This window comes from Pseudoalteromonas sp. NSLLW218 (genome assembly GCF_015864775.1).
Lineage (GTDB): Bacteria > Pseudomonadota > Gammaproteobacteria > Enterobacterales > Alteromonadaceae > Pseudoalteromonas.
Genome location: NZ_JADYWO010000010.1, coordinates 1 through 57,671, shown reverse-complemented (window position 1 = coordinate 57,671; position 57,671 = coordinate 1). Strand labels below are relative to the sequence as shown.

Sequence of the window (57,671 nt, the reverse complement as noted above, 5' to 3'; positions counted from 1 at the left end):
CAAATGCGCCAATGTAGAAACCTTCTTCTTTATCAGCAGCGAATGTAGATGCGCTAGTTGCAGCCAACGCGATTGCAATTGTAAGTGATTTTAATTTCATTGTTTTCTTCCCATTTGAACAATTTTAAATTGTAGCTAATCGATACTAGCTCAATCAGTTTTATATAGACTAACTGAGCCTTTGTTAATCAATACTTAACGAAAAATAAAGTTTATAACTTTTTTCTATGCCCTGTCACAACACACATCCACTTACTATAGGCGAAATTGAAACTTTATTGAAAAATAAATATAGTAGTTTTTTGTAAATTAGTACTTAGCAAGGAATGTAAGAGCAATTAAATGCACTTATAAATGCAAAGAAATATTGCTTGGCTTTAATTCGGCGCATAATACCATCAGAATTAACATTCCCCTAGATATATGCGCATATTTGATTAAAAAATGACTCTTTTTAATCATGTAGTTATATTAAATGTTAAGAATTAAGTACCACAAAAGGTCTGGTAATCATTATCATTTATCGGTGAAGTTTGAAATTCTGATAATTTTTCACTATCAGAATACGGGCTACCCGCTACTTTTATAAAGCGCTGTAGTAACTCACTAGACCCTGTAGCGTTATATTGTGTAATTATTTCTTCGATCACATAATTACGCGGTATTACACGAGGATTTGCAGCTCTCATTACTTCATAACTATTATTGTCAGTTAAGCTTACCCACTTAGCTCTCCATTCAATTAGCGACTCAGGTATTACTGTTTCTTCTTTTAAGGATTCAGTAAGCGCATCGAAGGTATTGGTGTAATCGAGCTGGTTATCTTTTAATAGTGTTAACAACTCTGCGATTAACTCGCCATCACTGCTGCTAGATTCATTTAAACCCAGTTTTTGTTCCCACATAGCAGTAAACCCAATATTAAATTGCTCAGCAAAGCTATTAATGTATGGCGTCATTAACGTAACAGCCTGCTCGTCATCATTATTAATAAGTGGTATTAAACTCTCGGCCAAGCGTGCGCAGTTCCAGTTAGCCATATTTGGCTGATTCCCAAAGGCATAACGACCTTGTTTATCGATAGAGCTAAATACGGTGTCAAAATCAAAATTATTCATCATGGCGCAGGGGCCGTAATCAATGGTTTCTCCGCTCACTAGCGTATTATCGGTATTCATTACTCCATGAATAAAGCCAACACGCATCCAGCTCACAACTAGCTTAACTTGGTTTTTAATCACAGCGCCTAAAAATGCTAAATAGCGCTGTGGTCCTGTATCAGTTATTTCTGGATAATGTCGCTCTATAGCTAAATCAGCTAAATTTTTAAGCCCTTCAACATCGCCTTGCGTCGCTAAATATTGAAACGAGCCAACGCGGATATGACTGGTTGCTAAACGAGTAACTATTGCGCCTGCTTGTGGTGGGTTACGATAAACCGTTTCACCGCTGCCAACGACCGCTAAACATCGGGTAGTTTTAATGCCTAGTGCATGCATTGCTTCGCTCATTACGTATTCACGAATAGCGGGCCCAAGTGCACAACGGCCATCACCCCCTCTTGAATAAGGAGTAGCGCCAGAGCCCTTTAATTGAATATCCCATAACTGGTTTTCATTGTCAGTAATAGCCCCTAATAAGTGGGCTCGTCCGTCACCTAAACGTGGTGAAAAATGTCCAAATTGGTGCCCAGAGTAACCAAGTGCTACTGCAGGAATCGCCTGCTTTTCATTACCGCTAAAAGTATTAGCACGTAAATCATCAGCGACATTAATATTAAACTGTTTTGCTAAGCTCTCGTTCCACAGCAATAACTGAGGGGAGGCAACACTTGCAGGGAAATCTTCAATCGCGAAGTTTTCCGCAATATCTGTGTATCTTGGCACTAATTTCATGGTAATTCCTATTATTGCTGACTTATACCCACGCGGTTATCACCTACACCATAGGCCACAATTAAGCTTAGCTCTTGCATACTTAAACCACTTTGCTTTTGCATTTCATTAAAAAAGGCTTGGGCTGCACTCAGTGATTTTTTGGTTTGTAAGCCGCCGTCTATAATTTTATGAGCACGCAAATAATTCTCTACATCGCGTGATAGTAAAAAAGTATCTTTACCAAGTGCTCGTAGCGCATAAGGTCCTGTATTTCCGCCTAAACGCGAACCATGCTTTTTTAAATACGCCCATAAACCAATAATATCGTCTGTTGGCCAATTAGCGACAAACTGGCTAAAACTACCATGTTCTTGTGCTATTTCGTGGATCATGTAAGCATTTTCGGTAATTGTTTTTACTTTTTTATAGTTACGAACAATTCGCTCATCCGTTGCTTTTTGTTCCAGCATATCGGGTGGCATCATTAATAATTTATCAACACTAAAATCCCAAAAAACCTCTCTAAAGCCCGGCCACTTATTATTAATTACTGACCAATAAAAGCCGCTTTGAAATACTTTTCGAGTAAATTCTTCAAGCCAATCGTCGTCACTTAACGTGCTTAGTTGTTTTTTAGATAGCGGTTTTGCAAGTAATAACTTAAGCATCTTTTCAGAGCCTTTTCGCTCTACCGCTCGCTTATAAATATCGCTAAATTTTTCCATACTAATTAAATACCTCACTACTTATATTGCTAGTGTACGAGAAAAGCACCCAATACGTAACCACTCCCATTATGGATGAATGAATATGTATTTAGTAGCTTGACACCTAGACGGCTAAAATGCTTTAATCGCCGTAATTACCCTATTTAAATTGCAGCGGTTTGTAAGTTTTTACTCTACAAACAGGTGCAAAGGGCTAGAAGAGGTGCGTTATTCAGGTAGTGTATGTTAGGAGCGCAAACTCCAGTGAGCATACGTGAGGGGAATTAACGCCGAGAAGTAATCACTTTTGCGAAGTGTTTATTTCGGGCGACTAGGTTGAACCCTAGCGACTGTCACCAATAGCTGTTTATAACAAGCAGCTTATTAGTTTGGTGGAGAGCTTCTGGTCTTAAATATTAAGGCCGTGCGCCCTATTATTTTAAGCCCATTCGCTCTTCGAATTATTAGTTCGAACGACGTTAATGCGGCTCCTTCCATAAAGCTTTTTAACTCTTCGAATAACTTATAAGTTCGTGAGAGATGATCAACAACTTCAATTTAAACGACTACTCATTGTGGACCGCGCTTGTTACGCCATTTGATCAACACGGCGATGTTGACTACAACACGTTAACTAAGCTGGTTAGCGAGCAAGAAGCGGCACATAACGGTATTCTACTACTTGGTAGTACGGGCGAAGGCTTGGCGCTAACGCAAGAAGAGCAGCAAGCCATTGTTGAATACGTATGCCAGCTAAAACCAGCGGTACCATTAATGGTTGCTGTGGGCGGTAGTAACTTAAAGCAACAAATTGAGTGGGTTAACTATTGTAATACACTACCCATTCATAGCTTTTTACTTGGCTCACCCCTTTATGCAAAGCCCGGCGCTATAGGCCAAACTCATTGGTTTGAAAGCCTACTTAATGCAAGTGCTCACCCGTGTATGCTTTATAACGTACCGGGGCGTAGTGCTGTTAGCATCCCAACGGCAACAATTCAAAACTTACAAAATAATAAAAATTTATGGGCGTTAAAAGAAGCGAGCGGCAGCATTGCTCAGTTTGAAGCTTACCGCCAAGCTGCGCCTAATTTAGCTATTTTTAGTGGCGACGATGCGCTAATGCCTTATTTTGCACAAGCAGGTGCAAAAGGGTTAGTGTCGGTAGCTGCAAACGCATGGCCCGCACAAACTCACGAGTTTGTTAAACGCAGTTTAAGTGGTCAACATCCTAATTTATTTGCTCAGTGGACTAGTGCCATTAATAGCCTATTTGCTGTCGCAAACCCCATTCCCGTAAAGGTATTGATGCATTTGCAAGGCCGCTTAAGCAGCCCGCAACTTCGTCCACCTTTAACACACCTTGAGTTAACTCAAACCGATTGCATCACAACTGCAAACAACACCATTTTATCTTGGCATTAAATACAGGTTTTTATAATGAGCTGGTTAGAACTATTAAATAATTTAGAATCGGGCGCAGTACGCGCAGCATCACAAAACGAAAGCGGCCAATGGCAAGCTAACGTAGAAGTAAAAAAAGGCATTTTAGAAGCCTTTAAAAATGGCACTAATACTGAGTTTGCAGGCGGTTTTGTTGATAAACACAACTTAGCTCCACAAGAGTTTAGTACTGATGATGGCGTACGTATGGTGCCGGGTGGATCTAGTGTTCGCCGTGGTGCTTATGTTGCTAAAGGCACGATTATTATGCCACCAGCGTATGTAAACATCGGTGCATATATCGACGAAGGCACAATGGTAGATAGCCACGCATTAGTTGGCTCGTGTGCACAAGTAGGTAAAAACGTACATTTAAGTGCAGCAGTGCAGCTTGGTGGTGTACTTGAGCCAATTGGTGCAAGCCCAGTAGTTGTCGAAGACGATGCATTTATTGGCGCAGGCTGCGTTATTGTTGAAGGGGTAGTCATTAAAAAAGGTGCAGTGCTTGCACCAGGCGTGCGTTTATCTGCGACTATTCCAGTTTACGACTGCGTAAACGAGCGCCAACTAGATAAAGGCGAGCCTATTCCTGAATATGCCATTGTAATACCGGGCTCTCGCCCTGCTTCAAACGAATGGGCACGCAAGCAAGGCTTAAGTATGTCGTGTGCGTTAATTGTCAAATACCGCGACGAACAAAGCGATGCATCATTATTACTTGAAGAGGTTTTACGATAATGAGCTTTTTGAGCACGCCTATCAAAACTGCTGTAAATACTATTACACAACAACTTGATACACCTTTTTTTGTTTACGACCTAGATCAACTAAACACGCATCTTGCGCGTTTAGTTGCGCAAACCGATGTAAAACTGTGGTACGCGGTAAAAGCAAACCCACTGTCTAAAATTATTCAAAGCTTAGACAACGCCGGTTTTAATTTTGACGTAGCAAGTAAAGGTGAGCTTGAGCAAGTATTAGCACAAGGTATTAGCTCACAGCGCGTGCTCAACACGGGGCCTGCAAAAAGCCCCAAACAAATTAAACACTTTATTGAGCGCGGCGTACGTATATTTGTAGCCGAAAGCCTCAATCAAGTCCGTTGGTTAAACCAACAAGCACAACTACAAAACACGCAGTTACAAGTACTTTTACGTGTACAGTTGCGCTGGCCTGAAGGTGAAAAAAACCCATTGGGTGGCGACAGCCTTACCCCATTTGGTTTGGGTTGTAATGAATGGCAAGCACTTAATGTAGCCGACTACCCTGCACTTAAGTTTGACGGCTTACATATTTTTCAGTGGGGCAACATGCTTAGCACGCAAAAGCTAAGCGAATTGTGGTCACAAATGATTGCACCACTTAGCCAACTTGCCGGCGATTTAAATATTAGCCTTAAAATTCTCGATTTAGGTGGTGGTTTAGGTATTCCCTATACACAAAGCGAAACAACACTTGATTGGGATGACTTAATAACGGCGCTCGCTAAAATTAAAAGTGATGCGGGTGTAGAAGAGTTGTGGATGGAGCTTGGTCGCTATGCCGTTGGCGAATGCGGTCATTACGCCAACCCAGTAGTCGAACGCAAACAAAACTACAATCAAGAACAAGTCATTTTAAGCGGCGGTATAAATCACCTATTGCGCCCCGCTGTTACCAGCCAAGATTTCCCTGCTGCGTTACTGCGCGAGTCCAGTGCAAAAACTCAAGCGGTCACTTTATACGGGCCGCTTTGTACCGCGCTTGATTGCTTGGGTGAGCATAACCTACCAAGCGATTTAAATGAGCACGACTGGCTAGTGTTTAGCCAATGCGGTGCTTACGGCTTTACCGAAAGTATGCCGTATTTTTTATGCCACGAGCTAGCTGCCGAGTATACCCTGCAAAACGGTGAGCTTACCTGTGTTCGCCAAGCTGAAAATGCCAGTCATTATTTAAGGTAATAACTATGAGTAATACAACCCACATCAGCCAAGAGAACATTGTAGTAGGGGAAGTTGCAAACGGCTTACCACTTACAATTCCTGTTTATCGCTTAAAAGGCGATGGCACAGGACCTAGTGTTTATATTCAGGCCAATATGCATGGCGCTGAAGTGCAAGGTAATGCGGTTATTTTTCAGCTACTTGAGCAATTAAAACACCTAAACCTTAATGGCGATATTACCTTAGTCCCTTATGCAAATCCGATTGGTTGTAATCAAAAGTCGGGCGAGTTTACCCTTGGCAGGTTCGATCCAATTACTGGTACTAATTGGAATCGCATGTACCACTACAATAAAAATTTAGTGACGCAGTTTGCACAAAATCATACTCAGTATGATGACGCCACATTAAAAAGTAACTTTAAACAGGCGCTTATTGACGAAGTAGACAGCAAACTCAACGGCCCTGCATATTTACTTAATACGGGTAAACGCATTGCTCTTAACTTACAAAAGCTCGCTCATCAAGCTGATATAGTACTCGATTTACACACAGGCCCTATTTCAAGCAAACACTTGTACTGCCCAACTTATGCAACCGACAGCGCGCGCTATTTTAATATAGAACATGTATTGCTTATTCCGAGTGATTTTGACGGCGCTATGGACGAAGCTAACTTTTGCCCATGGTGGCATTTAAGTGATGCACTTAGCGAGCAAGGCCGTGAATTAACCATTCCCGTAGAAGCATTTACTGTAGAGCTAGGCAGCCAAGAAAAAATAGACTTAAAAGAAGCACTAAACGATGCAAACAGTATTTTAAGTTACTTAAATCATAAGGGCGTACTCCAAAACGCAACGAATACCCCTGCTGATATTACTCGTTATGCGTGTAATTTAGATGACTATTTAGCTTACTACGCCCCCATTGGCGGTATGGTTGAATACATAGCACCAATTGGCGGGCACATTAAAGCTGGTGAGCCTATTGCTAATATTTTACGGATGGAACGCTACTTAAGCGAGCAACCACTGCAGATACTTACTCTAGATTGCGATGCAATTGCCATTTTGCACTTTGCCTCAGCGAGTGTTAACCAAGGCACCGAGCTTTATAAGTTTTTTACTAACATATTTGAGCTTTAGCTCACCCTTCTCATTGCGTGAGAGCAGATTAACTAAAATAATTAATCTGCATTAAAAAAGCGGCCTAGGTCGCTTTTTTTCTGATCTATATTTACTTTATATACGTATAATGCTTACTGTGAATACAAATTCAGTAAAAGTTCACCGTTACATATGTAAAAAGACGTTATAATTAAATTAACGCATACAACAACCCGAACTCACAAGGAATTACAATGAGCTGGCGCCACTGGATCACACTTTCTGCCTTAATAAGTACAGCGACCTTCGCACAAGAAGAAGTTGCTACAAACGAGCAAGATAACGACATCGAACTTGTAAAGCAGTGTATTTTAAATGAAGTAATTGGCGGAGACGGTAAACAGACATTAGACGATCTTCGTAAAAAGTGTTCAGCTCTTGAAGAAAACAAACAACTTACCGCGCTTGATAAACGCCAAGCTCGAGAAGAAGTCGGTAAAAAAAATAGAAACGTAATTACGCCACATAAGCGTAACTATATTTTACCGCTTTCGTACGTATCACACCCAAACGATCGCCCTTTTGATGGTTTTGACGAATTAACAGATGATAACGATGGTGAGCCACTAGACAACCTAGAAGCAAAATACCAGCTTTCAATCAAAGTGCCTCTATATGATGACTTTTCTGATGAAGACCAAGCCATATTTTTTGGCTTTACTCTGCAATCTTACTGGCAGCTTTATAACTCAGAAATCTCTTCTCCATTTCGTGAAACCAACTACGAACCAGAAATATTTTGGATAAACTACCTCGACCCAGAAAACGTATTATGGGGCGACGAAATGGCAATTTCACTAGGTATTTCGCATCAATCAAATGGTCGCAGCCAGCCAAACTCGCGTTCGTGGAACCGTATTTATGCAGACTTTATTTGGGAAAACAGAGGCTTTGTTTTTAGCTTTAAACCTTGGTACCGCATAGCTGAGGACGAAAAAGACAACGTTTTAGAAGCTAAAGGCGACGATAATCCAGACATATACAAATACATGGGCTATTTTGAATTTAGTGGTGCATACCGTCTTAACGATCATGAATTTAGCTTCATGACGCGTAACAACTTAAATTCAGAAAACCGTGGTGCAATTCAACTCGACTGGTCATTTCCGTTATGGGGTCGCGTTCGTGGTTATGCACAATACTTTAACGGTTATGGCGAAAGCTTAATTGATTACAACGCGGATGTAGAACGTATTGGTGTAGGTATATTATTAACTGACTTGTTATAAAACGAGCTCACAAAAAAGCCAAGCATTGCTTGGCTTTTTGCTTTTCGACATTAAACAATTATTTTTTAACCGCAAACACACCTTCAAACTCTGCAACTACATTGTCACCATCATAAATAGTAACAGGCACAATATAGGTTGCTTTACCGTCGGTTTCTAAATCGCTTAACTTGCCCTTACATGTTTGTATATCAACACAACCACGTGGGTCTGTAGTAAGCGGTTTTAAGTACTTAATGTTAGCATCGGCCAATACAATATTACCTTCAAGCCCAGCTTCTTTAAGTGCTAAGTACGTAGCGCCCCAACCTGTTAGCGTGGCCAAGCTATAAATAGACCCTGCAAACATCGTGTTATGTAGGTTTAAGTTAGCGTCAAGGTCGGCACTGGTTGTAAATTGCCAATCGGTATAGCTTTCTACCTTAATGCCCATCGCGTCACTAATTGGAATAGACTCACGCCATATATTTTGTAGTACTTGCGTCCAATTAGGGTGGCGGAACCAACCTGGCTCACATGGCTTTTGCTTTACCATTTTAAAGTGTTGAACATCGCCATATGCTAAATGCGCTTTTTCTTTTAGTTCATAACCGTGGCGCTTATAAAACTCAAGTGCTCGTTCGCGTGCAAACAAAACCAATTCATCGGCATTTTGAACCCATGCAATTTTTTCAAGCTCATGAAGCAAACGACTACCAATATGCTGGTTACGATTACCCTCAGCAACTGCCATATAGCGCACTTGTGCTTGCTCATGATTGTTAAAGTGCAAACGTGCTACGCCTAGCACTTCACCTTCTTTATTTTTTATAAAGCGATGCTCAGAATCTTGTTCCATATCGTCTTGTTCAGAGCCACGAGGCTCGCCCCAAGGCGCGCGTAATACCTGCCAACGCAATTGATAATACGCTTGCCAATCTTCGCTACTTTGTGGGGTGCTTACCTGAAACATACATACTCCTGTTGTTATATAAGCCGCAAATAAAAGTCAAAAAAGGCTACGGCGCTATACTAATCGTATTGGTTATCTACCAAGCTAGAAAAATAAAATAATTAAATTGATTGGTATTATTATGGCAAATACCATACTCCATCCTAAAAAAACTGCAAATACGACTTTGGTGATGCCTGCAAAATAACGTAAAAAATAATAGCAAAGGGCATTGCGCTTTAACGTTGCTAGTTTATGCTGAGAATATGACTGAAAAAATCAATTATATAAATTCACTGACGGGTTTGCTAAGCGATCAATTTATTGAAAATAGCCACAGCATTGGTCAGTTAATCTATTGGCATAAATGCAGTGGTGATCACATTCAAGTACGTGAGCACGAGCAGTTACGCTGGTTACTTATTAACGACACCCTTCAATCTGTTATTGATTTAAATAATCCGAGCTTATTACTTTTTCCGCATTTATTGTACTTAGATAAGCATTGGCAAGCTCTTAAGCCGCCACAAAATGTGTTAGAACTTGGCCTTGGCGGTGGAGCAATTCGTAATTATTTACAGTATAAATACCCTAAAGCACAAATAACATCGGTTGAAAAAAACGCCGATATTATTGATTGCTATACCCAGTTTTTTTCGTCAAATAAAAATGAGCAACTGCTTTGCGCCGATGCGCAACAGGTTTTAAAAAGTGCGCTAAATGTTGATTGGGTTATTCTAGATTTATTTAGCCAAATAGATGCACCTCGATTTTTATTTGAAGAGGCATTTTATAAAAAAATCTACTCGGCTTTAAATAACAACGGCGTGCTATTTATTAACTTTTTATCGCAGCATGAGTCGCAATTAAAGCAACTTCAGCAGCTGTTACTCGATGTATTTGGTTGTAACGTCAGCCCGCAAAAAATTACGGGCTATGTAAATCATATTGTCGTGATCACTAAAAAAGAGGCATAAAAATAGGCTTAAACAGATAAGTTAAACGTAACGGGCCCATCGTTACACAAGCTTACTTGCATATCGGCACCAAACTCACCTGTGGCTATTGTAAGCCCCAACTCTTTAGCTTGAGCTACAAAGTATTCGTAAAGCTCGTTAGCTTGGCTTGGCGTTGCCGCAGATGAAAAACTAGGGCGCATACCCTTTTTAGTGTCAGCCGCTAGCGTAAATTGCGAAACAACAAGTAACTCACCTTTAATATCTTTAAGGCTTAAGTTCATTTTGTCGTTTTCGTCAGTAAAAATACGATAATTACTTACTTTGTGTAAAAGCTTGTCGGACGTTTGCTTGTCGTCGTGTTTTTCAACACCTAATAGCAACAATATACCATTGCCAATTTCGCCTACTACTTGGTTATTAATTTCTACTTTGGCATGCTTTACACGCTGTATTAAACCTTGCATTTAAACTGTGTCCTTTATTGCTGGTTCATCATCTTCTAGTTCAAGCTCAGGTGTTTCTGGAATATCATTTGGGCTAATGCACGCTGTAAATTCAGCGCCAAGCAAAACAACTACCCACGACAAATACACCCATACAAACAAAATAGGAATGGTAGCTACTGCACCATAAATAACTTCGTATGACGGAAAATGGCTAATATAAAGTGCAAACCCTTTTTTAGTCAGCTCAAATAAAAGTGCCGCAAAAAAAGCGCCAGGTATTGCCGCTCTAAACGACACGCGCGTATTAGGCACTAAGGTGTAGAGCATAATAAAGCCCACCATCGAAATCCCGTACGGCAATAACTTTAACAAAAATCCGCTAAACCCAGGAATACCCTGATCTGCAAACGATACCAAAGATACAATGTAAGAGGTAACACCAATACTAGCTCCGAGCAACATAGGCCCTAAGCTCAAAACCATCCAGTACACAGCAAATGAGATCATCATTGGGCGTTTTTTCTTAATTCGCCAAATTCGGTTTAATGTGGCATCTACATTGCGTATTAACAGTAAGGCTATTGCAGCTAAAAAGCCAATACCTACTGCCGTCATTTGGTTGGCATTGCCCGCAAAGGAGCTAATGTGCTCTCTAATAACATCGGTAGAAGTAGGGACAAAGTTGGTAAACAAAAAGCTCTCAATTTCCATGCGAGTAGATTCAAAGCCCGGAAAAGCCGAAAATATAGCAACACCCACCGCAATTAATGGCACTAACGACAGAAGTGTCACGTAAGCAAGGTAACCTGCATTAACCGTTATTTGATCGTCTATACAACGATTAAAATACTGCATCCACCAACCAGGTTGCTGGCGTATAAAGGACTTAACTTGCTGTTTGTAATGTGAGAGCTTATCATTCATACAATTGACTTGTGCTTATATAGTTTTGATTATAATAACAATCAGCGCCATAATTTACAGCACTAACGCACGTAAACAGGAATTCAAATGAAAAAACAAACATTACTCAGTGTTTCAATGCTTGTAGTAACACTTACTTTAACTGGCTGCCAATCAGCTTATTACTCTGCAATGGAAAAAGTGGGTGTTCACAAACGCGATATTCTTATTGACCGCGTAGAAGAAACCAAAGACTCTCAAGAAGAGTCACAAGAAGAATTTAAATCGGCACTAGAGCGCTTAACGACTCTAATCGATTTTAATGGTGGCGAATTACAAGACACTTATAATCAGTTAAACGACGATTACGAGTCGAGCTTAAATGCCGCTAACGAAGTCTCAACTAACATCAATAAGGTAGAAGACGTGGCAGAAGCGCTATTTGATGAGTGGGGCGATGAGTTGGAGCAATACAAAAGCGCATCACTTAAGCGTGAAAGCAGCAAAAAGCTAGCCGCGACTAAGCGTCAATTTGATCAGCTATTACGCTCAATGCGCAGCGCAGAGAGTAAAATGGAGCCAGTATTAACTTCGCTTCATGATAACGTTTTATACTTAAAGCATAACTTAAATGCACAAGCGGTATCGGCTATTAAAGGTGAATTCACTAACCTTAAGCGCGATATTCAATTGTTGATGAACGACATGAACAAATCGATTGCCGATTCAAACAAATTTATTGAACAAATGAACAGCGCTGGCTAATCATTTGTTACTTTAACAAGCCTGCTTAATTGCAGGCTTTTTTATGTTAAAGGGAATGCTAAAAGGGATTTACAATGAAAAGCTTTTTAATCGCAACAATGCTCTTATGTATACTAACGGCCTGCGGTACACCTAATAATATTAATCGTATTACCAGCCCCGACTCAGTTGTTGTTATTAATGATAAGAACGGTCGTTATAAAAATTTATACACAGGTGAAAAAACATATCCTACTACCTGCACTGAAAACTGCTACCCAGCCCACCCAGACTTACTATGCAAAACCGGCAGTGAAAACTGCCAGTATCAAGGCCAGCAAACTAAACCACAACTTAGCACCGGCTATACTGTGCGCTGGCTTGGTCACGCTAGTTTTGTAATTAACACCCCAAATGGTCAAAGTGTGCTGTTTGATCCGGTAAAAAATCAGTTTGATTCTCCAGTCGCACTTGGCTTTAAACTCGGCGGTGGCATTTATCGTAAAGCAGGCGCTTGGCCTAGTGAACAAGAACTAAAAAACATTGATGCGGTAATATATTCGCATATTCATTACGATCATTTTAATAAGGCCGACATACAAAGCATTGGCAATGAACCTCGCTATTTAACACCACTCGGTATGGCCGACAACTTCCCCACCGGCGGTTTTAATATTAGCGAAATGCCGTGGTACTCAACAACCAATATTGACGATTTAGCTATTAATGCCGTGCCAGCTCATCATTTTAGCGCTCGTGTATTAGTGCCATTTATTTACGAAGACAACAATAAAGACTTATGGAATGGCTGGCTGCTTGAACAAAACGGCAGTACCTTATTTTTTGCAGGCGATACGGGCTACTCAAAACACTTTAAAGATATACAGCAAAAATATGGCGATATAGATGTGTGCTTAATACCAATCGCATCTTACTACAGTAAAGAAAGTGGCAAATTTTATCGCTACGTTCACACTACACCAGAAGACGCGCTTAACGCAGCACAAGAGCTTAACTGCAAAGTAATGATACCGTGGGGATACGGTAACTCAAGTTGGAAAATGGGCGACCATACTAGCCACTCTGCTTTGCTACGTTTATTACACATGGTTAAAAATATGGATGCTAAAACACCGCTGTATATTTTAAACGAAGGCGAAAGTATTTCACTGTAACTATTTACTTAGCTGTTTTAAGATTGTTATTACATTAAGACAAATCCACAATAAAATTGAGAAATTAATGAAAAAATTAGCACTCGCCTTAAGCTTTTTATTAAGCACGCCTGCAATGGCCATTGATGTTGAACATACATCAACTCCAATTACTATTGATGGCGTATCAGAAAGTGCGTGGGATAAAGCCACTTGGCACGATATGCCTTATTTAATGGATGGCACACTGCCATCAAACGATGCCGATTTTAAAGGGCGTTATCGCTTACTGTGGGATCAAAACTACTTATACCTACAAGCCGATATTGTGGATGATGTTTTAATAGATACACACCCGGACCCAACCTATAAATATTGGGATGACGATGCATTAGAGGTATTTATAGATAGCGATGCATCAGGCGGAAACCACCAATTTAATCACACCGCTTTGGCGTATCATATTGGCCTTGATAACCAAGCTGCCGATTACGGCCCTGATAAAAAAGCCCATTTATATACCGACCACCTAGTCAGTAACTGGAAGCGTAACACCACCGCACCTTTTAACATCACGTGGGAAGTAGCGATAAAACTCTACCCTAATGATTATAAAGAAGGTGCTAAAAATACCCCAATTACACTTAGCGAAAAGCAAGTAATAGGCTTTATGTTAGCGTATTGCGATAACGATGGCAGCGACGTACGCGAGCACTTTATGGGCTCACACGAAGTACAGCCAGTAAATGGCGACAGAAATCGTGGCTTTATAGATGCAGATGTATTTGGCAAAATCACTCTACTCCCTAAAAAGTAAGTAACTACCAATAAAATAATTGAACACGTGTGTTGGGTTGAGCGAAGCGAAACCCAACGAAAAAATACCCTACCAAAGAATAACTTTATTTATTATTTTAATTGGCTACGCAAAGAAATTTCCTTAATAAGTTCTGGAAGTTGTTTGGCTAGTTTATGAATTTGCTTTAAATGAGCTGAAATTATTTCTCGTTTCTCTTCATTATAACCACCACCTATAATCGATTTACCGGACTTAAGTAATAAAGAAGAAAATACCATTTCAGAAGCATGGCTATAACCATTATAAAAATCTTTGGCTTGTTTGAGCCAATCTTTTCCCGATGTAATGCCTAACACACTTGCATTCCTTACTACTAAATCAATTGATAGGTGCGCCTTAGTGAAGGCATCTTTATTTAAATAGCCAGAATAAAAATCTATTTCTTTTTGTTGTTTGCCACGACCAACTTTTAACCTTACTGGGGATGAAAGTAAGATAGACATGCAGAGAGATTCGTAAGATATTCTCATAGTATTACCAGCGGCATTAATATGACCTTCGGCTAATAATCTCAATGAAGTAACAGAAGTCTCTAAAGACAAGAATACATATTCTTGAACCCACTTAAATTTAGGATTCTCATTTGTAAGCATGAAATTTTTGAAAGCGGTCTCACAAGTATTTAAATGTTTCAAAATCTGAATTACGTCAATCTCAAAATCAGATTTAAAACCTGCAATAGTTCTATCACCTAAAACAATTTCATCAAATTCCATAATAACTCCCATAGTAATTTAGCAGTGTATCCCTAGAAATAGTACTTTATTTCTAACAGCGATTCTAATCTTCCTACAAATAGTTGCATTGACTTTAAAGCTTCGAGATGTTTTCTCAAGCACAAAAAAGCCGCTGTATTTTTCAATACAGCGGCTTTTAAAATCATTATTCTAAATTAATAGATTATGACTTAGGTGCACGACCCGCACGTTTACGTTCGTTTTCAGTAAGGTGGCGCTTACGGATACGAATGTTTAGTGGAGTAACTTCAACTAGCTCGTCATCATCGATGAACTCAAGCGCTTGCTCAAGTGAGTAGTTAAGGTGTGGAGAAAGCGTTTGCGCTTCATCAGTACCAGATGCACGTACGTTAGTTAACTGCTTGCCTTTAAGGGCGTTAACTGTAAGGTCGTTATCACGGTTATGAATACCGATAACCATACCTTCGTATACTTCAACACCGTGACCGATGAATAAACGGCCGCGTTCTTGTAAGTTGAATAATGCGTTAGTAAGTGCTTTACCCGTTGCGTTTGCAATCATTACGCCGTTCTTACGAACACCGATGTCGCCACCTTTGTGAGGACCGTAATGATCGAACGTATGGTACATAAGACCAGAACCCGAAGTAAGCGTCATGAAATCAGTTTGGAAACCAATTAAACCACGGCTAGGGATCATGAAATCTAAACGCATACGGCCTTTGCCATCTGGAGTCATGTTAGTAAGTTCACCTTTACGTAGGCCAACTTGTTCCATAACAGAACCCTGGTGCTCGTCTTGACAGTCAATAGTTACTGTTTCAAACGGTTCTTCTAGAACGCCATCAACAGTACGTAAGATAACTTCTGGACGAGAAACTGAAAGCTCGTAACCTTCACGACGCATGTTTTCGATTAAGATACCTAGGTGTAATTCACCACGACCAGAAACACGGAAGCTATCTGGGCTAGCAGTATCTTCAACGCGAAGTGCTACGTTGTGTACTAATTCTTTGTCTAAACGCTCACGGATGTTACGTGACGTTACAAACTTACCTTCTTTACCACAGAAAGGTGAGTTATTTACAGAGAATGTCATTGTTACAGTTGGCTCATCAACACTTAGTGGTGGTAATGCTTCAACGTTTCCTGGGAAACAAACTGTGTCAGAAATCTTAAGCTCACCAATACCTGTTACAGTTACGATGTTACCAGCGTAAGCTCTATCAGTTTCGATACGTTCAAGACCTAGGTAGCTTTGTACTGCGCCAATTTTGCCATTACGTGTAGTGCCATCAGCACTGATAATAGTAACTTGTTGGTTAGGAGCAACAGAACCACGTTTAATACGACCAATACCAACTACACCAACATAAGAGTTGTAATCTAGTTGAGAAATTTGCATTTGGAAGTCACCTTCAGGATCTGCATCCGGTGGTGATACTTCTTCAACGATCATCTTGAACATAGGTTCCATGTTTTCAGATGGCTCGTCTAAATCTAGCGTTGCCCAGCCGTTGATAGCTGAAGCGTAGATTACTTTAAAGTCTAACTGTTCGTCAGTTGCGCCAAGATTATCGAATAAATCAAAGATTTGATCCATAACCCAATCAGGACGTGAACCTGGCTTATCAATTTTATTGATAACTACGATTGGCTTTAAGCCTTGCGCGAATGCCTTTTGCGTAACGAAACGCGTTTGTGGCATTGGACCTTCTTGAGCATCAACAAGTAATAATACTGAGTCAGCCATCGAAAGTACGCGTTCAACTTCACCACCGAAATCGGCGTGTCCCGGGGTATCTACGATATTGATATGGTAGTCGTTCCAAGAAATGGCTGTGTTTTTAGCCAAAATGGTAATACCACGTTCTTTCTCAATGTCGTTTGAGTCCATCACGCGCTCTTCGTTACCGCCGCGTGTTTCTAATGTACCTGATTGCTCAAGTAGTTTGTCAACCAGAGTTGTTTTACCGTGGTCAACGTGCGCGATAATCGCTATATTTCTTAACTTTTCGATGCTCATATATTTACTCAGAGAAATTAAATTCTCAATGATCCTGCAAGATCTACGCACTCATCCACGCTTTCGCGAGATGTCCCAGCATAGGATTTAAAAGGGCGCATATTATCCCTCATTAATGACATGGATGAAAGTTTATCCAATACATATTTTAAAACTTTCTCAATACTTTTACTAAGTATCTGTTTTTTATATGACAATTATATGAATTAAATTTCAATTATTTTTCAAAAAACCCTCTTTTTGACTATTTTTCCGATCTTTTTGTTACTCTTTTGCATTTAGGTTATGCTAATTCCAGCTGATTAAATTAACAACAAATTACGCTCTGTAAATTTTGCACCGAAATGGAATATTTACGCACCAAAGCAGTGCGTTTATATATTCCATTTTGATGCAATGATATTTTTTTAATTTATAAACAGCCAGTTACAATAATGGCACAAAAACAGCTTAGTAAATATCAAAGCAATTATGCAGCAATAACAAAACCCAATAGTTGGAGGACACATGTCACAATCGGTTTTAGATTTTATTAAAGAAAATGACGTTAAGTTCATTGATTTACGCTTTACTGACACTAAGGGTAAAGAACAGCATGTTTCTATTCCTCATCACCAAGTTGATGAAGACTTTTTTGAAGACGGTAAAATGTTCGACGGCTCTTCAATTGCAGGCTGGAAAGGCATAAACGAATCAGACATGGTATTAATGCCAGTTCCTGAGTCAATCAAACTAGACCCTTTCACTGAAGAAGCTACATTAATTTTACGTTGTGACGTAGTAGAGCCTTCTACATTACAAGGTTATGAGCGCGACCCGCGTTCTGTAGCTAAGCGCGCTGAAGATTACATGCGTTCTACAGGCATTGCAGACACTGTTTTATTTGGCCCTGAGCCAGAGTTCTTCGTATTTGACGATGTTAAATACAAATCAGATATGTCTGGTTCTATGTACAAAATTGATTCTAAGCAAGCTGCTTGGAACTCAGATAAAGAATATGCAGATGGCAACACTGGTCACCGTCCAGGTGTTAAAGGCGGTTACTTCCCAGTTGCTCCTGTTGATGACTTCCAAGATTGGCGTTCAGCTACGTGTCTAGTTCTAGAAGAAATGGGCCAAGTAGTAGAAGCACATCACCACGAAGTAGCAACAGCAGGTCAAAACGAAATCGCTACTCGCTTTAATACAATGGTATTAAAAGCGGATGAAATCCAAGAAATGAAATATGTTATCCATAACATGGCTCACTTATATGGTAAAACAGCAACGTTTATGCCTAAGCCAGTTGTTGGTGATAACGGTTCTGGTATGCATTGTCACCAGTCTTTAGCTAAAGACGGTGTTAACCTTTTTGCTGGCGATAAGTACGGCGGTCTTTCTGAAGATGCACTTTACTACATTGGCGGTATCATTAAGCATGCTAAAGCAATTAACGCTTTTGCAAACGCATCTACTAACTCGTACAAACGTTTAGTACCAGGTTTTGAAGCACCAGTTATGCTTGCTTACTCTGCACGTAACCGCTCTGCATCAATCCGTATCCCAGTGGTTCCATCTGAAAAAGGTCGTCGTATTGAAGTACGCTTCCCGGATCCAACAGCTAACCCATACCTTGCTTTCTCAGCAATGCTTATGGCTGGCCTTGATGGTATCAAAAACAAGATCCACCCTGGCGATGCTATGGATAAAGATTTATACGACTTACCAGCTGAAGAAGCAGCAGAAATTCCAACTGTTGCAGCATCACTTGACGAAGCACTATCTGCACTTAGCGCAGACCGTGAATTCTTAACTCAAGGTGGCGTATTCACTGACGACTTAATCGATGCTTACATCGAACTTAAGTCTAAAGAAGTTGAAAAGCTTAACATGACAACTCACCCAGTTGAGTTTGAAATGTACTACAGCTGTTAATTAAGCTTTAAAAAATATGTGTGTTCTCAAGCCCGCTTTGCGGGCTTTTTTAATGGTAAAATTAGTCAATCTCCACTAAAGTTAAGTTACCGATAAAAATGCAGGGCTGCAGAGTGAATAACAAGATTTTATTACTATTAATTACTTTAGGATTAAGTAATTATAGTTATGCCGGTGAAACAAAAATATACGCTTGGAAAGATAAAAATGGCGTATTAGTGTTCTCAGACACCCCTCATAAAGGTGCTAAAGAGGTAAAGCTTACCAGCCAAGATCTTAATATGCCTGCAACAAATACTGACATTTTTGACGAGCAACCCCAGCCTCAACAAGCGGCCTTTAGTATTGCCATTTCCTCACCTGATCATAACCAGACTATTCGTGAAAATACCGGCACTGTTTATGTTACTAGCCGAATAAAACCACGCTTTGAAACTGGTTTTACTATACAACTTTTTATTGATGGTAAAGCACACGGCCCTGCCAGTGACAGCTCAACCTTTGCAATAAGGGATGTAGAACGTGGTCAGCACACACTACAATTAAAGCTTTTTAATAGTAAAAACCAAGTTATTGCTACAAGCGAGCCCTGTATATTTTTTATGCACCGAAAAGGGCTAAGCCTAAGTAACTAAATTGGGGTATTACTAATCGTGCAGCAGTGTATTTTACCGTATAACTTGCTTGCAAACATCAACGCACTAAAATGGTGCAGCTATGATTAATAATAAAAACTTTAGCCCTGAGCTACTCGATGCCATTTGGCAAAATCAAACAACCGCTATCATATTACTTGATAAAAACTTTATTGTAATATATGCCAATAACAGTACCAGTGAACTGCTTGGCCTTGGTAATAAACGCCTATTAGATCAACCTTTTGATAGCCTTTTTAACTACCATTCAATCGATTTAGAGCGTATAAAACAATACTCACTAGTTGAAGGTGTAGATTGCCAGCAGCATAGAGCTGACGTGGTTTTTAGCGATTCTCGCCATGCGAAAGTAGCCGTAAGTACACGACAAATTAAGTTTAATGGCTCGCTTTATATTTTATTTGAGTGGCGCCAAACCGATGACGAAATTAAGCACGACCAAGCGTCTAATCAAATGCATCAATACCAAGCTGCCCGAAACCTAATTAGAGGCTTAGCGCACGAAATTAAAAATCCTTTAGGTGGGATTCGCGGAGCGGCGCAGTTATTGCAGTATGAGGTTGATCAACAAGAAAGAGATCAATGTGCTGAGCTCATCATTGAGCAAGCCGACCGATTACGTGAATTAGTAGATAGGCTTTTGGGGCCCAATCAACTTCCACAAAAATCGTATGGCAACATACATCAATCACTTGAATCAGTTGCAAGGCTAAGTACGTTAGATAATTGTTCTAACATTAGCTTGGTTAAAGATTACGACCCAAGTATTCCTGATGTATACATTGATCAAGGCAAAGTTCAGCAAGTAGTATTAAACATTGTTCGAAATGCCCAACAGGCGCTTGTAGATGGCGGTGAAATAACAATAAAAACCCGCATTAATCATCAGCATCGTCGCCCAGGTAAAGCACCTAAAAAAGCCTTGTTGATCCAAATATCTGATAACGGACCAGGAATTGATCCCAGTGTACGCGAAACACTGTTCTATCCTATGATCACCAATAAAGAAGGTGGCTCTGGGTTAGGACTCTCAATAGCGCAAACACTGATAGATCAACATGATGGCTATATAGAATGCGATAGCTGGCCTGGACATACTGAATTTAATATCTATCTGCCCTTTGCAGATTAATGTTTGGAGTTTGCATGAAAACAGTTTGGCTTGTAGATGATGATGCCTCAATTCGCTTTGTACTTGAAAAGGCACTAACCCGTTCAGGGTTTAACACGGAGAGCTTTGCTAATGCGCAAGATGTACTAAGCGCACTAAAGTTTAGCCAACCTACTGTTTTAGTTTCTGACGTTAGAATGCCTGGCATGGATGGTATGGCGTTGCTTGAACTTATCGCAGAGCAAAACCCTGGGTTGCCGGTTATTATAATGACCGCCCATTCTGATTTAGACTCAGCAGTTAATGCATTCCAAAAAGGTGCTTTTGAATACCTAGCTAAGCCGTTTGATTTAAACGAAGCAGTAGCCCTCGTCGAAAGCGCATGCAGAGCAAACTCCACTAAAAAAACTAAACGAAAGCAAGCCCCACCAAAAAGTGCTCACATAATTGGTGAAGCGCCCGCAATGCAAGAAGTGTTTAGAGCGATAGGTAAACTATCGGCTTCTAGCATGAGCGTATTAATAAATGGTGAATCGGGTACCGGTAAAGAACTTGTCGCCAGTGCGCTGCACAATCATAGTCCACGTAAAGAAAATCAATTTATTGCACTTAACATGGCAGCCATTCCAAAAGAGCTTGTTGAGTCAGAGTTATTTGGCCACGAAAAAGGCGCATTTACGGGCGCAGATAGCGTACGTAAAGGTCGTTTTGAGCAAGCCAATGGCGGCACACTGTTTTTAGATGAAATTGGTGATATGCCACTTGATGTGCAAACACGTTTATTGCGCGTACTTGCCGATGGTGAATTTTATCGCGTTGGTGGCCATCAAAGTATAAAAGTAGATGTCCGTATTATTGCGGCTACTCACCAAAACCTTGAAGATTTAGTTAAACAGGGCAAGTTTAGGGATGATTTATTTCATCGTCTTAATGTTGTGCGCCTACGTTTACCCGCTCTTCGAGAGCGCACTGAAGATATAGAAAGCTTATCGCAGCACTTTTTACATAAAAGTGCTAAAGAACTACAAGTAGAAAGCAAAGTGCTGAGCCCTAAAGCGACTGAGCAATTACGTTTATTTAATTGGCCAGGCAATGTGCGCCAATTAGAAAACACGTGTCGCTGGCTTACAGTTATGGCACCCGGTGAGCTTGTAAGCGAGCAAGACTTACCGCCGGAGATTCTGGATGCTTCGCCAACCCAAGAAGAAGGTGATTGGCTAGATGCGTTTCAGCAATGGCTTAATCAAGAGCTTAAACAAGGCAAAGAAAATATTTGGCCTGACATTCAAGCCCAGCTAGAAACTCGTTTAATTAAAACCGCCCTGGCTAATTGTTCTGGTCATAAGCAAGATGCTGCTATAAAAATTGGTTGGGGACGCAACACGTTGACCCGAAAATTAAAAGAGCGCAATATTAGCTGATTAAACGCTTTTAACACATTTGGTTATTGATGAAGCTAATCGAACATATTCCATTATTCAAACAAATGGAAATTATAAACAGGCTGCACTTTTTTAAGGAATTTACGCTCAGCGAGCGCCAAGTCTTATTGGAGTCGTTCGGCCTGTTATATTTAGTAAGCCAGCATCAGTTTTTATTTAAGCAATACGATAACGACAAGCGCTTATATATTGTACTTAGCGGCGCGCTATTAGTATTTAAACATAATCATTTGCTAGAACTTGGTACTATAGAGCCAGGTGAATTTATAGGTGAAGGCGCTTTTATAAATAACCGAGAGCGCAGCACTAGCGCACGCGCCAAAACCGACAGCATAGTTCTTGCTATTACCCCTGAAGCACTCACCCGCTTACCTAATGTTATCCGTGAAAAAATTAAAGACCGAATTATAGAAGGTATGAGTTTGCGTATTGCAAAACTTAGTGAACATATAGAAACTCACGGTTAACTCTATCACTCAATCCATATAAACAATTTGCAATGAGCAATCAAGCCAACTGGGCTTATTAACGTGCGCAGTAAAAGTGTAAGTATCTGAAGGCTTGGCACCAAAGGGGGTATTTACAAGTGGTTGCGAGTGGCTGTATGTTTGCGAATAATTTTTGTAATAAATGACAACGTAACCGTATAAAAACTCCCAACCTAACCTTACAACAGCGCCACTGGGTAAGGTAAAGTCAGCATATTTATCTGTAAATGTGACAAGTAAATCATTGTACTTGTCTTCGCTGCATTGAGTTGTTCGTAACCTTTTAGGCATAACAAAGGTTGTACCCGCCACTACATTTTTTAAATAAAAACCTATGTTGCCATCACCATAAAAATGATTTGAACGCGTTGTATAGTTAACTTGTGGCTCGTAACCTAGCCCCTGCATTATAGCCGCAAGTTGCTCAGTTTCTTTAGAATAAATCTTATCACTTGATAAGAGTAATGTGGCTTCACCAAAGTCAGGTGGGATTGCCAGCTCTACATATTCATAAGAGAGCGATTGTGCTTTTAGCGCAGCATCGAGCTGGTTGCGCTGTTCATCTTGCAAGTTTTCACTAAATACATACACGGTAGGTTGTTGGCACGCAGCTAATAGTAATGCCAACACACATATTAAAATTCCATTTTTCATAGTTACCCTTTTAAATTACAATTGTAGTCTATTAAAGGTAACTATTTATAGCAATTTAATTTGTTTGGCTATCTAACCACGCATCAACACTTTTACGGGTGTATAAAACTTCTTTAAATAAACGATGGCGTTGAAATTCAAGTACCGATTTTTTTTTCATATCGCCACTCACTAAACGACTATGGTGATCGTTAAATTTTGAAATCACAGAAAAACCACGTTCAGCATTTTCCTTTTGCTCTTTTACTTGATTAGTAAGATGTGACCTAACATCATCTGCGGTCAACATATCTGAATTATCTAAGCCCATTAGCTCTTTTTTCATTGCTAATCTTACGCCCATTTTCTACTCCGTTTTATATGTATTCATTACACATTGATTAATCCGCCAGAGTTTTAGCAATTAGCGAGCCATACGTAAAAAAGATTGCAACGAAGCTTAACTTTTAATTGCTTCAGTTTTTTTAAAGACAGATAAAATACCTAAAAACTTTCATAACTAATTGTGTATTACAGCTATCTAAAGTTACTTGCTTTGGTGCAAAAGTCGCTGTAAGCCTTTATACTAAAGCCTGTGCGTTACCCCACCGAGAGCAAATATGAACGAAGAATATATAGAAATAGAGTTAGAAGAAGAGCCGATTGAGCTTTGTAAATTATTAAAAGTATTAAACTTAGTTGAAGGTGGCGGCCAAGCTAAAAACCTAATCACTGAAGGCTATGTGGGTGTTAACCATGAAATTTGTACAATAAAGCGGAAAAAATTATACAGTGGCGATGTACTAGAATTCGATGGTGAGTTTTTTCAACTTGCGTTAAGTGAAGATGCAGTTCCTGCAGAAAAACCTGCGGCACAACCTCAAGCAGAATCAAAGCAAGCTGCACCACAACCAATAAATCAGCCAGCTAAAGCTAAGCGCAAGCGCACTAAAAAGCCAAAAGTTGACGATAAAACAGGTCGTCGTCCTATTTCATTTGGTTAAGTATTTAAAAAACCTCTTTTTATATAAAAAGGCCACCTTGTATAGTTGGCCTTTTTGCTCTTTAATTACCTAGCTAATAATAATAAAAACAAGGTAATAATATGTCACAAAACACACCAGCCACCTGGTTTAAACCCGCTGTATGGGCGGCACTTGTATGGAACTTACTTGGCGTTATTGCATTTGCAATGCACATGATGATGACACCCGAAATGATAGGTAAACTTCCTCTAGATCAACAAGCTGCCTACTCTAACGTTCCTATTTGGTCAACTATTGCCTTTGCTATAGCTGTATTTGGAAGCACTTTGGGTTGTCTGTTTCTACTTACTAAAAATTCTCTTGCAATACCTACTTTTGCACTGTCGCTCGGTGCTATTTTACTACAGCAGTACTATAACTTTGTAGTTATAAACAGTATTGAGCTGCTTGGCGCAAGTGCTGTATTTATGCCTGTTTTTGTAATCATAATTGCCATTGCTCTACTTTATTTAAGTATTAAAGCTAAGCAACAAGGTTGGTTACAGTAATTAATAAAGGTCAAAATAACTTTTGACCTTACCTCGTCTTTCAAATCATCTCTTGAAATTAAATTTTTCAGCATCATCTCTACTATAATAATTGTATAAAATTCGTTCTCTAAAGACGGCTTTTTACATTGGTATGCACTTTGCAACTCAAGTACTACAGAGGTCACTCTTCAAAATATTTTTATAATTCATAAAGGGGCAAATAATGAATAATAGTTTCGATACCCAACATCAGCTCACAATAAACGGTGAGCAATATCATATTCATTCTCTAAAAGGACTTGGCGACAAAGCGAAACGATTGCCCTTCTCCTTAAAAGTATTACTTGAAAACCTTCTTCGAAACGAAGACGGCGCAAATATTAAAGAACAAGACATTCAAGCCCTCCTTAATTGGGATCCTCAAGCAAAACCTGCATCTGAAGTTGCCTTTACTCCAGCTCGCGTAGTTATGCAAGATTTCACCGGTGTACCCGCTATTGTTGATTTAGCCGCGATGCGTGATGCAATGGAAAAACTAGGTGGCGATCCTGCAAAAATAAACCCGTTATCGCCAGCTGAACTTGTTATTGACCATTCGGTACAAGTAGATGGTTATGGTAATGATGGTGCATTTGATTTAAATGCCAAGCTTGAATATGACCGAAATAAAGAACGTTACGAATTTTTACGCTGGGGACAAACCGCTTTTGATAATTTAAAAGTAGTGCCACCTGCAACCGGTATTGTTCACCAAGTGAATTTAGAGTATTTAGCCCGTGTTGTTTTTGATGAAGAGCGCGATGGCAAAAAATTCGCTTACCCAGACACTCTCGTCGGTACCGACTCTCATACAACCATGATTAATGGCTTAGGTGTACTTGGTTGGGGCGTAGGCGGTATTGAAGCCGAAGCGGCTATGCTTGGTCAGCCAATTAGTTTATTGATTCCACAAGTAGTTGGTATGAAGCTTAGCGGCAGATTACCTGAAGGCACAACCGCAACCGATTTAGTATTAACGGTAACCGAAATACTGCGTAACCATGGTGTAGTGGGTAAATTTGTAGAGTTTTATGGTGACGGCCTTGCCGACCTACCACTTGCCGATAGAGCAACCATAGCGAATATGGCACCAGAATACGGCGCTACGTGTGGTATTTTCCCGATTGATGATGAAACCATCAACTACCTTCGCTTAACAAACCGCGACGAAAAACACCTAAAGGTAATTGAAGATTATGCTAAACACCAAGGTTTATGGCGTAACGATGGCGACGAAGCAAGCTACACCGATACACTCGAACTTAAATTAGACGATGTTGTACCAAGCCTTGCAGGCCCTAAACGTCCACAAGACAGAATTGCCCTAAATAAAGCGGGTGAAGTAATTGGCGAGCATTTAAAAGGCTTTCAAGATGAGCGTATGGCTCGTCGCGATAAAAGCGATGAAGAGCAAGCTCGTATTGAAAGTGAAGGCCCAACAACAAATCCAGATGAGCCAGTAGACGAAGCACAGTTTATGGGTGCCGCTAAAGTTAAATTTAAAGGCCAAGAGTTTGAGCTAAATGATGGCGCTTGTGTTATTGCCGCAATTACCAGCTGTACCAATACCTCTAATCCAAGTGTTATTTTAGCCGCAGGCTTAGTCGCTAAAAAAGCGAAGCAATTAGGCATTAATGTAAAACCTTGGGTTAAAACATCCCTTGCACCAGGCTCTAAAGTAGTTACCGACTACCTAGAAAAAGCAGGCTTGATGGACGACCTAGAAAGCCTAGGATTTAACTTGGTAGGCTATGGCTGTACTACGTGTATTGGCAACTCAGGTCCACTAGCGACTGAAATATCAGATGCGATTCAAAAGCATAAATTAGTGGTTAGCTCTATTTTATCGGGTAACCGTAACTTTGAAGGGCGTATTCACCAAGATGTGAAAATGAACTTTTTAGCCTCACCTCCACTTGTTGTAGCCTATGCCATTGCCGGCAGAACCGACATTGACGTATACAACGAACCCATTGCGCAAGATGCTAATGGTAACGATATTTACCTTAAAAACATCTGGCCAAGCGTTAAAGAAGTGAGCGACCTAGTTAAAGAAACAGTAACTAAAGAAATGTTTGAAAAAAGCTACGCTAACGTTTACGAAGGCGATAGCCGCTGGCAGCAAATTCAAATACCTGATGGCAAACTTTATGATTGGGATGACGCATCTACCTACATTAAAAAAGCACCATTTTTTGATGGTATGAAAGTAGAACCTCCGGGTATTCCAACGATTGAGGGCGCACGTTGTTTAGCTAAGCTTGGGGATTCAGTAACTACTGACCATATTTCTCCAGCAGGTGCTATTAAAGCAGAAGCGCCAGCAGGTTTATACTTGCAAGAGAAAGGTGTAGAAAAATCGCAATTTAACTCGTATGGCTCACGCCGTGGTAATCACGAAGTAATGATGCGCGGCACGTTTGCCAATGTACGTCTTAAAAACTTACTTGCCCCGGGTACTGAGGGCGGTGTAACACGTACACAACCAGAAAACGATTTAGCAAGCATTTACGATGCAGCTATGGAGTATCAAAAAAATAATACGCCTCTCATTATTTTAGCGGGTAAAGAATACGGTACGGGTTCATCTCGTGACTGGGCGGCCAAAGGCTCACTTTTACTAGGCGTTAAAGCGGTTGTAGCACAAAGCTATGAGCGAATTCATCGCTCTAACTTAATTGGTATGGGTGTATTACCTCTGCAATTTAAAGAAGGTGAAAGCTACGAGTCACATGGGTTAACAGGGCAAGAACAATTTGATATTGATGGCCTGTACGATAAAACCGATGAAGTAACCGTTATTGCTACAAATGCCGAAGGTAAAAAAGTAACCTTGAGTGCTGATGTACGTATTGATACCCCTAAAGAGTGGGATTACTACAAACACGGCGGTATTTTACAATATGTACTGCGTAATATGCTCGACTAATAAAAACAGTAGTTAATACATTTAAAAGCCCAGTTTAGTAATAAGCTGGGCTTTTTTATGTGTGCTGTTTGTTGTCTTAAATCAATGCTAAGCATTTAAAGCTTGCCTACACTAGGGCCTGTTGACCTTTCAGGATTAAAATTTGTTCAACCTAGGGGCTATTTAATCGCGGCATGAGGTTTGTAACCTAGTGGGCTAAGTAAAAACCGAGCAACAAAGAGTAAATAGCCCCTAGGCAGAACCCTTCGGGCAGCGCATGTTTGGCATTTATTCCACGTTATCGCCTATTCATGGGGAATAACCACACTACATAGGCTCTGCCTTGCCTAAATACTAAACACACTGCTGCAAATTTAACCTCGAAAGATAAACAGGCCCTAGGCCTACTCTTAGTGAGGTAACTATGTCGCAAACAATGATAGTTAGGCTACTTAAAACATCAATAGTGCTTGGGTTGTGCCTTATTGTTACTGGCCATACTTTAATTGTGTCGAGTTACTTCACTGTTAATCATGGTATTAAAGGAATAATTATAGCCGCGGCATGCATTGCTGTAGGCGTGCTGCTGTCACTTCCCACTAAAATATATTTAACCGTATTATTGATGGAAGCCGAAAAACGTTATTTAAAAAACCATAAAAGCACGCACTCTAAATAATTAGAGTGCACTTAAATTATTAATTTCTTTATTACGTTTTTCTAGTTTGTCTTTTACATTTTCGGCATCATTAAATAGCTTTTTAACAGAGTCTGGGTTCAAAATACTGATCCCCTCTGGTGCAGCCGACATTGTATTTGTACTTGGAGAGGTATTTAAAATAGACGTGTCTTCTGCTGCAATAACAGTAATATCTTTAGGATCGAGTTTTACTTCAATACTTTTTGCATGCGGGTTAGGTGTATCAGAAAAGTGCCATTGGCCTGTTTCATCTTGCCACTTAAAAATTTTGCTGCTTGAGGTGGTACTTTCAGGCATTGGTTCATCAGAAATACTGCTCGCAATTTTATCGCCAGCTTGCTTAACGCCCTGCACTGCTTGGTCCAAAGTATTGCTAGATAGCGCGACCATTTTTTCTTTAATTTGCTGAGATTCACTGCTAATTGATGATGCAGAAAGCCATGTTTGACCATCGGGCTTTTTTATATAAAACAAAGAGATGACTGCAATAGCCATGATTGATATAGCTAAGTAGGTAAAGTATTTCATAGCGTTCCTGCTTTAATTAATCCTTTAATGCCTTGAGTCTAATAAAAAATACTTAATTAGGCAATTTTTTGTACCCTAATAAAAAAATAAAAACGCAGCCGAAGCTGCGTTTTTATTTGCAATTTAACTACACTGTAGTGGCGTTAAATACCATCACCATCCATGTGTAGTCCACATTCTCGGTTTAAACCAAAAAAGCGGGTTTCTTCCTCAGTCATTCCTGGTTCTAACTTACGTGTTGTATGTACGTCACCCATCGACACATAACCTTGCTCCCATAATGGGTGGTAAGGTAAATCGTGCTTAGTAAGATACTGATACACGTCGCGGTTAGACCATTCAATAATCGGGTACACTTTAACGGTACCACGGCTAATTTCTACAAACTGTTTATCAGCACGTGTAGATGATTGATCGCGGCGCAGACCACTAAACCACGTGCCTGCTCCTATTTCTTTTAACGCACGGGTCATCGGCTCTACTTTATTAAGCTGATTATATTGCTTAATGCCGTCTTCGCCTTGCTCCCATAGTTTACCAAATTTAGCCTCTTGCCATGCTGGGCTAAGCGGCGCTCTATACACCTTTAAGTTAAGTGATAAACGCTCACTCATTTGCTCAATAAACTGATACGTTTCAGGAAATAAATAGCCGGTATCGGTTAATACAACAGGAATATCTGGACGTTGTGAGGTCATTAAATGCAGCATTACTGCCGCTTGAATACCAAAGCTAGATGATAAAAAAGCCGTATTAGGCAAGTTATCAAGCGCCCATGCAACGCGCTGTTCTGCGCTCATATTCGCTAGTAAACCATTAGCATCAGCTAACATAGCCGTCTGGCTTTGTTTATCTAGCTGTAAAATGTTTTTAAATTCACTCATGGTAAATTCCAAACCTCACCAGCGCCAAAGCGCTGGTATTTAATTAAGCGTGAAAATCGGTTACTGATACTTTTACTTCAGCAACAATGCCTTTGCGTATAACAAAGTCACCAAAACACTCACCGTCATTGCGCTCGCTTGCCCATTGGCCAATTAGCTTATCAAATGCTTCTAGGTAAACGTCTTCGCCTACGTTCTCAAGGTACAATTTAGGAATACGTGTCCCCTCTAAATTACCACCTAAGTAAACGTTGTACTTACCTGGGCCTTTACCTACTAAACCAGCTTCGGCTAGCATTGCGCGGCCACAGCCGTTCGGGCAACCAACAACGCGCATAATAATGCTGTCATCTGGTATACCGTGCTTAGCAAGTAATGCTTCAGTTTTTTCAACTAGGCTTGGTAAGTAACGCTCTGCTTCGGCCATTGCAAGTGGGCACGTTGGCAGTGAAACACACGCCATAGAGTTTTTACGTTGCTGCGAATCTTTGTCATCAATTAAGCCGTGGCTACGTGCAATCTCTTCAATCACGGCTTTTTGATCTGCAGGTACACCCGCAATAATTAAGTTTTGGTTTGCCGTCATACGCATGTCACCTTGGTGAACTTCAGCGATTTTACGACACCCTGTTTTAAGCGGCTTGTCTGGGTAGTCTAAAATACGACCACTTTGAATAAATAGCGTTAAGTGATGCTTACCATCAATGCCTTCAACCCAACCAATGCGATCCCCTCGATGAGTAAACTCAAACGGACGGCTTGGTGCAAACGTAACGCCTGAGCGTTTTTCTACTTCTGCTTTAAATACATCAACACCTACACGGTCTAGTGTGTATTTGGTTTTTGCATTTTTACGGTTTGAACGATTACCCCAATCGCGCTGCACAGATACGACATGCTCTGCAATTTTTAAGGTATCTTCTAGCGTAATAAAGCCAAAGTCATCAGCCTTACGCGGATAAGTTGCGGTATCGCCGTGCGTCATTGCAAGGCCACCGCCCACTAATACGTTAAAACCAACAAGTTTGCCGTTATCAGCAATTGCCACAAAGTTTAAGTCATTCGCATGCACATCAACTTCGTTGTTAGGTGGAATAGTTACCGTTGTTTTAAATTTACGCGGCAAGTAATTAGACCCTAAAATTGGCTCTTCTGTGGTTTCTGCTTTTTCGCCATTTAACCAAATTTCGGCATACGCTTTCGTTTTTGGTAATAAATGCTCAGAAATTTTTGCAGCCCAGTCGTAAGCTTCTTGATGTAACTCAGACTCAACTGGGTTAGTAGTACAAAGCACATTACGGTTAACGTCACCCGCTGTAGCAATAGAGTCTATACCTACGCTATCAAGCATTTGGTGCATGCCTTTAATATTAGGCTTTAATACACCATGAAACTGAAACGTTTGACGCGTTGTTAAACGAATACTGCCGTAGCTTGTTTTGTCATCTGCAAACTTATCGATTGCTAGCCACTGCTCTGGCTTAATAATACCGCCAGGCATACGTGCACGTAACATTACATTATGTAGCGGCTCTAGCTTTTGCTTAGCACGCTCACCACGTATATCGCGGTCATCTTGTTGGTACATGCCATGAAAACGAATTAGCTGAAAGTTGTCGGCAGTAAAACCACCAGTAATTTCATCTTTTAAATCTTTTTCTATGGTGCCACGTAAAAAGTTACTTTCTCTTTTCAAACGTTCGTTATCAGAAAGTTTTACGTTTTTATCTTGTTCGCTCATTTTAAATCCTAAATTTGTTACAGTGACGGCTGTTAGCTGTTAAATAAAATAAGAAACGTGATTAATACACGTCTTTCTGATAGCGGTTTGCGCTACGCAAATCTTTTAAGTATTGCTCTGCGTCTTCGTTACTCTTACCTGTGTTTTCTTTAACGATATCAAGCAAGGCGTTGTGTACATCTTTTGCCATACGATTTGCATCGCCACAAATATAAAAGTGAGCGCCAGCTTCTAACCATTCAAACACGTCTTGACTGTTACTGCGTAATTTGTCTTGTACGTATACTTTTTCGGCTTGGTCGCGGCTAAATGCTACATCTACTTTGTTGAGTAAACCCGATTTTAAATAACCCTGTATTTCTACTTGGTATAAAAAATCTTGAGTAAAATGTGGGTTACCAAAAAACAACCAGTTTTTGCCTTGTGCTTCACGCGAATCACGCTCTTGTAAAAATGCACGGAACGGCGCAATACCGGTACCTGGGCCAACCATGATCACAGGTGTATCATCGTTTGTTGGTAGGCGGAAATTATCGTTGTGTTCGCTAAATACTTTAACTTTACAACCTTCTTCAGCACGACGAGTTAAGTAACCAGTACAGCCACCTAAATGCTCGCTATCAAATGCATCAAACTGCACTAGACCTAGTGTTAAATGTACTTCGTCTTCAACTTCGCTTTGGCTAGATGCAATTGAGTACAAACGCGCTTGTAGTTTACGTAAGCAATCTACTAATGTTTGCGCATCAAGCTTTGCTGGGTTTTGGCGAATCACATCAAATATTTGACGAGGCTCAATGTATGCGCGCATTGCAGTTTTATCTTCAACTAGTTTAAGCAGCTCTGGCGTGCCCGTAGCAGTTGCATATTTTTCTACAAAACCAGGGTATGACTGAGTCAGCTCTAGTTTTTCAATAAGTGCATCGCGTACGCTTAGCTCTTCATCACCTACTTTTACAATGCTTGTTGCATCTATTTGAGTAAGTGTAAGTACTTCATCAACTAATACATCGTCATTTAAAAAGTACACACCTAATGAATCACCTGGCGTGTAAGTAATGTCAGAACCTTCAAGCGAAATTTCAACATGGCGTACATCTTTAGTTGAGTCGCGACCGGTAATTTTTTGAACAGTTAATAGCTCTGCTTCAAATGGATTTTGTTTTGTATATTGGCTTGCTGCAGAAGTTGGTGCGCCAAATGGCATTGATACAACTTGACCACCAGCGGCCTCTTGTTGCGCTTTTAAATCAGGTTCGAATGCGTCAATTGCGCCCGCAATCCATGTTGCAGCTTCTTCTTCATAATCTACATCTAAATCAGCACGTTGATATATGGTCTGTGCACCTAGTTTATTTAAACGCTCTTCAAAGTCTTTTGCTGTTTGGCAGAAAAACTCATAGCTAGAATCACCTAAACCAATAACGGCTATTTTTACATCGTCTAGTTTTGGTGCTTTTTTAGTTGCTAAAAATTCATAGAGTGTTTCTGCGTCTTCTGGTGGCTCACCTTCACCGTAAGTAGATACAACGATGGTTAAAAACTTTTCTTTTTTCAGGGCTGTTGGTTTGTAATCTGACATGCTAACCAATTTAACCGCTAAGCCGCGCGACTCAGCCTGCTCTTTCATTTTGCTTGCTACGCCTTTTGCGTTACCCGTTTGCGAACCATATAAAATAGTTAGCGCTGCAGCATCTCCTGCAGCCGGTACGCCAGCAGTAGGAGCACCTAATGCAGCTGAGTTAGCATTAGCGGCTAAGTAACCACTTACCCATGCTTGTTGAATTGGATTAAGCTCAGCCACTAAACCTTGCAGCTTTTGTACTTGATCTTGCGATAGCGGGCTTGCCGCAGCATTTAGTTGACCTAACAACATGAATCGATTCCCCATAACCCTGAAAATTAAACACAACACACTTTGTGTATTGTTAAAAATGAGTTTTACCTCATCCAGAGTGTATCTGTTGAGGTTTTCTAAGTATGCAGGATAACGGGCTAAGCATAGATAAAAAAAGAATAGAATCTGCTTTGATATTCCATTTAGTTATTAATTTATAAAAATACCTTCAAAAACAGTTTAAAGAGTAATTATTGCCTTTTACTGCATTTTAAATTAACAATTTTGCAACCAAACTAATGTAGGGTATATTTTACTTTCAAAGTAAAAATAGGAACAATCATGTTACACGGGAAATATAAAAACAAATTAATTAGTACCGCTTTGTTACTGGGCTCATTACCTGTAATGGCCAATGTAACTAATGGCGGCTTTGAGCAATGGTCAGGTAATACACCTGATGCATGGACAACAATAGATGGCGGAATTAGCCTTTCACAATCCACCAGCACAGTTAAAAGTGGCAGTAGCTCTGCTGCTGTAAATGTAACTACAGGGTCGCAAAGTAACACCGATTTATTACAACAAGTTACTGTAGAAGCAGGTAAAACCTATAACTTTTCGGCTGATGTTTACCATACCGAAGGTAAAATTAAGGCGCGCTTATATGTGGACGGCTACCAAGGCTATTCAAATCAGGCACAAACTAACCAATGGCAAACAATTAGCCATAGCTATACAGCAAGCAGTGATAAAACAATTAGTGTTGGACTTAGGTTTTACGATGTAAGTGGATTTGATGGCAGCGAAACCGTATACGTAGATAACTTTTTACCAAACGTTGGTGGCAGCGCATCAACAAGTTGTACCGACAATAGCCTTACCCTAACGCTTAATACCGATAATTACGGCAGCGAAACTAGCTGGGCCGTAAATAACAATCAAGGTAGCGCAATCGCTAACGGCAGTGGTTACGCATCAAACACACAATATGATGAACAAATATGCCTAACTGATGGTACATACGTACTAGTTATTAGCGACAGCTACGGCGATGGCATGTGTTGTTCAACAGGTAGTGGCAGTTATGCACTTAAGCAAGGCTCTACCACACTTGCAAGTGGTGCAAGTTTTAGTAACACCGACAGTACAGCATTTACTTTAGGCGGTGGCTCTGGTGATGGCGGCGGGACTAATCCAACACCCACAGGCTACTATGTTACTGCTCAAGGGTTATCGGGTTATACACTAAAAACTGAGCTTTATAATATTATTAAAGATCATAATGCACAGGGTTACTCGGCTATTTGGAATTTTTACGACTCATCAGCACGTGATCAATACTTTGAAAACGATAACAGCATTTTAGATATGTATAGCGAAAAACCAAACGGTTCAGATAGCTACAATTATACTGCTGTGAGCGATCAATGTGGTAACTATAGTGGAGAAGGCGGCTGTTACAACCGTGAGCATTCATTCCCTAAAAGCTGGTTTGGCGGCACTATTGAGCCAATGAACTCAGATGTGCATCATATTTACGCAACCGACGGTTATGTAAACTCAAAACGTAGTAATTTCCCATTTGGTGAAGTAGCAAGCGCTTCATTTACATCAACTAACGGAAGTAAATTAGGTTCTGCCGCAAGTTCATTAAATTACTCTGGTACTGTATTTGAGCCAATTGACGAATTTAAAGGTGACTTTGCTCGCGCTTATTTTTACATGGCAACGCGCTACGAAAATGTAATAGGCGCTTGGCAATCAAAGACGTCCTCAAGTAATGCTGTACTTAATGGTTCAAGCAATCAAGTGTTTGAAAGCTGGGTTGTAGCCATGCTGCTTAACTGGCATAACAGCGATCCTGTAAGCCAAATGGAACTTGACCGCAACCAAGCAGCGTTTGAGTTTCAAGGTAATCGTAACCCGTATATCGACCACCCTGAATTTGTAGAAATGATTTGGTAAAAGTTAGCAGTTAAAACAAAAGCCTTTGCAATTGCAAAGGCTTTACCTTTTAGCGTGTAGTATTTTTAGAGATATGATGGTTTAAGCTAGTTATAAGAAACAACTGCGATAAGTGACTTTTCAGCTCTATTTTTCATCAACGTTAAAAGTGAATGATGAAAATCTTGAAATATCACCTCTCCCCATATTCGTGAATAAATACCAAAGTTTGTATTATCTTGAACGGTAGTTGTTAACGTTAGAATTGTATTGCCGCTTTTATCTTCACTTAGCTGATAGCCTCCATAAAGTGGAGAAAAGTATTCACCGCCAAGTTTCACGTGTTTATCGAGTGCGTCATCGGGGATAGCATCAGGGTCTATGTCAAATCTATAAAGCATCTGTTTATTTGGTTGCCAATCCGTAATAACTTCTTTAAACACAACGCCTTTTTGCCAAGTACTTGTGCGAACAGCGCCTATACCGCTTGCATTCATACTTGCCTTTAATGGCTTTGGTACACCAATTAATTGAGTGAGTGAAAAAGGCACTTCCTGTGGTTTTATATCACTCACATTAGCTAACTGTTGCCACACAGCATTGATGGGTGCGTTAATAGTTATTGAATTTGTTACTTCGTATGTTTTTGATAAATTTAAAAAATTAACTTCAATAGGTGAGAGCAATATAGGTAACAACGCGATTGATAATAAAGAACTATTCGCTTTTTTTATTTCACGCTTTCTAACAAAACCCGCAAGTAATCCACCAATGCTGGCAAAAAACATAAAAGCAGGCAAAGCCATAGCCACACAAATACTGCCTTCAAGTAAAGTAATTACACTTACAAATAAAAAAACAAAAATAGGCTGCCAAGCAATCGTCACCATTTGCCTTTTAGTTAATGCTTTTGATTCATTGTACTCAAAGTGAATACGAATATAGCCAATAGCAACAGGCACTAAAAACATAAATGATATAGAGACTAAGCTACCTAAATTATAAGCATTGACTAGCTCTACAAATAGCCGCATAAATATGCCGTAAAGCGTACCAAGTAAAATACCAATTGATTTAGGGGAGTTGAGTTGCATCTCTATTCTTTATTGTTGATATTAACAATCAGAAAGTAACAGAAGTATTATTTCACCACAAATAAAACGAAATTAGCGGCTCCTGCAAACAAATAGCTTGAAATAAAACGGCTTTAACAACCACTAAGACTAAAGGATAATAACCTGCCATTAACACGATACAATTCGGTAAATAGTTCTCCGCCTCCTTAATATCACATTCAAGATTTTGATTTATAACAACTTTTAATCACCTTCTGTAATTTCATAATTTTTAACGTAAAGCAGTTTTTAAATTAACTGTATTAAAAACAACCATGCACGACCTTTTGCCTATACATAGCAGCCTAAAAGCTGATCTACCCTGCATGTTCAATATTCATTTGCTTTAACAAAAGCCGTATTTATTTGATTAAGCAACAATGTTGCAGGAGAACGCATGCAAACTACACCACCCGGTGATGCACCATCAAACACGCACAAGGATGCTCAAAGCTACGAGCAGCTTCATAAACCCAGCTCTGAGTTTAATACTCGCGACGAGTATCTCGAACATGAATTACAAATTATGCAGCCTAAACGCTGGCGTCCTAATTTACCGTTTAGAGATTACCGATTTGAATTTGAAGACACCATTCCAGCAATGGCGGGTACTATTGGTAAAGTCGTTATGGTGGGGGCTATTGCAGCTACATTTGCAGCGCCTCTTGGTTTAAGCGATGCATTTGTTTTAGAAAACGTGCGCTACGAATTACTCATTGTTTCTATTTTTATCATCTTATTCTCAGGCTTTATTTTACCAACAGCCAACTTAGCTGGTACTCACGGCCCGCTTATTCCGTTAATTCCTATTGTTGTTGCTGCTGGCGGTCACCCTATGGCGTTTGGTTTACTCATTGGTGCCTTTGGTTTTATTTTGGCCATAACCAAGGGAGGAAGTATGCTCGCGCGCCTAACCAGTAAAGGTGTGTGTGGCGGGTTGCTCATTTATTTAGGCTTTATTGGTACTATTTCGCAAGTTAAAAAGCTGTTTGCTTGGGCTGAAGCCATTGATATGGCGCATATTGCGTTTATTGTTATTTTAGCCACCATTTTATTGTATGCGCTATTGGAGCACTTTAAAAAGCGTTGGTTAGCCGTGCCGTTAAGCTGCCTTATTGGTGGCGTGGTTGCTTTTGCTTTAGGTGCACCCTTTGAGTTTCATACTGCACCGGGTTTACCAAATATGAACCCAGCATACTGGTGGGGCGAAAACACAGGTTGGATGCTTGGCCTGCCAACGCTTGAAAGCTTTGTTGTTGTACTCCCGTTTGCAGTGCTCGCTGTTGCTATGTGGTCACCTGATTTTTTAGGTCATCAAGTATTTCAAAAAATAAGCTACCCGCAACGTACTGAAAAAGTACAAATGAATATCGACGATACCATGCTAAGCGCATCGGTTAGACAAACATTTGGCTCACTTGCCGGTGGTGCTAACTTTGCCTCGTCTTGGGGTACTTATATTGTGCCTGCTGCTATTGCTAAGCGCCCTATTCCGGCTGGCGCCATTTTAACAGCCGTGTTTTGTATTATTGCTGGTTTATGGGGTTACCCTATGGATTTAGCCATTTGGCAACCTGTGCTTTGTGTTGCGCTTATTGTCGGTGTGTTTATTCCGCTACTTGAAGCTGGTATGGAAATGACACGCGAAGGCAAAACAACGCAATCAGCCGCTATTGTGGTGTTTGCCTCAACCTTGGTTAATCCGGCTTTTGGTTGGTCGCTTACTATGCTACTTGATAACTTAGGGCTAATTGGTTGTAAAGAGCGCAGCGCTGAGTTAACCAAAATGAGCCGCTGGGTAATCCCACTTATTATGTTTGTGCTACTTACCACTGTAATGGCAATTGTAGGCATGTTGCCTGGTATACCTGCGTTAATGGCTGACTTTAGGCATTAACCCTTAGCTACCACATCTAATATTTACCCACAAAAAAGCACGGCAATTGCCGTGCTTTTTAATACGTAACTTCACAATATACAGGTTAAACAATTACTGCCAAGAACGCTCAGCTGCTAGTTGTTTTTCAAACGCATCAATCTGTGGGTTTAGCGTTTCGGTTACCCCAATAAAGTCTAAGCCACTTAATAGGCGCTCTTTTACTTCTTTACTAATATCAAAACTAATTGGTGCAAACTTACTGCTTGTTAGTGTTTGATTTTCAAGGTCGATTTCAATGTTTATATCGTCGTGCTGCTCGCTAAGTACAAACAATTGCTCAAGCGTGTCGGCAGGTAACGCAATGGCGAGCATTTGGTTGTTGCCGCAGTTATTAAAGAAAATATCAGCAAAGCTTTCAGCTAAAATAACTTCAAAACCATATTGCTTAAGCGCCCATGGCGCGTGCTCGCGAGATGAGCCACAACCAAAGTTATCGCGCGTTAATAAAATTTGCGCACCTTGATAACACGGGCGGTTTAAAATAAAGTCAGGGTTTGGTTCGTCGTTATCTAGGTAGCGCCAATCGTAAAACAAAGCAGCATCAAAACCTTCGCGGCTAGTTGATGTTAAAAACTGCTTAGGAATGATTTGGTCAGTATCTACATTGTTTTTATCAAGTGGAGCCATTAAGCCACTAAAAAATACGCTCATTATGCTTCTCCTCTAATATCAACAAAGTGGCCATGTATTGCAGCGGCTGCCGCCATTGCAGGGCTAACTAAATGTGTACGTCCGCCACGACCTTGACGACCTTCAAAATTACGGTTAGAAGTAGATGCACAGCGCTTGCCTGCTTCTAGGCGGTCATCGTTCATTGCTAAGCACATTGAGCAACCCGGTTCGCGCCATTCAAAGCCAGCGGCTTTAAAAATATCAGCTAAGCCTTCGTCTTCCGCTTGTTTTTTAACTAAGCCCGAGCCCGGTACAATTAATGCTTCAATACCAGCAACAACATGTTTGCCTTCAACAATTTTTGCAGCAGCGCGTAAGTCTTCAATGCGGCTATTTGTACATGAGCCAATAAATACCGTGTCTACTTTCGCGCTTGATAATTTATCGCCCGCTTTTAAGTCCATGTATTTAAGCGCACTTCGAATAGCATCGGCTTTAATTAAATCTGGCTCTTTATCTGGATCAGGTATGCACTCATCAACACCAATTACTTGCTCTGGGCTTGTGCCCCAGGTAATTTGCGGTTGAATGTCGTCAGCATTTAGCTCAACAACTAAATCAAAGTGTGCGCCTTTATCTGTTTTTAAGGTTTCCCAATATTCAACGGCTGCATCAAAATCAGCGCCTTTTGGTGCAAACGGACGACCTTTTAAGTAATCATAAGTAATTTGGTCAGATGCAATTAAACCCGCTTTTGCACCCATTTCTATGCTCATATTACATAGCGTCATACGGGCTTCCATTGAAAGCGCTTCAATGCCTGCACCACAAAACTCTGCTACATAACCTGTGCCACCAGCGGTACCTAACTTGCCAATTACCGCCATAATTAAATCTTTAGCCGTAACCGTTGGACGCAATACACCGTTTATTTGAATTTTTAACGATTTCGCCTTTTTTTGCTGTAGCGTTTGCGTTGCTAATACGTGCTCAACTTCAGACGTACCAATACCATGCGCTAATGCGCCAAACGCACCATGTGTAGAGGTATGGCTATCGCCACATACAATGGTTGTGCCTGGCAAAGTAATACCTTGCTCTGGGCCCATTACGTGCACAATGCCTTGATTAATTGAGTTTAAATCGTAAAGTACAATACCAAACTCTTTACAGTTTTTATCAAGCGCCATTAATTGGTTTTTAGATACTTCGCTTGCGGCATCAAGTGATCGGCTTTTAGTCGATACGTTATGATCCATCGTTGCAAAGGTTTTTTCTGGGCAACGTACAGTACGGTTTTTTTCACGTAGACCTGCAAAAGCCTGCGGAGAAGTCACCTCGTGCACTAAATGGCGGTCAATATAAAGTAAGTCGGTTTGCTCGTTTATGCTGGCAACGGTATGTGCTTGCCAAATTTTTTCGTATAACGTTTGGGCCACTTGCTAATTCCCTAATCTGTTTGAGTTGCAGCATAACGGTGCTGCAACTTTAATATGTTATTAAATGCGTGAAACGATAGCTGCTGCCACATCGCTTGTGCTGTAACCTGCATTTGGATATATATCTGGAGTGCCAACGCCTGCTTCTACGGCTTCTGCTACTGCTTTTTCAATCGTACGCGCAGCTTCGTCTTGCCCTAGCGAGTAACGTAGCATTAATGCGGCACTTAAAATTTGTGCTATTGGGTTTGCAACGCCTTTACCTGCAATATCTGGTGCTGAACCGCCTGCTGGCTCATACAATCCGAAACCCGATTGATTCAAGCTTGCCGATGGTAATAAGCCCATTGAGCCTGTGATCATGGCGCACTCATCTGACAAAATATCGCCAAATAAGTTATCACAAAGTAATACATCAAATTGGCTAGGCTGCTTAACTAACTGCATAGCGGCGTTATCTACGTAAATGTAATCTAAGCTTACTTCTGGGTAGTCTTTGCTTACTTCGGTGACTACTTCGCGCCATAATACGCTTGATGCTAATACATTGGCTTTATCAACAGAGGTAACATGGTTACTACGTAGTTTTGCTGCTTCAAAAGCAAAGCGTGCAATACGCTCAATTTCTTTTCGTGAGTATGTTTGCGTATCAAATGCAAACTCTTCAGCGCCTTCACCACTGCGGCCTTTTTCACCAAAATAAATGCCGCCAGTTAGTTCGCGCACACATAAAATATCAAACCCTTTTTCGCTAATATCAGCGCGAAGTGGCGACGCTGCACTTAATGCAGGTAATAACTGTGCAGGGCGTAAATTACAAAACAAACCAAAGTGCTTACGAAGCGGCAATAACGATGCGCGCTCCGGTTGCTCGTTTGGTGGTAAGTTTTCCCATTTAGGACCACCTACCGAACCAAACAAAATAGCATCGGCACTTTCACAAGCACTAAGTGTTTTTGGTGGTAATGCTTCACCAAATTCATCAATGGCTGCGCCACCAATAGCATGATGCTGACGGTTTAATGTAAAACCAAACTTATTGCTTACAGCATCAAGTACTTGCTCTGCTGCTGCCATAACTTCTGGACCAATACCGTCGCCAGCTAATACTGCAACGCTGTAGTTTGTTTTACTCATCCTGCTTTCCTTTGTTGTTTTAAATCAGACACTTTCTGTGCACGATAAATTAAGTTATAAACACGGATCATGGCGCGTACCGACGCTTCAACCACATCCGCTGCAATGCCCGCACCGTGGTAAGGTCGGCCATCGTATTTAGCTATAATATTTACTTGGCCTAATGAACTTGCACCTTGGCCTGTTGCTTCTAAGTTATATTCAATCATTTCAACGCTCATACCGGTTAAGCGCTCAATAGCCGCAAACGAAGCTTCAACTGGGCCATTACCTATCGCGGCTTCTTGTTTAGCTTCGCCATCAATTCGCATTCCAATCGTAGAGCTTGCTACTGATTGTGAGTTAGAGGCTGAGTTAACAAATTCTAATTGGTATTTTTCATCTTTGTCGTTAATTTGATTAAAGTAAATCATCGCCTCAAGGTCGTAATCGTATACGGTGCCTTTTTGGTCAGCCAATTCGATAAAGCTTTTGTATAAGCCATCCATATCGTAATCAGATTTTTGATAGCCTAACTCTTCTAAGCGATGCTCAATAACATGACGACCCGAACGCGAAGTCATATTTAATTGGTTGCTTGGCACACCAACGCTTTCTGGCGACATGATCTCATAAGTATTTTGCGCTTTTAATACACCATCTTGGTGAATGCCAGAGCTATGTGCAAAGGCGTTTTCGCCAACAATCGCTTTATTTGGTTGTACTGGCATATTACAAATTTTAGCCACTTGACGAGATGCGCGGTAAATTTCTTCACTTTTAATATCGGTGTATACTTTTAAGTGGTCGTGGCGCATTTTCATGATCATCGCCACTTCTTCAAGCGAGCAGTTACCAGCACGCTCACCAATGCCATTAATAGTACACTCAATTTGACGTGCTCCGGCTTGCACTGCGGCTACCGAGTTTGCTACTGCTAAACCTAAATCATTGTGGCAATGCACACTTAAGCGCGCTTTATCAATATTTGGCACGTTATTCATTAAATGGCGGATCATCGCGGCGTATTCGTCAGGCGTTACAAAACCAACGGTATCTGGCAAGTTAATAGTTGAAGCTCCGGCATTAATTGCTTGCTCAACAATTTTACATAAATCCCAATGCGGCGTACGACCAGCATCTTCACACGAAAATTCAACATCATCTGTATAGTTACGTGCCAATTTAATTGATTTAACGGCCATTGCTGTTGCATCGTCTAGGCTCATGCGTAATTTATGTTCAAGGTGCAAAGGGCTTGTAGCAATAAAAGTATGAATACGGCTTTGCTGTGCTGTGCGAAGTGCTTCGCCGCAGGCTTCAATGTCTTTAGCAACGGAGCGTGCTAAACCACAAATAATTGGACCTTTTACTTCGGTTGCAATACGTTGCACCGAGCGAAAATCAGCAGGGCTTGAAACCGGAAAGCCAACTTCCATCACATCCACATTCAAGCGGCTAATTGTATGTGCTAATTGAATTTTATCATCTTCAGTAAGGCTTGCTTTAAGCGCCTGCTCGCCATCACGTAAGGTGGTATCAAAAATCCATACTTTATCTTGCTCTTGCATAACTGCCCCTCATTCCTATATTGCCCAAATTTCAATTAATCCCAGCCGCGAGATAAAAAAAACCCCGCAATTGCGGGGTTTTTTAGTGTTCAACTCGATGCAAACACACTAATCCCCGCTTACTTGCCATGGCAGTAAGAGGTTAAGTTTTAGTGTAATTAAACGAATAATATGCATCTTGTTTTCTTATGTGTGTGTTCAGTGAAGCCTATTTTTAACATTCATAGCCGCACCAAGCAAGCATAAATATTCTACACAATAGATTTAAAACCGATTCAATTGGGTTTTTTAATTCAAAATAGGTCCGCATTAAGAATTAAAATAACAAATGCGTGACTGGTGACGCTTAAATTAATAAACACTGCAATATACCGTGCTTATATTAACTTTTTGCAATTTTTTTAAGCTATGCTTCTTTATTCGTTTCTCTTACGTAATGCCCGGCTCCACGAGTAATATAACGCAGCTGCCAAATAACACGCTCAATTAATTCGTCGCGTTGCAATCCTTCTATATCGAGCGCTTCTGCACCCGCATTAAATACGAGCGTTACCATAGATTCCGCCTGAATATAGGCATGCATGGCATTACACTTAGTTTCACTTTCTAAATAATGAGCCAGCTCTAAAATAAAATGTTTTACTTCGCGGGCTACAGCGGCTCTAAATGCTTTAGAAGTCCCAGAGCGTTCTCGCAGCAACAACCTAAATTGGTTACTTGAATTATCAATAAACTCCATAAAAGTAACCACTGAGGTATTTATAACACTGCCGCCATCGTTTGCTATTCGTCTGCGTGCTTGACGCATTAGTTGACGAAGGGTTAAACCGGCTTCGTCTACCATGGTTAAACCTAGCTCATCCATGTCTTTAAAATGACGATAAAAAGAAGTTGGGGCAATACCAGCTTCTCGTGCTACTTCGCGTAAACTTAAATTCGAAAAACTATGATCAGCACTCAGCTGATTAAATGCCGCTTGAATTAACGCCTGTCGTGTTTTTTGTTTCTGTTGCGCTCTAACACCCGACATCAACAGCTCCCTGAATTATTTTATATGAATATTTAGTGATATTAGCTCAATTGTACAGTCTAATACTTGACGACGAGAGTTTGAAATACTATTTTAGCTTACAGTTGTACGCTGAGATTGAGAATTATGAATAAACCACCGATTATTTGGACAAACGTCCTATTTTTTAGCCTAACCTTTTTGGCGGCTGCCACACTTGTACCTTGGTACGCTATTAGCTACGGATTTACCAGCGCGCATTGGATTGCTTTTGTAGGCTGCATGTTTTATGCGGGCTTATCAATTACTGCCGGCTACCATCGATTATGGGCACATAAAACCTATAACGCACACCCTGCAGTTGAATTTATTTTTGCGCTAGGCGGTGCTTTTGCACTACAAAACAGTGCTTTGCATTGGAGTAGCGATCACCGTATACATCACGGTCAAGTTGACGACCCAATAAAAGACCCTTACGCGGCTACCAATGGTTTTTGGTATAGCCATATCGGCTGGATGTTACGTGACTACCAAGGCGATAGCTACAACGACTATAGTAATTGTCGTGATTTACAACGAAATAAAGTCGTTATGTGGCAACATAAGCACTACTTAAAACTAGCTATTGCTATGAACGTAGGTTTGCCTCTAGCACTTGGTTTATTGGTTGGTGATGTGTGGGGTATGTTAATCCTTGCAGGTTTACTACGCTTAGTACTAAGCCAACACTTTACCTTTTTTATAAATTCGGTTGCACATATTTGGGGCTCTCGCCCATACACCGAAAAAAATACGGCACGTGATAACGGCTTTTTAGCGTTATTTACATACGGTGAGGGGTATCACAACTTCCACCATATTTTTGCAAGCGACTACCGTAACGGTATTAAATGGTTTCATTACGATCCAACAAAATGGATGATTCGCTCTTTAGCAGCTGTTGGTTTAGCTAATAAATTGAAGCGTACACCTGTTGAACGTATCGAAAAAGCAAAGGCTGAAACGCTAATGAGCAAAACGCAAACGCGTCTTGCAAAATTGCCTTTAGCACAAGATAAGATTACATTATTACAACAAGAGTACGATTTACTGCTGAAAAAACTGCAAAATTATTGTTCACTACAAAAACAAGTGTTAGAAGTTAAAAAAAATAACATGGCAAAGCAGTGTGAACGCTCAGCATTAATGGCACAATACCATGAGTTGGAAGCCGCCTGGGAAAATCAAAAACAGGCATGGCTAGCACTTAATGCGAGGTTATTAAAAGCCTCTTTTAATTAATTTAGGAGTGGCTGTGGCCAAACAACCAGAACAAAAAAAAGTACCCGTGACATACCAATATGATGCAATAATTATTGGCACGGGTCCTGGCGGTGAAGGTACCGCCATGAACCTTTCAAAAAACGACAAAAAAGTAGCGGTTATTGAACGCCAAGAAGCTGTTGGTGGCGGTTGTGTACATTGGGGAACTATCCCTTCAAAAGCGCTTCGCCATTCTGTTAGCCGCTATATTGAATACAAAGCAAACCCGTTATTTAATATTGGTGAGCGCCCTAGCCGCTTAACTTTTCCTGATATTTTACGTCACGCCAGTTCGGTTATTTCTAAGCAATCTAATTTACGTAGTAGTTTTTACGACCGTAACCGCATTCATATGTTTCAAGGTGATGCGAGCTTTGTAGATAAGCACACGATTGAAGTAAAAAGAAATGACGGCTCAACCGAGCGACTAACTGCTAAAACGATTGTTATAGCAACGGGTTCACGCCCTTATCGCCCACCAGAAGTCGATTTTACGCATTCTCGTATTTACGAAAGTGATACAATACTTGGCCTTAAGCACGACCCTCACCGCGTACTTATATACGGCGCAGGTGTAATTGGTTGTGAGTATGCTTCTATATTTAAAGGTTTAGGCGCTAAAGTTGATTTGGTTAATACACGCGACCGTTTACTTGCTTTTATGGATGCTGAAATATCTGACGCGCTTAGCTATCACTTTTGGAACAGCGGTATTGTTATTCGTCATAACGAAGAGTTTGACCGAATTGAGACCCGTGACGACTGCGTTATTATGCATTTAAAATCAGGCAAACGCGTAAAAGCTGACTGTATTTTATTTGCTAATGGCCGTACTGGTAATACAGATACATTAAACCTTGAAGCCATTGGTTTAAAAGCCGATAGCCGTGGCCAATTAAAAGTTAACGAAACATATCAAACAGAAGTTGATAACGTTTACGCTGTAGGTGATGTAATTGGCTACCCAAGCCTTGCTAGTGCTGCGTTTGACCAAGGTCGTATAGCTGCTGATGCAATTGCATGTGGTAACTGTGACGACCGCCTGATTGTTGATATTCCGGCCGGTATTTATACCATTCCAGAAATGAGCTCAGTAGGTAAAACAGAGCAAGAACTTACAGCCGCTAAAGTACCGTATGAAGTTGGCCGTGCTCAGTTTAAGCATTTGGCTCGCGCGCAAATTGCTGGTACTGAAGTAGGTAGTTTAAAAATATTATTCCACACTGAAACCAAAGAAGTACTTGGCGTACATTGTTTTGGCGAGCGTGCATCTGAAATTGTTCACATTGGCCAAGCTATTATGGAGCAAAAAAATGGTGGCAATAATATCGACTACTTCGTAAATACCACATTTAACTACCCAACCATGGCAGAAGCCTATCGAGTTGCAGCATTAAATGGTTTAAATCGCTTGTTTAAGTAAACACTTTAAAGCGTATAAACAAAAAGCCCGCTGTTAAGCGGGCTTTTTAGTATTAATGCATAAAACACATTAATTATTTGTGATACTGGCCGCTAAGCTCGTGCACGGCATTAATAAATACACCGGCATTTTCTGGGTCAACATCTGGCGTAATACCGTGACCTAAGTTAAACACATGGCCATTGCCTGTACCAAAGTCTTCTAAAATAGTGCCTACTTCTTGGCGTATACGATCTGGCGTACCATGTAACATTGACGGGTCCATGTTACCTTGCAAGGCCACTTTATCGCCTACACGGCGTTTAGCATCGCCAATATTAATGGTCCAATCTAGGCCCACTGCATCACAACCTGTGGCTGCAATGGCTTCTATCCACTGGCCACCATTTTTAGTAAATAACGTTACTGGCACTTTGCGGCCATCGTACTCACGAATCAGGCCATCAACAATTTTGTGCATGTATTGCAGTGAAAATTCGTTGTAATCGCGCGGGCTTAATACACCACCCCATGAGTCAAATACCATTAACGATTGCGCGCCAGCTTTAATTTGAGCATTTAAGTAATCGATTACTGAATCAGCTAACTTATCTAGTAATAAATGAAGTGTTTGCGGCTCTGCAAACGCCATTTTTTTGATTTTACCAAATACTTTGCTGCTACCGCCTTCAACCATATAAGTTGCTAGTGTCCAAGGTGAACCAGAAAAACCAATAAGTGGTACTTCACCTTTAAGTTCACGACGAATAGTGCTTACTGCATTCATTACGTAGCCAAGCTCGTCGGTAGGGTCTAACTTTGGAATTTTTTTAACATCAGCTAGCGATGAAATTGGTCGTTCAAACTTAGGACCTTCGCCAGTTTCAAAGTACAAGCCTAAACCCATCGCATCTGGAATTGTTAAAATATCACTAAATAATATAGCGGCATCTAACGGGTAGCGACGTAATGGTTGCAGTGTTACTTCACATGCAAGCTCTGCATTGCGGCACAGGCTCATAAAATCGCCCGCTTGTGCACGTGTTGCACGGTACTCTGGTAAATAGCGTCCTGCTTGGCGCATCATCCATACCGGAGTTACATCAACAGGTTGTTTTGCAAGTGCACGTAAATAACGGTCGTTTTTTAATTCGCTCATGGCGTAAATGATCCTAAGACTTGTATAAATTGTGCAAGATTGTACCACCATATTCCCCGACCCTCTATTGCTTAGGGACGAAAACAGCTTTACCTAGAGGCAGATCAATATAATGGAGTGTTTTAATCCATTTTGACTATAAAATAAGCAAAAAAGAATAACATTTAAAACTTTTTATTAATATGTTTGCAACATACTAAAAACCTTGTTATTGTTTGTCCCGCGTTAACAAAAACAACAATAAAAATCTTAAAACAATAAAAATAAAAGTTTTAAAATAATAACAATAAAAATCATCTCATAAAAATAAGAAAGCTTGTTATAACAAGTCACTGAAAGAAATTAGACCACCGTAACTGGTGGTTTTTTCTTGCCTGCAATAAAACTCCCCCATCTTAATTAATATAAAAAGATACAACTCACAACTGGGTTACTTTACTTGTTGATATACGCTCAAATTAAATATATCTTGATGTACAGTGAGTTATTATATTTTTAATTAAAAACCAACCCAGCCTAGGAGAATAATTATGCTGACGCGTGTAGAAAAAGCTCAACAGAAATGGGGTGGTAGCCACACAGTAATTGATAAATGGCTAAACGAACGCCAAGACCTTATTGTACTTTATTGCAAAATTGCAGGCTTTACGCCGTACGAAAAACAAGATCAGGCATTACCAGAGCCAAAGCTAATTGAATCATTTTGCCAACTTTTAATGGATTACCTATCTGCAGGCCATTTTGAAGTGTATGACGATATAGCAAAAGCATGTGAAAAAAAGGGCTTACAAAGCCAAGAGTTAGCAAACTCTATTTACCCGCGTATTTCTAGTACAACCGACATAGCGCTTGATTTTAATGATAAATACGCTGAGGTAGACAAAGAAGACTTGTTAAAGGGCTTTGATGATGACTTATCTGTTATTGGCGAGGCATTAGAAGCACGCTTTGCACTTGAAGATGAGCTTATTGATAACTTGTTTTCTAATCACGCAAACTAATATGTTATTTACGCACATTAAAAAAGGGACCTAAGGTCCCTTTTTGCATTTACACAACAAGCTTATTATTGTGCTGGTGCTTCTTCATTTTGAATTTCAAGTAATTCAACTTCAAATACAAGTGTTGAATTAGCTGGAATCTTACCTAAGTCACGGTCGCCGTAAGCAAGTTCTGAAGGAATAGTGAACTTGTACTTAGAACCCACTGACATAAGTTGTAAACCTTCAGTCCAACCCGCAATTACGCGGTTAAGAGGGAAAGTTGTCGGTTCGTTACGTGCATATGAGCTATCAAACTCAGTACCGTCTAATAAAGTACCTTTGTAGTGTACTTTAACTACATCAGTTGCTACTGGCTTTTCGCCATCGCCTTCGCTAAGTACTTCGTACTGTAGGCCAGACTCAGTTACTGTAACGCCTTCTTTTTTAGCGTTGTCAGCTAGGTATTTAACACCCGCTTCTTTGCTTTTTTCAGACTCTACTTTTGCTTTTTCTTCTTGCTTAGTACGTACTGATGTATCTAATTCAGTTAATACTTCACGAATTTTTTCTTCGTCAAGCTTTGCATTGCCAGCAAGTGCATCTTCAAAACCACGGATTAAAAGTGCTTGGTCTAGTTCAATACCAATTTCTGTTTTGTCTGCTAGGTCTTTGTTTAAAAAGTTACCCACAGATGCACCAATACCGTATGCTTGTTGCTGTTCAACAGTGTCTAATTTAACTTCAGCTTGTTCTTTTTTTGCTTCTTGATTACAAGCTGTAAGCGCTAAAACTGACGCTGCAATCAATGACAATCTAATCGTCTTTTTCATTTTAAATCTCCGACACACTTTGCAGTTGTCATTTTAATGTATTATTACTAGTTAAAGATTAACGGCCCACATGATAGGCTGCTTGTTTAATGACTAAATTCCACATTGTTAGCTAAACTAAAAACATATCCAGTGATTAGACAAACAACCTAGGCATTTAACGCGTCCTAGTCTAACCTCTCAGTCACTAAGAGTTAAGGGGAAATACCTGTAATATGTCGATATTTCGTACTTTTTTAATCGTATTTAGCTGTTTTTTAGCCATCGCCTGTACCGATAAAAAACAACACGCTGTAGCAAGTTACGAACATGCTGCACAAGGTGCGTTTTCATCTACACTGTCAAACGATGGTAAATACAGTTTGATCTCCTCTATCAACCATGGGGTCGCCCTATGGGATAATCAACAGCAGGTACTAAAATACCAATGGTTTCAGCAGCAAGATCAAGACAGTTTGGTATACGCCGTTGCTATTGCTTTTGATAACAGCGTGGCTGTTACCGCCGAAAAAACCACGTTTGCTGTGTGGGATATAGCCACAGGCAAAAATAAAGGTTATTACAAAATACAAAAAGCCAGTATTCGCGATATTGCTATTAGCAATCAAGGCCGTAGTGTTTTATACGGCCGTAGCGACGGCGTTGTCGTATTTGTAAACCTAGAAACCGGACGTCGTATTGAGTTTTTAGGTCATCAAGATAAAGTTAACACTGTTGACCTATCACCTAACGGACGCTTTGCTTTGAGTGGCTCTAACGATTATGTTGCTTACTTTTGGGATACACGTACAGGGCAAGTAATTCATCGTTTTAATCACCCAACGCGTGTTACCCAAGTAACGCTCGATCCACAAGGTCGCTATGCGTTTACGGCCGATAGTATGGCACAAGCAAATGTATGGAAGCTGACTACAGGTGATCTTGTGAGTAAACTGAAGTATATTGCGCGTCAGAAAATTTTTACTGCTGTGCGTTTTAACGAACAAGGCACTTTGCTTGCAACTGGCTCGCCAAATAAGCGCGTAGATTTATGGCAAATACCAAGCGGTGAAAAAATTCAAACTTGGCAGGTTACCCCGCGCGAAGGCAGCAAGCCTAAATCGGCGGTGGTGCTAGATGTGACATTTACAGATAACGGTAAGTCGTTGTTAACCGAAAGCTCCAGCGGTATCGCAGAGCGATTTATTATACGAGAGAATAATGAACACAATTGAACATCGCTTAATGGAACTTGAAGCCAAAGTGGCTTTTCAAGACGAAACAATTGAAGTCTTAAATGATGAAATAAAAGTGCACCAGCAACTTTTAGCAAAAATGAAACGCCAAACTGAGCTGCTAGCAGAAAAAATTAAAGAGTCGCAGTCATCATCGTCTATGATGTCTGAAGCACCCGAGCCGCCTCCACCGCATTACTAAAACCGGTAAAAAGTAGGCAATAAAAAAACCGGGTTAGTCGCCCGGTTTAAATACACCAATTACTTGTTCAAATTGGCGAGTAGACGCCTGAACAGCGTTATCGGGTTGCGCCATTTTATGACCACACTCAACACACTCTACTTTTTCAACATCATGTTCTCTGTATAGCATCATAGTATCCATAGCTTTGCAGTCAGGGCACGATGCACCAGCAATAAATCGCTTCTTTTGTCTCACAACATTTTTCCTGTGGTTTGAACTACTGCTATTTTATCGTATAACTTCACTTGTTGATACGCTTGATAAGAGCATTAAGTTCTATGTTATGATAGCGCCAACTTAACAAGGGCACAGCAAAGTAACGCATTCATGATCCAAATCTCAGAAATAGAACTACTTCGTGGCGGTAAAGCCTTATTAAAAAATGCATCAGCTACGTTATTTCCAGAACATAAAGTAGGCCTTGTTGGCGCTAATGGCTGTGGAAAGTCAACGTTATTTGGTTTACTAAAATCTGAATTGCAACTCGATGCTGGTAATTGCAGTATTCCCAAAGATTGGTCTATTGCCTCAGTAAAACAAGAAACCCCCGCCCTTGAAATAAGCGCAATTGATTATGTACTTCAAGGCCACCCAGAATACTACGCAATGCGTATAGCACTGCGTGAGGCCGAGAAAAACAACGATGGCGACACACAAGCCAAAGTACATATTCAGCTTGAAAACATTAAAGGCTACAGCATTGAATCAACCGCCGGTGAGCTATTACACGGCTTAGGCTTTGCCAATAACCTTATAGAAAACCCTGTTAGCTCGTTTTCGGGTGGTTGGCGCATGCGTTTAAACCTTGCCCAAGCATTAATACGCGACGCCGATTTACTATTACTCGATGAGCCAACAAACCACCTTGATTTAGATGCTGTTTATTGGCTTGAGCGTTTTTTACGTGCTTACACTGGCACCCTTGTACTTATATCGCATGACCGTGAGTTTTTAGATGCGGTGGTTGATCAAATTTGGCATGTAGATAAGCAACTTATCAACGTGTACAAAGGTAACTACTCGCAGTTTGAACGCCAAAAAGCTGAGCGCTTACTACAACAACAAGCAATGTTTGATAAGCAACAAGATCAAATTGCGCACCTTGAGCAGTTTATAACGCGTTTTAAAGCAAAAGCCAGTAAAGCTAAACAAGCACAAAGCCGTGTAAAAGCACTTGAACGCATGGAAAAACTAGCGCCGGCACATGCCGACTCGCCATTTAACTTTGAGTTTGCAGAGCCAAAAGCATTACCAAACCCACTAATGACAATAGATAAAGCCAAAGCGGGTTATGGTGACGTCACTATTTTAAATAATATAGAGCTAAACCTTGTACCAGGTAGCCGAATTGCTTTACTTGGTAGAAATGGTGCGGGTAAATCAACGCTAATTAAACTACTTTCTGGTGATTTAGAGCCGCAAGCTGGCGAAGTTATTCAGCATCACGGTTTAAATATTGGTTACTTTGCGCAGCATCAGCTTGAATCTCTTGATTTAAAAGCCAGTGCAATAACGCATATACAACGACTCGATCCTAAAGCTACTGAGCAATCACTACGTGACTTTTTAGGTGGTTTTGCCTTTATTGGCGATAAAGCCCTTGAGCCTGTAGCCCCATTTTCGGGCGGCGAAAAAGCACGTTTAGTACTTGCTATGTTGGTATATCAAAAACCAAACTTATTACTACTCGATGAGCCAACTAACCACCTTGATTTAGAAATGCGCCATGCACTTGTTATGGCACTACAAGGCTTTGAAGGCGCTATGGTTACCGTTTCGCATGATCGCCATATGCTTAAAAATACTGCCGATGAGTTTTACTTAGTAGATGACGGCAAAGTAACCCAGTTTGGTTACGACTTAGATGCGTATTATCAATGGTTACTTAACGCGAATAAAGAAGCGGTTAAAGCGCAGCAAACCGACGAGCCTAAAGCAAACCCAGGTGTTAACCGTAAGGAACAAAAGCGTTTAGAGGCTGAGTTTAGAAAAGCCACTCAGCCACTTAAAAAGCAAATTGAAAAGCTTGGAAAGCAACTCGATAAATTCACCGCTGAATTAAGTGAAGTTGAAGTGACCTTAGGTGATAACGAACTGTACAACGACGACAACAAAGCCAAGCTTAAAGAGTTATTAGCCAAGCAAGCAACCCTTACGCCTAAACTTAATGACGTTGAAGAAGAGCTACTTATGGCACTTGAAGAAATGGAAGAAAAAGAGCAGGCATTCGCCGATGAACTTGCTCAATAGCGACCATTTTTGGCAGTTTGCGTGCACCTTGTACGCAAAGCCTGATCAACAAACAACCTTGCTGGCACTACAAAACCAGCAAGGAAAAAACGTTAATTTATGCTTATTGCTACTTTATTTAGACTCATTAAATTTAAGTATTAATACCCAACAGTTAAATGAGTTAATAGACGCAATTAGTGAGTTTGATACTCACGCATTACAACCTCTGCGCGCTGCCCGTAGCTATTTAAAAGCTAATCAGAATACGATAAGTGATTACACCACAATACGCGCAGAGTTACTAAGCGCTGAGCTAAAGCTTGAAAAACAACAGCAACATATGTTGATTGAAGCAGTAAATGAGTTTGAATTAATCGAGCATGCAGAACCAAACAATATTGAGCTGTATATGAAAGCCACTTAGGCTGCTAGTTTTTATACCCTCTTCTACTACTCATTCTATTTTCTTTGTGCAAAAAACCTTTAAATAATTTATTCACAAAGAGGTTAAGAGGCGCTTCGCTTTTAAAGGAAAACAAACTAGATTACTTAGGTAAAAATATAAATATTGAGCGGTTGTTTAGCTCAGCATTTTATTACCCTGCCCTAATTTTCTTCTCTTTTTCTTCCTTTTGCGCAAAGACCTTTAAGTAATTTACTCACAAAGAGGTTAAGAGGCGCTTCGCTTTTAGAGGAAAACAAACTAAATTACTTAGATATAAATATTGAGCAGTTTGTTGCTCTACCCTCATTTACTTCTCATTCTTTTCTCTTTGTGCAAAAAATCTTTAAGTGGTTTACTCAAAAAAGTTTAAAGCGCTACGCTTTTAGGTAAAGTGAAAAACTCTCTTAGCTCTCAGTGGTAATAACTTAGTAGCCCTTAAAGCATGATCTAAATCAACTTAGCTTCACCCCTATATCTGCTTATGTAAATAACTTGATCTCGATCACGTTGCGACCTGCAAACACCGCCTATGATTAACCCATCAACAACGAGGGGAACAACTCATGAACGTATTCTTTAGAGACTTTTTTACAGATCCAGTTTTATTTATGTCTTTTGGGTTTTTAACCATCGTTGTTTCTTTGTGTATATTTTTTGCTTTTTTCTTTTTGAAAAAAATACATGATGCAGAAATCCCCGAACAAAATTAAGCACGACGCACTAAAGCGCCTTATTAGTTTACTAGTTAGGCGCTTTTTATTTTCTGAAGCGAAAAATTTGGTACACTAGCTTTTCGTTTAATACAAAGTGCGTAGTACAAACATGATCTCTCAGTTCAAACCAGCATGGTGGATGACCAATCGTCACGTTCAAACCATAATGCCGCGTTTTTTCCGCCCATTTCACCACACTCGCTACGAACTTGAGCAACTTGATACGCCCGATGGTGACTTTATTGAGCTCGCATGGTCACTTCCACATAATGAAACCGCACCACTTGCCGTTGTTTTGCATGGCCTTGAAGGCAATATAAATAGCTTTTATGCCAAAGGCATGATGAAGGCTTTAAAAAAACAAGGTTATGCAGTTGTGCTTATGCACTTTAGAAACTGCTCAACTGAAGTAAACCGCCTTCCACGTGCTTATCACAGCGGTGACACCGCCGATTTAGCCTTTTTTATAAATCATCTTAAGCAACAATACCCAGATAGAGCGATGGTTGCCGTGGGCTTTTCGCTTGGTGGTAATGTGCTTGCTAAGTACTTAGGCGAAGAGAATACAAACTGCCCACTCAATGCAGCTGCAGTGGTATCGGCGCCTTATGACTTGTCATCATCAAGTGATGTGATTCGTAAAAGCTTAGGTAAAATTTATCAAAAGTATTTGCTCGATCGCATGAAAAAGTCGATGCAACGTAAATTACCGCAAATTAAGCAGCAAATTCCTATAACTACCGATCAATTAATGAATATTGATGATTTATTAGAGTTCGATAACCAACTTACAGCGCCGTTACATGGCTTTGAAAATGCCCACGATTACTATCGTAAAGCCAGTGCTATGCCGTACTTAAAAGATATCGCTATACCCACACTTATTATTCATGCCAAAGACGACCCGATGCTCTCAATTAAGGCCGTACCGAGTAGGCAAGATGTAAGTGAGCATGTTACGCTGCGCATCTCTGACAAGGGCGGACACGTTGGTTTTATTAGCGGTAAAAATCCGTTTAAGCCTATATTTTGGTTAGAGAAAGCCGTGCCATGCTATTTTGGGCAACATGTTTTAGGCAATGCAAACAAAGAGCAATTATGATTATTCCTTTTGAACAACTCGATAAAGACACCCTTTACAACCTAATAGAAAGCTATGTTTTACGTGAAGGCACCGATTATGGCGAAGTAGAAGCAAGCATTGAATCTAAAGTTAACCAAGTTAAGCTACAGCTTAAAAATGGCGAAGCCATGGTGTTTTTTTCAGAACTTCATGAGTCTGTAACTATTATTTCGAAGGGCGAATTTAAAGCGCTGCAAAGTGAAGAGCATCAAGCACAGTCGTTTGATTAAGGCGTAGTACTTGTAACTTTTGAGTTGAGCGTACACAATGGCTTTTTACCCAAAGAGCCAAAACATGATAAAACTCAGCACTCTAGTGGTAGCTATATCACTAGCATTAACTAGCCAAGCCCAAGCAGAACAAACAATAACAGCATCTGAAAAGGCAATTAAGCTCGCTAAAGACACTATTTTAATTGATACCCATATCGACGTACCTTACCGAATTCATAAAAACTGGGTTGATGTAACTAAAGCGACAACTGATGGCGATTTTGACTACCCTCGCGCTGTAAAAGGCGGTTTAAACGCACCGTTTATGTCGATTTATATTCCTGCGCATTTGGAGTTTGAAGGTAAAGGTAAAAGCTATCAGCTAGCCAATCAAATGATTGATAGTATGGAAGCCATAGCCCAGCGCGCGCCCGATAAGTTTGCTATTGCTAGCTCAAGCAGTGATATAGAGAAGCAATTTAAACAAGGTAAGCTCTCTATCGCAATGGGTATGGAAAATGGCTCTCCAATCGAAGGGGATATGAAGAATCTTCAGCATTTTTACGAGCGTGGCATTCGCTACATCACGCTAGCGCACTCGCAAAGCAACCATATTTCGGATTCTTCTTACGATATACGCCGTAAATGGAAAGGCTTAAGCCCATTTGGTAAAAAGCTTGTCACTGAAATGAATAATATTGGTATGTTAATCGACGTTTCGCATATTTCTGATGATGCGTTTTATCAAGTTATGGATCTATCTAAGACACCAGTAATAGCCTCGCATTCATCACTTCGTAAATACACGCCAGGCTTTGAGCGTAATATGAATGACGATATGCTATTGGCGCTTAAAGAAAATGGCGGCGTTATTCAAATCAACTTTGGCTCAAGCTTTGTTACCGCTAAAGCAGGTAGTTGGGGCAAGCAATTAAAAAACACAAAAGAGTCTGCAAAAAAAGAAGGCACTAAGTTAAGCAACGATTTTGATGCTGCGTACCGTGCTAAAAATCCATACCCATTTGCAAGCCTTGAACAGGTGCTTGATCATATTGATCACGTAGTTGAGCTAATTGGTATTGATTATGTAGGTATTGGCTCTGATTATGATGGTGTGGGCGATTCATTACCTATCGGCTTAAAAGATGTATCTAGCTACCCTAATCTTGTTCAAGGTTTAATGGACAGAGATTACAGCGACAAAGATATTAAAAAGATTTTAAGCGGTAATTTATTAAGAGTGTTAAAACAAGCTGAAGAATATGCTAAAAAGCATTAAAGCTTTTATCATATATTAGTAATTGGCTAAAAGACCAAGAGCTAACTCAATATAAGCGCGGCCTAGCCGTGCTTTTTTATATTTAAGAGCTCAGTTATTTTCAGCAGCCTTTTCCCTCGGGTTTCGTAAAACTCAACCCAAGCTACGGCAAGAAAGTTATAACTCAAAGCTAATCACTTTTCTATAGGCATTAAAAAAGGCCACCTAAGTGACCTTTTTCTAACAATTAACTTTAACGTTAATTATTACGCTACGATAGTTGCTACAACACCAGCACCTACAGTACGGCCACCTTCACGGATAGCAAAACGAAGACCTTCA

53 protein-coding genes, 1 pseudogene and 1 riboswitch (1 of these 55 running past the window's edge) are annotated in these 57,671 nt (G+C 40.3%); of the genes and pseudogenes, 30 read left to right on the top strand and 24 right to left on the bottom strand.

Annotated features, from left to right (window positions below; translation table 11 throughout):
- The 3 genes from I6E80_RS15720 to I6E80_RS15710 all read right to left on the bottom strand — a co-directional run.
- Positions 1 to 100 carry the 5' end (the start) of an OmpA family protein gene (locus tag I6E80_RS15720; protein WP_024600034.1) on the bottom strand. The gene continues 956 nt to the left of window position 1, outside the view, so 100 of the gene's 1,056 nt are visible here — the first part of the coding sequence; its start codon is at positions 98 to 100; its stop codon lies off the left edge, out of view.
- A 385-nt stretch (positions 101 to 485) separates the two neighbouring features.
- The gene (locus I6E80_RS15715) at positions 486 to 1,895 is read right to left on the bottom strand and encodes a YdiU family protein (protein WP_197185930.1); all 1,410 of its coding nucleotides are present in this window, start codon (positions 1,893 to 1,895) and stop codon (positions 486 to 488) included.
- An 11-nt stretch (positions 1,896 to 1,906) separates the two neighbouring features.
- Positions 1,907 to 2,602, bottom strand: a complete 696-nt coding sequence (locus I6E80_RS15710; RefSeq protein WP_024600032.1) for a DNA-3-methyladenine glycosylase I — start codon at positions 2,600 to 2,602, stop codon at positions 1,907 to 1,909.
- 192 nt (positions 2,603 to 2,794) lie between these two features.
- A riboswitch (Lysine riboswitch) is annotated at positions 2,795 to 2,995 on the top strand.
- A gap of 129 nt (positions 2,996 to 3,124) precedes the next feature.
- Between I6E80_RS15710 and dapA the strand changes: the two genes are divergently transcribed.
- The 5 genes from dapA (at position 3,125) to I6E80_RS15685 (ending at position 8,347) form a co-directional block, all read left to right on the top strand.
- Positions 3,125 to 4,009 carry a 4-hydroxy-tetrahydrodipicolinate synthase gene (gene dapA, locus I6E80_RS15705; protein ID WP_024600031.1) on the top strand — a complete coding sequence of 295 codons (885 nt, stop codon included), beginning with the start codon at positions 3,125 to 3,127 and terminating at the stop codon, positions 4,007 to 4,009.
- Between the two features lie 15 nt (positions 4,010 to 4,024).
- Positions 4,025 to 4,765: a 2,3,4,5-tetrahydropyridine-2,6-dicarboxylate N-succinyltransferase gene (locus I6E80_RS15700; protein ID WP_024600030.1), complete on the top strand. Its 741-nt coding sequence runs from the start codon at positions 4,025 to 4,027 to the stop codon at positions 4,763 to 4,765.
- Positions 4,765 to 5,970 (top strand): PLP-dependent decarboxylase, encoded by a 1,206-nt coding sequence (locus I6E80_RS15695; protein WP_197185929.1) that lies wholly within the window; start codon positions 4,765 to 4,767, stop codon positions 5,968 to 5,970. Before I6E80_RS15700 ends, I6E80_RS15695 begins: the two co-directional genes overlap by 1 nt.
- A gap of 5 nt (positions 5,971 to 5,975) precedes the next feature.
- A complete protein-coding gene (locus tag I6E80_RS15690; RefSeq protein ID WP_197185928.1) occupies positions 5,976 to 7,097 on the top strand; it encodes a succinylglutamate desuccinylase/aspartoacylase family protein in 1,122 nt (373 codons plus the stop codon).
- 215 nt (positions 7,098 to 7,312) lie between these two features.
- Complete coding sequence (locus I6E80_RS15685) at positions 7,313 to 8,347, top strand: phospholipase A (protein WP_024600027.1); 1,035 nt, start codon at positions 7,313 to 7,315, stop codon at positions 8,345 to 8,347.
- A gap of 58 nt (positions 8,348 to 8,405) precedes the next feature.
- Here the strand turns inward: I6E80_RS15685 and I6E80_RS15680 are convergent, their stop codons facing one another.
- Positions 8,406 to 9,299, bottom strand: coding sequence for a bifunctional GNAT family N-acetyltransferase/hotdog fold thioesterase (locus I6E80_RS15680; RefSeq protein WP_024600026.1), 894 nt, complete (start codon positions 9,297 to 9,299; stop codon positions 8,406 to 8,408).
- A 245-nt stretch (positions 9,300 to 9,544) separates the two neighbouring features.
- Between I6E80_RS15680 and I6E80_RS15675 the strand changes: the two genes are divergently transcribed.
- Entirely contained in the window at positions 9,545 to 10,255 is a 711-nt protein-coding gene (locus tag I6E80_RS15675; protein WP_076925801.1) for a spermidine synthase, read from the top strand.
- Between the two features lie 8 nt (positions 10,256 to 10,263).
- On the opposite strand, the gene dtd is transcribed toward I6E80_RS15675, so the two are convergent.
- Together dtd and I6E80_RS15665 are read right to left on the bottom strand one after the other, a co-directional pair.
- Positions 10,264 to 10,701, bottom strand: a complete 438-nt coding sequence (gene dtd, locus I6E80_RS15670) for a D-aminoacyl-tRNA deacylase (protein ID WP_024600024.1) — start codon at positions 10,699 to 10,701, stop codon at positions 10,264 to 10,266.
- Complete coding sequence (locus I6E80_RS15665) at positions 10,702 to 11,607, bottom strand: virulence factor BrkB family protein (protein ID WP_024600023.1); 906 nt, start codon at positions 11,605 to 11,607, stop codon at positions 10,702 to 10,704.
- 87 nt (positions 11,608 to 11,694) lie between these two features.
- Between I6E80_RS15665 and I6E80_RS15660 the strand changes: the two genes are divergently transcribed.
- From I6E80_RS15660 to I6E80_RS15650, 3 genes are all read left to right on the top strand, one after another.
- Positions 11,695 to 12,351 carry a DUF2959 domain-containing protein gene (locus tag I6E80_RS15660; protein ID WP_024597208.1) on the top strand — a complete coding sequence of 219 codons (657 nt, stop codon included), beginning with the start codon at positions 11,695 to 11,697 and terminating at the stop codon, positions 12,349 to 12,351.
- Between the two features lie 74 nt (positions 12,352 to 12,425).
- A complete protein-coding gene (locus I6E80_RS15655; protein ID WP_197185927.1) occupies positions 12,426 to 13,505 on the top strand; it encodes an MBL fold metallo-hydrolase in 1,080 nt (359 codons plus the stop codon).
- Between the two features lie 67 nt (positions 13,506 to 13,572).
- Positions 13,573 to 14,301 carry a CBM9 family sugar-binding protein gene (locus I6E80_RS15650; protein ID WP_197185926.1) on the top strand — a complete coding sequence of 243 codons (729 nt, stop codon included), beginning with the start codon at positions 13,573 to 13,575 and terminating at the stop codon, positions 14,299 to 14,301.
- Between the two features lie 92 nt (positions 14,302 to 14,393).
- Here the strand turns inward: I6E80_RS15650 and I6E80_RS15645 are convergent, their stop codons facing one another.
- Positions 14,394 to 15,059: a hypothetical protein gene (locus tag I6E80_RS15645; RefSeq protein ID WP_197185925.1), complete on the bottom strand. Its 666-nt coding sequence runs from the start codon at positions 15,057 to 15,059 to the stop codon at positions 14,394 to 14,396.
- A 184-nt stretch (positions 15,060 to 15,243) separates the two neighbouring features.
- Positions 15,244 to 17,067 (bottom strand): translational GTPase TypA, encoded by a 1,824-nt coding sequence (typA, locus tag I6E80_RS15640; protein ID WP_024596972.1) that lies wholly within the window; start codon positions 17,065 to 17,067, stop codon positions 15,244 to 15,246.
- Positions 17,068 to 17,574: 507 nt separating this feature from the next.
- Between typA and glnA the strand changes: the two genes are divergently transcribed.
- The 5 genes from glnA to I6E80_RS15615 all read left to right on the top strand — a co-directional run bounded on the left by glnA (position 17,575) and on the right by I6E80_RS15615 (position 22,657).
- Entirely contained in the window at positions 17,575 to 18,981 is a 1,407-nt protein-coding gene (gene glnA / locus I6E80_RS15635) for a glutamate--ammonia ligase (protein WP_010554792.1), read from the top strand.
- A gap of 113 nt (positions 18,982 to 19,094) precedes the next feature.
- The gene (locus I6E80_RS15630; RefSeq protein WP_170072917.1) at positions 19,095 to 19,616 is read left to right on the top strand and encodes a DUF4124 domain-containing protein; all 522 of its coding nucleotides are present in this window, start codon (positions 19,095 to 19,097) and stop codon (positions 19,614 to 19,616) included.
- An 82-nt stretch (positions 19,617 to 19,698) separates the two neighbouring features.
- On the top strand, positions 19,699 to 20,769 hold the full coding sequence (gene glnL / locus I6E80_RS15625) for a nitrogen regulation protein NR(II) (protein ID WP_076926065.1): 1,071 nt from the start codon (positions 19,699 to 19,701) through the stop codon (positions 20,767 to 20,769).
- Between the two features lie 14 nt (positions 20,770 to 20,783).
- Complete coding sequence (gene ntrC / locus I6E80_RS15620; RefSeq protein ID WP_024596969.1) at positions 20,784 to 22,169, top strand: nitrogen regulation protein NR(I); 1,386 nt, start codon at positions 20,784 to 20,786, stop codon at positions 22,167 to 22,169.
- A gap of 29 nt (positions 22,170 to 22,198) precedes the next feature.
- On the top strand, positions 22,199 to 22,657 hold the full coding sequence (locus tag I6E80_RS15615; RefSeq protein WP_010554789.1) for a cyclic nucleotide-binding domain-containing protein: 459 nt from the start codon (positions 22,199 to 22,201) through the stop codon (positions 22,655 to 22,657).
- Between the two features lie 9 nt (positions 22,658 to 22,666).
- Here I6E80_RS15615 and I6E80_RS15610 read toward each other — a convergent pair whose 3' ends face one another.
- The gene (locus I6E80_RS15610; protein WP_076926064.1) at positions 22,667 to 23,332 is read right to left on the bottom strand and encodes a hypothetical protein; all 666 of its coding nucleotides are present in this window, start codon (positions 23,330 to 23,332) and stop codon (positions 22,667 to 22,669) included.
- 55 nt (positions 23,333 to 23,387) lie between these two features.
- The gene (locus I6E80_RS15605) at positions 23,388 to 23,675 is read right to left on the bottom strand and encodes a hypothetical protein (protein WP_024596967.1); all 288 of its coding nucleotides are present in this window, start codon (positions 23,673 to 23,675) and stop codon (positions 23,388 to 23,390) included.
- A gap of 256 nt (positions 23,676 to 23,931) precedes the next feature.
- On the opposite strand from I6E80_RS15605, the gene I6E80_RS15600 reads away from it, so the two are divergent.
- The 4 genes from I6E80_RS15600 (at position 23,932) to I6E80_RS15585 (ending at position 28,453) form a co-directional block, all read left to right on the top strand.
- Entirely contained in the window at positions 23,932 to 24,315 is a 384-nt protein-coding gene (locus I6E80_RS15600) for an RNA-binding S4 domain-containing protein (protein WP_076926063.1), read from the top strand.
- Positions 24,316 to 24,416: 101 nt separating this feature from the next.
- Entirely contained in the window at positions 24,417 to 24,845 is a 429-nt protein-coding gene (locus I6E80_RS15595; protein ID WP_024596965.1) for a hypothetical protein, read from the top strand.
- A gap of 205 nt (positions 24,846 to 25,050) precedes the next feature.
- Positions 25,051 to 27,795 carry an aconitate hydratase AcnA gene (acnA, locus tag I6E80_RS15590; RefSeq protein ID WP_197185924.1) on the top strand — a complete coding sequence of 915 codons (2,745 nt, stop codon included), beginning with the start codon at positions 25,051 to 25,053 and terminating at the stop codon, positions 27,793 to 27,795.
- Positions 27,796 to 28,198: 403 nt separating this feature from the next.
- The gene (locus I6E80_RS15585; protein ID WP_197185923.1) at positions 28,199 to 28,453 is read left to right on the top strand and encodes a hypothetical protein; all 255 of its coding nucleotides are present in this window, start codon (positions 28,199 to 28,201) and stop codon (positions 28,451 to 28,453) included.
- Here I6E80_RS15585 and I6E80_RS15580 read toward each other — a convergent pair whose 3' ends face one another.
- The 4 genes from I6E80_RS15580 to I6E80_RS15565 form a co-directional block, all read right to left on the bottom strand.
- A complete protein-coding gene (locus I6E80_RS15580; RefSeq protein ID WP_024594735.1) occupies positions 28,454 to 29,002 on the bottom strand; it encodes a DUF4124 domain-containing protein in 549 nt (182 codons plus the stop codon).
- A 143-nt stretch (positions 29,003 to 29,145) separates the two neighbouring features.
- Positions 29,146 to 29,886: a phosphoadenylyl-sulfate reductase gene (locus tag I6E80_RS15575; RefSeq protein ID WP_197185922.1), complete on the bottom strand. Its 741-nt coding sequence runs from the start codon at positions 29,884 to 29,886 to the stop codon at positions 29,146 to 29,148.
- Between the two features lie 43 nt (positions 29,887 to 29,929).
- Positions 29,930 to 31,627 (bottom strand): assimilatory sulfite reductase (NADPH) hemoprotein subunit, encoded by a 1,698-nt coding sequence (gene cysI, locus I6E80_RS15570; RefSeq protein ID WP_197185921.1) that lies wholly within the window; start codon positions 31,625 to 31,627, stop codon positions 29,930 to 29,932.
- Between the two features lie 61 nt (positions 31,628 to 31,688).
- Positions 31,689 to 33,503 (bottom strand): assimilatory sulfite reductase (NADPH) flavoprotein subunit, encoded by a 1,815-nt coding sequence (locus tag I6E80_RS15565; RefSeq protein ID WP_197185920.1) that lies wholly within the window; start codon positions 33,501 to 33,503, stop codon positions 31,689 to 31,691.
- 303 nt (positions 33,504 to 33,806) lie between these two features.
- On the opposite strand from I6E80_RS15565, the gene I6E80_RS15560 reads away from it, so the two are divergent.
- Positions 33,807 to 35,432, top strand: coding sequence for an endonuclease (locus tag I6E80_RS15560; RefSeq protein ID WP_197185919.1), 1,626 nt, complete (start codon positions 33,807 to 33,809; stop codon positions 35,430 to 35,432).
- An 86-nt stretch (positions 35,433 to 35,518) separates the two neighbouring features.
- On the opposite strand, the gene I6E80_RS15555 is transcribed toward I6E80_RS15560, so the two are convergent.
- On the bottom strand, positions 35,519 to 36,505 hold the full coding sequence (locus tag I6E80_RS15555) for a hypothetical protein (RefSeq protein WP_024600012.1): 987 nt from the start codon (positions 36,503 to 36,505) through the stop codon (positions 35,519 to 35,521).
- A gap of 418 nt (positions 36,506 to 36,923) precedes the next feature.
- Between I6E80_RS15555 and I6E80_RS15550 the strand changes: the two genes are divergently transcribed.
- Positions 36,924 to 38,423 carry a DUF3360 family protein gene (locus tag I6E80_RS15550; protein ID WP_170072911.1) on the top strand — a complete coding sequence of 500 codons (1,500 nt, stop codon included), beginning with the start codon at positions 36,924 to 36,926 and terminating at the stop codon, positions 38,421 to 38,423.
- A 93-nt stretch (positions 38,424 to 38,516) separates the two neighbouring features.
- Here I6E80_RS15550 and leuD read toward each other — a convergent pair whose 3' ends face one another.
- The 5 genes from leuD to fabR all read right to left on the bottom strand — a co-directional run bounded on the left by leuD (position 38,517) and on the right by fabR (position 44,233).
- On the bottom strand, positions 38,517 to 39,116 hold the full coding sequence (leuD, locus tag I6E80_RS15545; protein ID WP_008171914.1) for a 3-isopropylmalate dehydratase small subunit: 600 nt from the start codon (positions 39,114 to 39,116) through the stop codon (positions 38,517 to 38,519).
- A complete protein-coding gene (leuC, locus tag I6E80_RS15540) occupies positions 39,116 to 40,516 on the bottom strand; it encodes a 3-isopropylmalate dehydratase large subunit (protein WP_076926052.1) in 1,401 nt (466 codons plus the stop codon). Before leuC ends, leuD begins: the two co-directional genes overlap by 1 nt.
- Positions 40,517 to 40,576: 60 nt before the next feature.
- A complete protein-coding gene (gene leuB, locus I6E80_RS15535) occupies positions 40,577 to 41,653 on the bottom strand; it encodes a 3-isopropylmalate dehydrogenase (protein WP_024600010.1) in 1,077 nt (358 codons plus the stop codon).
- Entirely contained in the window at positions 41,650 to 43,203 is a 1,554-nt protein-coding gene (leuA, locus tag I6E80_RS15530; RefSeq protein WP_197185918.1) for a 2-isopropylmalate synthase, read from the bottom strand. The genes leuB and leuA overlap by 4 nt, the downstream gene beginning before the upstream one ends.
- A 406-nt stretch (positions 43,204 to 43,609) precedes the next feature.
- The gene (fabR, locus tag I6E80_RS15525) at positions 43,610 to 44,233 is read right to left on the bottom strand and encodes an HTH-type transcriptional repressor FabR (protein WP_010555448.1); all 624 of its coding nucleotides are present in this window, start codon (positions 44,231 to 44,233) and stop codon (positions 43,610 to 43,612) included.
- A 126-nt stretch (positions 44,234 to 44,359) separates the two neighbouring features.
- On the opposite strand from fabR, the gene I6E80_RS15520 reads away from it, so the two are divergent.
- Entirely contained in the window at positions 44,360 to 45,493 is a 1,134-nt protein-coding gene (locus tag I6E80_RS15520) for a fatty acid desaturase (RefSeq protein ID WP_024589509.1), read from the top strand.
- Between the two features lie 13 nt (positions 45,494 to 45,506).
- On the top strand, positions 45,507 to 46,937 hold the full coding sequence (sthA, locus tag I6E80_RS15515; protein WP_024600008.1) for a Si-specific NAD(P)(+) transhydrogenase: 1,431 nt from the start codon (positions 45,507 to 45,509) through the stop codon (positions 46,935 to 46,937).
- A gap of 73 nt (positions 46,938 to 47,010) precedes the next feature.
- On the opposite strand, the gene hemE is transcribed toward sthA, so the two are convergent.
- Positions 47,011 to 48,075, bottom strand: coding sequence for a uroporphyrinogen decarboxylase (hemE, locus tag I6E80_RS15510; RefSeq protein WP_197185917.1), 1,065 nt, complete (start codon positions 48,073 to 48,075; stop codon positions 47,011 to 47,013).
- 530 nt (positions 48,076 to 48,605) lie between these two features.
- Here hemE and I6E80_RS15505 point away from each other — a divergent pair.
- On the top strand, positions 48,606 to 49,076 hold the full coding sequence (locus I6E80_RS15505) for an Rsd/AlgQ family anti-sigma factor (RefSeq protein ID WP_007582240.1): 471 nt from the start codon (positions 48,606 to 48,608) through the stop codon (positions 49,074 to 49,076).
- Between the two features lie 65 nt (positions 49,077 to 49,141).
- On the opposite strand, the gene fkpA is transcribed toward I6E80_RS15505, so the two are convergent.
- Positions 49,142 to 49,888 (bottom strand): FKBP-type peptidyl-prolyl cis-trans isomerase, encoded by a 747-nt coding sequence (gene fkpA / locus I6E80_RS15500; RefSeq protein ID WP_024595253.1) that lies wholly within the window; start codon positions 49,886 to 49,888, stop codon positions 49,142 to 49,144.
- 215 nt (positions 49,889 to 50,103) lie between these two features.
- Here fkpA and I6E80_RS15495 point away from each other — a divergent pair, with 215 nt between their 5' ends.
- Complete coding sequence (locus I6E80_RS15495) at positions 50,104 to 51,102, top strand: WD40 repeat domain-containing protein (protein WP_076926050.1); 999 nt, start codon at positions 50,104 to 50,106, stop codon at positions 51,100 to 51,102.
- Positions 51,089 to 51,304 (top strand): SlyX family protein, encoded by a 216-nt coding sequence (locus I6E80_RS15490; protein ID WP_007378900.1) that lies wholly within the window; start codon positions 51,089 to 51,091, stop codon positions 51,302 to 51,304. Before I6E80_RS15495 ends, I6E80_RS15490 begins: the two co-directional genes overlap by 14 nt.
- Before the next feature lie 33 nt (positions 51,305 to 51,337).
- Here I6E80_RS15490 and I6E80_RS15485 read toward each other — a convergent pair whose 3' ends face one another.
- Positions 51,338 to 51,541, bottom strand: a complete 204-nt coding sequence (locus I6E80_RS15485; RefSeq protein ID WP_007378899.1) for a YheV family putative zinc ribbon protein — start codon at positions 51,539 to 51,541, stop codon at positions 51,338 to 51,340.
- 132 nt (positions 51,542 to 51,673) lie between these two features.
- On the opposite strand from I6E80_RS15485, the gene I6E80_RS15480 reads away from it, so the two are divergent.
- The 5 genes from I6E80_RS15480 (at position 51,674) to I6E80_RS15460 (ending at position 57,350) form a co-directional block, all read left to right on the top strand.
- On the top strand, positions 51,674 to 53,596 hold the full coding sequence (locus I6E80_RS15480) for an ATP-binding cassette domain-containing protein (protein WP_197185916.1): 1,923 nt from the start codon (positions 51,674 to 51,676) through the stop codon (positions 53,594 to 53,596).
- The gene (locus tag I6E80_RS15475) at positions 53,580 to 54,002 is read left to right on the top strand and encodes a TIGR02444 family protein (RefSeq protein WP_165726850.1); all 423 of its coding nucleotides are present in this window, start codon (positions 53,580 to 53,582) and stop codon (positions 54,000 to 54,002) included. The genes I6E80_RS15480 and I6E80_RS15475 overlap by 17 nt, the downstream gene beginning before the upstream one ends.
- An 843-nt stretch (positions 54,003 to 54,845) precedes the next feature.
- The gene (locus I6E80_RS15470; protein WP_024595257.1) at positions 54,846 to 55,838 is read left to right on the top strand and encodes a hydrolase; all 993 of its coding nucleotides are present in this window, start codon (positions 54,846 to 54,848) and stop codon (positions 55,836 to 55,838) included.
- Complete coding sequence (locus tag I6E80_RS15465; RefSeq protein WP_007378894.1) at positions 55,835 to 56,089, top strand: YheU family protein; 255 nt, start codon at positions 55,835 to 55,837, stop codon at positions 56,087 to 56,089. The genes I6E80_RS15470 and I6E80_RS15465 overlap by 4 nt, the downstream gene beginning before the upstream one ends.
- A 64-nt stretch (positions 56,090 to 56,153) precedes the next feature.
- Positions 56,154 to 57,350 (top strand): dipeptidase, encoded by a 1,197-nt coding sequence (locus tag I6E80_RS15460; protein ID WP_197185915.1) that lies wholly within the window; start codon positions 56,154 to 56,156, stop codon positions 57,348 to 57,350.
- Between the two features lie 245 nt (positions 57,351 to 57,595).
- Here I6E80_RS15460 and I6E80_RS15455 read toward each other — a convergent pair.
- Positions 57,596 to 57,671, bottom strand: a pseudogene (locus tag I6E80_RS15455) (elongation factor Tu); the annotation flags it as partial.

Excerpts from the sequence above, each read along its gene's own strand:
- I6E80_RS15690 (WP_197185928.1), top strand. The coding sequence starts at position 5,976 with ATGAGTAATACAACCCACATCAGCCAAGAGAACATTGTAGTAGGGGAA.
- acnA (WP_197185924.1), top strand. The coding sequence starts at position 25,051 with ATGAATAATAGTTTCGATACCCAACATCAGCTCACAATAAACGGTGAG.
- I6E80_RS15550 (WP_170072911.1), top strand. The coding sequence starts at position 36,924 with ATGCAAACTACACCACCCGGTGATGCACCATCAAACACGCACAAGGAT.
- I6E80_RS15585 (WP_197185923.1), top strand. The coding sequence starts at position 28,199 with ATGTCGCAAACAATGATAGTTAGGCTACTTAAAACATCAATAGTGCTT.
- typA (WP_024596972.1), bottom strand. The coding sequence starts at position 17,067 with ATGAGCATCGAAAAGTTAAGAAATATAGCGATTATCGCGCACGTTGAC.
- I6E80_RS15495 (WP_076926050.1), top strand. The coding sequence starts at position 50,104 with ATGTCGATATTTCGTACTTTTTTAATCGTATTTAGCTGTTTTTTAGCC.
- I6E80_RS15475 (WP_165726850.1), top strand. The coding sequence starts at position 53,580 with ATGAACTTGCTCAATAGCGACCATTTTTGGCAGTTTGCGTGCACCTTG.
- I6E80_RS15600 (WP_076926063.1), top strand. The coding sequence starts at position 23,932 with ATGAACGAAGAATATATAGAAATAGAGTTAGAAGAAGAGCCGATTGAG.
- I6E80_RS15645 (WP_197185925.1), bottom strand. The coding sequence starts at position 15,059 with ATGGAATTTGATGAAATTGTTTTAGGTGATAGAACTATTGCAGGTTTT.
- I6E80_RS15460 (WP_197185915.1), top strand. The coding sequence starts at position 56,154 with ATGATAAAACTCAGCACTCTAGTGGTAGCTATATCACTAGCATTAACT.
- I6E80_RS15470 (WP_024595257.1), top strand. The coding sequence starts at position 54,846 with ATGATCTCTCAGTTCAAACCAGCATGGTGGATGACCAATCGTCACGTT.
- ntrC (WP_024596969.1), top strand. The coding sequence starts at position 20,784 with ATGAAAACAGTTTGGCTTGTAGATGATGATGCCTCAATTCGCTTTGTA.
- dtd (WP_024600024.1), bottom strand. The coding sequence starts at position 10,701 with ATGCAAGGTTTAATACAGCGTGTAAAGCATGCCAAAGTAGAAATTAAT.
- I6E80_RS15685 (WP_024600027.1), top strand. The coding sequence starts at position 7,313 with ATGAGCTGGCGCCACTGGATCACACTTTCTGCCTTAATAAGTACAGCG.
- glnL (WP_076926065.1), top strand. The coding sequence starts at position 19,699 with ATGATTAATAATAAAAACTTTAGCCCTGAGCTACTCGATGCCATTTGG.
- leuB (WP_024600010.1), bottom strand. The coding sequence starts at position 41,653 with ATGAGTAAAACAAACTACAGCGTTGCAGTATTAGCTGGCGACGGTATT.
- I6E80_RS15610 (WP_076926064.1), bottom strand. The coding sequence starts at position 23,332 with ATGAAAAATGGAATTTTAATATGTGTGTTGGCATTACTATTAGCTGCG.
- I6E80_RS15715 (WP_197185930.1), bottom strand. The coding sequence starts at position 1,895 with ATGAAATTAGTGCCAAGATACACAGATATTGCGGAAAACTTCGCGATT.
- I6E80_RS15595 (WP_024596965.1), top strand. The coding sequence starts at position 24,417 with ATGTCACAAAACACACCAGCCACCTGGTTTAAACCCGCTGTATGGGCG.
- fkpA (WP_024595253.1), bottom strand. The coding sequence starts at position 49,888 with ATGAAAAAGACGATTAGATTGTCATTGATTGCAGCGTCAGTTTTAGCG.
- I6E80_RS15505 (WP_007582240.1), top strand. The coding sequence starts at position 48,606 with ATGCTGACGCGTGTAGAAAAAGCTCAACAGAAATGGGGTGGTAGCCAC.
- I6E80_RS15665 (WP_024600023.1), bottom strand. The coding sequence starts at position 11,607 with ATGAATGATAAGCTCTCACATTACAAACAGCAAGTTAAGTCCTTTATA.
- I6E80_RS15520 (WP_024589509.1), top strand. The coding sequence starts at position 44,360 with ATGAATAAACCACCGATTATTTGGACAAACGTCCTATTTTTTAGCCTA.
- I6E80_RS15580 (WP_024594735.1), bottom strand. The coding sequence starts at position 29,002 with ATGAAATACTTTACCTACTTAGCTATATCAATCATGGCTATTGCAGTC.
- I6E80_RS15675 (WP_076925801.1), top strand. The coding sequence starts at position 9,545 with ATGACTGAAAAAATCAATTATATAAATTCACTGACGGGTTTGCTAAGC.
- I6E80_RS15565 (WP_197185920.1), bottom strand. The coding sequence starts at position 33,503 with ATGTTGTTAGGTCAACTAAATGCTGCGGCAAGCCCGCTATCGCAAGAT.
- I6E80_RS15480 (WP_197185916.1), top strand. The coding sequence starts at position 51,674 with ATGATCCAAATCTCAGAAATAGAACTACTTCGTGGCGGTAAAGCCTTA.
- I6E80_RS15465 (WP_007378894.1), top strand. The coding sequence starts at position 55,835 with ATGATTATTCCTTTTGAACAACTCGATAAAGACACCCTTTACAACCTA.
- I6E80_RS15700 (WP_024600030.1), top strand. The coding sequence starts at position 4,025 with ATGAGCTGGTTAGAACTATTAAATAATTTAGAATCGGGCGCAGTACGC.
- I6E80_RS15655 (WP_197185927.1), top strand. The coding sequence starts at position 12,426 with ATGAAAAGCTTTTTAATCGCAACAATGCTCTTATGTATACTAACGGCC.
- I6E80_RS15680 (WP_024600026.1), bottom strand. The coding sequence starts at position 9,299 with ATGTTTCAGGTAAGCACCCCACAAAGTAGCGAAGATTGGCAAGCGTAT.
- hemE (WP_197185917.1), bottom strand. The coding sequence starts at position 48,075 with ATGAGCGAATTAAAAAACGACCGTTATTTACGTGCACTTGCAAAACAA.
- I6E80_RS15490 (WP_007378900.1), top strand. The coding sequence starts at position 51,089 with ATGAACACAATTGAACATCGCTTAATGGAACTTGAAGCCAAAGTGGCT.
- I6E80_RS15695 (WP_197185929.1), top strand. The coding sequence starts at position 4,765 with ATGAGCTTTTTGAGCACGCCTATCAAAACTGCTGTAAATACTATTACA.
- I6E80_RS15555 (WP_024600012.1), bottom strand. The coding sequence starts at position 36,505 with ATGCAACTCAACTCCCCTAAATCAATTGGTATTTTACTTGGTACGCTT.
- I6E80_RS15615 (WP_010554789.1), top strand. The coding sequence starts at position 22,199 with ATGAAGCTAATCGAACATATTCCATTATTCAAACAAATGGAAATTATA.
- I6E80_RS15660 (WP_024597208.1), top strand. The coding sequence starts at position 11,695 with ATGAAAAAACAAACATTACTCAGTGTTTCAATGCTTGTAGTAACACTT.
- leuA (WP_197185918.1), bottom strand. The coding sequence starts at position 43,203 with ATGCAAGAGCAAGATAAAGTATGGATTTTTGATACCACCTTACGTGAT.
- leuD (WP_008171914.1), bottom strand. The coding sequence starts at position 39,116 with ATGAGCGTATTTTTTAGTGGCTTAATGGCTCCACTTGATAAAAACAAT.
- cysI (WP_197185921.1), bottom strand. The coding sequence starts at position 31,627 with ATGAGCGAACAAGATAAAAACGTAAAACTTTCTGATAACGAACGTTTG.
- I6E80_RS15650 (WP_197185926.1), top strand. The coding sequence starts at position 13,573 with ATGAAAAAATTAGCACTCGCCTTAAGCTTTTTATTAAGCACGCCTGCA.
- I6E80_RS15560 (WP_197185919.1), top strand. The coding sequence starts at position 33,807 with ATGTTACACGGGAAATATAAAAACAAATTAATTAGTACCGCTTTGTTA.
- fabR (WP_010555448.1), bottom strand. The coding sequence starts at position 44,233 with ATGTCGGGTGTTAGAGCGCAACAGAAACAAAAAACACGACAGGCGTTA.
- dapA (WP_024600031.1), top strand. The coding sequence starts at position 3,125 with ATGATCAACAACTTCAATTTAAACGACTACTCATTGTGGACCGCGCTT.
- glnA (WP_010554792.1), top strand. The coding sequence starts at position 17,575 with ATGTCACAATCGGTTTTAGATTTTATTAAAGAAAATGACGTTAAGTTC.
- I6E80_RS15575 (WP_197185922.1), bottom strand. The coding sequence starts at position 29,886 with ATGAGTGAATTTAAAAACATTTTACAGCTAGATAAACAAAGCCAGACG.
- I6E80_RS15605 (WP_024596967.1), bottom strand. The coding sequence starts at position 23,675 with ATGGGCGTAAGATTAGCAATGAAAAAAGAGCTAATGGGCTTAGATAAT.
- I6E80_RS15710 (WP_024600032.1), bottom strand. The coding sequence starts at position 2,602 with ATGGAAAAATTTAGCGATATTTATAAGCGAGCGGTAGAGCGAAAAGGC.